The 55,178-nt window shown below is 66.4% G+C and carries 55 protein-coding genes, 1 tRNA gene and 1 pseudogene (1 of these 57 only partly in view); 32 read left to right on the forward strand and 25 right to left on the reverse strand.

Going from position 1 to position 55,178, the window contains the following annotated elements; translation table 11 throughout:
- From KNW02_RS06785 to KNW02_RS06810, 6 genes are all read right to left on the reverse strand, one after another.
- On the reverse strand, window positions 1-47 hold the 5' portion of the coding sequence (locus KNW02_RS06785; RefSeq protein ID WP_216032506.1) for a vitamin B12-dependent ribonucleotide reductase. 3,598 nt of this gene lie to the left of the window's left edge; only the first 47 of its 3,645 coding nucleotides appear in the window; the start codon lies at window positions 45-47; its stop codon lies off the left edge, out of view.
- A gap of 434 nt (window positions 48-481) precedes the next feature.
- Window positions 482-1,039, reverse strand: coding sequence for a 5-formyltetrahydrofolate cyclo-ligase (locus KNW02_RS06790; protein ID WP_216032507.1), 558 nt, complete (start codon window positions 1,037-1,039; stop codon window positions 482-484).
- A complete protein-coding gene (gene mgtE, locus KNW02_RS06795) occupies window positions 1,036-2,454 on the reverse strand; it encodes a magnesium transporter (RefSeq protein WP_216032508.1) in 1,419 nt (472 codons plus the stop codon). Before mgtE ends, KNW02_RS06790 begins: the two co-directional genes overlap by 4 nt.
- Window positions 2,455-2,479: 25 nt before the next feature.
- Window positions 2,480-3,292 (reverse strand): histidinol-phosphatase, encoded by an 813-nt coding sequence (gene hisN / locus KNW02_RS06800; protein WP_216032509.1) that lies wholly within the window; start codon window positions 3,290-3,292, stop codon window positions 2,480-2,482.
- A gap of 86 nt (window positions 3,293-3,378) precedes the next feature.
- On the reverse strand, window positions 3,379-4,617 hold the full coding sequence (locus tag KNW02_RS06805) for a DUF2029 domain-containing protein (RefSeq protein ID WP_216032510.1): 1,239 nt from the start codon (window positions 4,615-4,617) through the stop codon (window positions 3,379-3,381).
- A 256-nt stretch (window positions 4,618-4,873) separates the two neighbouring features.
- Window positions 4,874-5,233, reverse strand: coding sequence for a helix-turn-helix domain-containing protein (locus KNW02_RS06810; RefSeq protein WP_216032564.1), 360 nt, complete (start codon window positions 5,231-5,233; stop codon window positions 4,874-4,876).
- A 179-nt stretch (window positions 5,234-5,412) separates the two neighbouring features.
- Between KNW02_RS06810 and KNW02_RS06815 the strand changes: the two genes are divergently transcribed.
- Window positions 5,413-6,381 (forward strand): NADPH:quinone oxidoreductase family protein, encoded by a 969-nt coding sequence (locus KNW02_RS06815; protein ID WP_216032511.1) that lies wholly within the window; start codon window positions 5,413-5,415, stop codon window positions 6,379-6,381.
- Window positions 6,382-6,488: 107 nt separating this feature from the next.
- On the forward strand, window positions 6,489-7,235 hold the full coding sequence (locus KNW02_RS06820; RefSeq protein ID WP_216032512.1) for a Bax inhibitor-1/YccA family protein: 747 nt from the start codon (window positions 6,489-6,491) through the stop codon (window positions 7,233-7,235).
- A gap of 146 nt (window positions 7,236-7,381) precedes the next feature.
- On the opposite strand, the gene tpiA is transcribed toward KNW02_RS06820, so the two are convergent.
- From tpiA to KNW02_RS06835, 3 genes are all read right to left on the reverse strand, one after another.
- Window positions 7,382-8,131, reverse strand: coding sequence for a triose-phosphate isomerase (gene tpiA, locus KNW02_RS06825; protein WP_216032513.1), 750 nt, complete (start codon window positions 8,129-8,131; stop codon window positions 7,382-7,384).
- Window positions 8,132-8,225: 94 nt separating this feature from the next.
- Window positions 8,226-8,600, reverse strand: a complete 375-nt coding sequence (locus KNW02_RS06830; protein WP_216032514.1) for a HesB/IscA family protein — start codon at window positions 8,598-8,600, stop codon at window positions 8,226-8,228.
- Window positions 8,601-8,679: 79 nt separating this feature from the next.
- A complete protein-coding gene (locus KNW02_RS06835; RefSeq protein WP_216032515.1) occupies window positions 8,680-9,036 on the reverse strand; it encodes an SUF system Fe-S cluster assembly protein in 357 nt (118 codons plus the stop codon).
- A 126-nt stretch (window positions 9,037-9,162) separates the two neighbouring features.
- Between KNW02_RS06835 and tgt the strand changes: the two genes are divergently transcribed.
- Entirely contained in the window at window positions 9,163-10,293 is a 1,131-nt protein-coding gene (tgt, locus tag KNW02_RS06840) for a tRNA guanosine(34) transglycosylase Tgt (protein WP_216032516.1), read from the forward strand.
- Here the strand turns inward: tgt and KNW02_RS06845 are convergent, their stop codons facing one another.
- On the reverse strand, window positions 10,294-10,746 hold the full coding sequence (locus KNW02_RS06845; RefSeq protein ID WP_216032517.1) for a hypothetical protein: 453 nt from the start codon (window positions 10,744-10,746) through the stop codon (window positions 10,294-10,296).
- 173 nt (window positions 10,747-10,919) lie between these two features.
- Here KNW02_RS06845 and rnd point away from each other — a divergent pair, with 173 nt between their 5' ends.
- Window positions 10,920-12,089 carry a ribonuclease D gene (gene rnd, locus KNW02_RS06850; RefSeq protein WP_216032565.1) on the forward strand — a complete coding sequence of 390 codons (1,170 nt, stop codon included), beginning with the start codon at window positions 10,920-10,922 and terminating at the stop codon, window positions 12,087-12,089.
- 21 nt (window positions 12,090-12,110) lie between these two features.
- Here rnd and KNW02_RS06855 read toward each other — a convergent pair whose 3' ends face one another.
- Complete coding sequence (locus KNW02_RS06855; RefSeq protein ID WP_348524692.1) at window positions 12,111-12,887, reverse strand: PAS domain-containing protein; 777 nt, start codon at window positions 12,885-12,887, stop codon at window positions 12,111-12,113.
- A gap of 233 nt (window positions 12,888-13,120) precedes the next feature.
- On the opposite strand from KNW02_RS06855, the gene gmk reads away from it, so the two are divergent.
- The 3 genes from gmk to KNW02_RS06870 are packed head-to-tail and all read left to right on the forward strand — an operon-like array spanning window position 13,121 to window position 15,377.
- Complete coding sequence (gmk, locus tag KNW02_RS06860; protein WP_216032519.1) at window positions 13,121-13,753, forward strand: guanylate kinase; 633 nt, start codon at window positions 13,121-13,123, stop codon at window positions 13,751-13,753.
- Window positions 13,750-14,271 carry a gamma carbonic anhydrase family protein gene (locus tag KNW02_RS06865; RefSeq protein WP_216032520.1) on the forward strand — a complete coding sequence of 174 codons (522 nt, stop codon included), beginning with the start codon at window positions 13,750-13,752 and terminating at the stop codon, window positions 14,269-14,271. Before gmk ends, KNW02_RS06865 begins: the two co-directional genes overlap by 4 nt.
- A complete protein-coding gene (locus KNW02_RS06870; protein ID WP_216032521.1) occupies window positions 14,268-15,377 on the forward strand; it encodes an ATP-binding protein in 1,110 nt (369 codons plus the stop codon). The genes KNW02_RS06865 and KNW02_RS06870 overlap by 4 nt, the downstream gene beginning before the upstream one ends.
- Window positions 15,378-15,382: 5 nt before the next feature.
- Here KNW02_RS06870 and KNW02_RS06875 read toward each other — a convergent pair whose 3' ends face one another.
- On the reverse strand, window positions 15,383-16,135 hold the full coding sequence (locus KNW02_RS06875) for a class I SAM-dependent methyltransferase (RefSeq protein ID WP_216032522.1): 753 nt from the start codon (window positions 16,133-16,135) through the stop codon (window positions 15,383-15,385).
- 98 nt (window positions 16,136-16,233) lie between these two features.
- On the opposite strand from KNW02_RS06875, the gene rpiA reads away from it, so the two are divergent.
- The 7 genes from rpiA to KNW02_RS06910 all read left to right on the forward strand — a co-directional run bounded on the left by rpiA (window position 16,234) and on the right by KNW02_RS06910 (window position 24,196).
- Window positions 16,234-16,998, forward strand: a complete 765-nt coding sequence (gene rpiA / locus KNW02_RS06880) for a ribose-5-phosphate isomerase RpiA (RefSeq protein ID WP_216032523.1) — start codon at window positions 16,234-16,236, stop codon at window positions 16,996-16,998.
- Window positions 16,995-18,374 (forward strand): glutathione-disulfide reductase, encoded by a 1,380-nt coding sequence (gene gorA, locus KNW02_RS06885; RefSeq protein ID WP_216032524.1) that lies wholly within the window; start codon window positions 16,995-16,997, stop codon window positions 18,372-18,374. The genes rpiA and gorA overlap by 4 nt, the downstream gene beginning before the upstream one ends.
- Before the next feature lie 116 nt (window positions 18,375-18,490).
- The gene (gene hflK, locus KNW02_RS06890; RefSeq protein WP_216032525.1) at window positions 18,491-19,696 is read left to right on the forward strand and encodes an FtsH protease activity modulator HflK; all 1,206 of its coding nucleotides are present in this window, start codon (window positions 18,491-18,493) and stop codon (window positions 19,694-19,696) included.
- Window positions 19,697-19,710: 14 nt separating this feature from the next.
- Window positions 19,711-20,865, forward strand: a complete 1,155-nt coding sequence (hflC, locus tag KNW02_RS06895; protein WP_216032566.1) for a protease modulator HflC — start codon at window positions 19,711-19,713, stop codon at window positions 20,863-20,865.
- A gap of 175 nt (window positions 20,866-21,040) precedes the next feature.
- Window positions 21,041-22,603, forward strand: coding sequence for a DegQ family serine endoprotease (locus KNW02_RS06900; protein WP_216032526.1), 1,563 nt, complete (start codon window positions 21,041-21,043; stop codon window positions 22,601-22,603).
- A 113-nt stretch (window positions 22,604-22,716) separates the two neighbouring features.
- Window positions 22,717-23,040 (forward strand): 2Fe-2S iron-sulfur cluster-binding protein, encoded by a 324-nt coding sequence (locus KNW02_RS06905; protein ID WP_216032527.1) that lies wholly within the window; start codon window positions 22,717-22,719, stop codon window positions 23,038-23,040.
- 388 nt (window positions 23,041-23,428) lie between these two features.
- The gene (locus KNW02_RS06910; protein WP_252733517.1) at window positions 23,429-24,196 is read left to right on the forward strand and encodes a sugar transferase; all 768 of its coding nucleotides are present in this window, start codon (window positions 23,429-23,431) and stop codon (window positions 24,194-24,196) included.
- A 369-nt stretch (window positions 24,197-24,565) separates the two neighbouring features.
- Here the strand turns inward: KNW02_RS06910 and KNW02_RS06915 are convergent, their stop codons facing one another.
- Window positions 24,566-25,783, reverse strand: coding sequence for a Wzz/FepE/Etk N-terminal domain-containing protein (locus KNW02_RS06915; protein WP_216032528.1), 1,218 nt, complete (start codon window positions 25,781-25,783; stop codon window positions 24,566-24,568).
- Window positions 25,784-25,787: 4 nt separating this feature from the next.
- Window positions 25,788-26,552, reverse strand: a complete 765-nt coding sequence (locus KNW02_RS06920; protein WP_216032529.1) for a CpsD/CapB family tyrosine-protein kinase — start codon at window positions 26,550-26,552, stop codon at window positions 25,788-25,790.
- Between the two features lie 252 nt (window positions 26,553-26,804).
- On the opposite strand from KNW02_RS06920, the gene KNW02_RS06925 reads away from it, so the two are divergent.
- Complete coding sequence (locus KNW02_RS06925) at window positions 26,805-27,821, forward strand: glycosyltransferase family 2 protein (protein WP_348524693.1); 1,017 nt, start codon at window positions 26,805-26,807, stop codon at window positions 27,819-27,821.
- A gap of 2 nt (window positions 27,822-27,823) precedes the next feature.
- Here the strand turns inward: KNW02_RS06925 and KNW02_RS06930 are convergent, their stop codons facing one another.
- Complete coding sequence (locus KNW02_RS06930) at window positions 27,824-28,579, reverse strand: WecB/TagA/CpsF family glycosyltransferase (protein WP_216032530.1); 756 nt, start codon at window positions 28,577-28,579, stop codon at window positions 27,824-27,826.
- Here KNW02_RS06930 and KNW02_RS06935 point away from each other — a divergent pair.
- From KNW02_RS06935 to KNW02_RS06955, 5 genes are all read left to right on the forward strand, one after another.
- The gene (locus KNW02_RS06935; protein WP_216032531.1) at window positions 28,569-30,194 is read left to right on the forward strand and encodes a hypothetical protein; all 1,626 of its coding nucleotides are present in this window, start codon (window positions 28,569-28,571) and stop codon (window positions 30,192-30,194) included. The two genes, KNW02_RS06930 and KNW02_RS06935, sit on opposite strands and share 11 nt — an antisense overlap.
- A gap of 151 nt (window positions 30,195-30,345) precedes the next feature.
- Window positions 30,346-31,170, forward strand: coding sequence for a TIGR00282 family metallophosphoesterase (locus KNW02_RS06940; RefSeq protein ID WP_216032532.1), 825 nt, complete (start codon window positions 30,346-30,348; stop codon window positions 31,168-31,170).
- A gap of 91 nt (window positions 31,171-31,261) precedes the next feature.
- Window positions 31,262-33,040, forward strand: coding sequence for an SLC13 family permease (locus KNW02_RS06945; RefSeq protein ID WP_216032533.1), 1,779 nt, complete (start codon window positions 31,262-31,264; stop codon window positions 33,038-33,040).
- A 132-nt stretch (window positions 33,041-33,172) separates the two neighbouring features.
- The gene (locus KNW02_RS06950) at window positions 33,173-33,394 is read left to right on the forward strand and encodes a hypothetical protein (RefSeq protein WP_216032534.1); all 222 of its coding nucleotides are present in this window, start codon (window positions 33,173-33,175) and stop codon (window positions 33,392-33,394) included.
- A gap of 249 nt (window positions 33,395-33,643) precedes the next feature.
- Window positions 33,644-34,387, forward strand: coding sequence for a YebC/PmpR family DNA-binding transcriptional regulator (locus KNW02_RS06955; protein WP_216032535.1), 744 nt, complete (start codon window positions 33,644-33,646; stop codon window positions 34,385-34,387).
- 79 nt (window positions 34,388-34,466) lie between these two features.
- On the opposite strand, the gene KNW02_RS06960 is transcribed toward KNW02_RS06955, so the two are convergent.
- Window positions 34,467-35,333, reverse strand: a complete 867-nt coding sequence (locus KNW02_RS06960) for a LysR family transcriptional regulator ArgP (RefSeq protein WP_216032536.1) — start codon at window positions 35,331-35,333, stop codon at window positions 34,467-34,469.
- Between the two features lie 79 nt (window positions 35,334-35,412).
- Between KNW02_RS06960 and KNW02_RS06965 the strand changes: the two genes are divergently transcribed.
- Entirely contained in the window at window positions 35,413-36,006 is a 594-nt protein-coding gene (locus tag KNW02_RS06965) for a LysE/ArgO family amino acid transporter (RefSeq protein ID WP_216032537.1), read from the forward strand.
- Window positions 36,007-36,101: 95 nt separating this feature from the next.
- Here the strand turns inward: KNW02_RS06965 and KNW02_RS06970 are convergent, their stop codons facing one another.
- Window positions 36,102-38,885 carry an aminotransferase class I/II-fold pyridoxal phosphate-dependent enzyme gene (locus KNW02_RS06970; protein WP_216032538.1) on the reverse strand — a complete coding sequence of 928 codons (2,784 nt, stop codon included), beginning with the start codon at window positions 38,883-38,885 and terminating at the stop codon, window positions 36,102-36,104.
- A 198-nt stretch (window positions 38,886-39,083) separates the two neighbouring features.
- Between KNW02_RS06970 and ftsY the strand changes: the two genes are divergently transcribed.
- Window positions 39,084-40,127, forward strand: a complete 1,044-nt coding sequence (gene ftsY / locus KNW02_RS06975) for a signal recognition particle-docking protein FtsY (RefSeq protein ID WP_216032539.1) — start codon at window positions 39,084-39,086, stop codon at window positions 40,125-40,127.
- Between the two features lie 54 nt (window positions 40,128-40,181).
- On the opposite strand, the gene hisG is transcribed toward ftsY, so the two are convergent.
- The 3 genes from hisG to hisS are packed head-to-tail and all read right to left on the reverse strand — an operon-like array spanning window position 40,182 to window position 43,395.
- Window positions 40,182-40,862, reverse strand: a complete 681-nt coding sequence (hisG, locus tag KNW02_RS06980) for an ATP phosphoribosyltransferase (RefSeq protein WP_216032540.1) — start codon at window positions 40,860-40,862, stop codon at window positions 40,182-40,184.
- Complete coding sequence (locus KNW02_RS06985; RefSeq protein ID WP_431356746.1) at window positions 40,859-41,914, reverse strand: ATP phosphoribosyltransferase regulatory subunit; 1,056 nt, start codon at window positions 41,912-41,914, stop codon at window positions 40,859-40,861. The genes hisG and KNW02_RS06985 overlap by 4 nt, the downstream gene beginning before the upstream one ends.
- A complete protein-coding gene (gene hisS / locus KNW02_RS06990) occupies window positions 41,914-43,395 on the reverse strand; it encodes a histidine--tRNA ligase (RefSeq protein WP_216032542.1) in 1,482 nt (493 codons plus the stop codon). Before hisS ends, KNW02_RS06985 begins: the two co-directional genes overlap by 1 nt.
- A 51-nt stretch (window positions 43,396-43,446) precedes the next feature.
- On the opposite strand from hisS, the gene KNW02_RS06995 reads away from it, so the two are divergent.
- Window positions 43,447-43,665: a SlyX family protein gene (locus KNW02_RS06995; protein WP_216032543.1), complete on the forward strand. Its 219-nt coding sequence runs from the start codon at window positions 43,447-43,449 to the stop codon at window positions 43,663-43,665.
- A 50-nt stretch (window positions 43,666-43,715) separates the two neighbouring features.
- Here the strand turns inward: KNW02_RS06995 and KNW02_RS07000 are convergent.
- Window positions 43,716-44,528: pseudogene (locus tag KNW02_RS07000) on the reverse strand (cyclase family protein).
- Between the two features lie 140 nt (window positions 44,529-44,668).
- Here KNW02_RS07000 and KNW02_RS07005 point away from each other — a divergent pair.
- The 5 genes from KNW02_RS07005 (at window position 44,669) to KNW02_RS07025 (ending at window position 48,637) form a co-directional block, all read left to right on the forward strand.
- Window positions 44,669-45,961 (forward strand): adenylosuccinate synthase, encoded by a 1,293-nt coding sequence (locus tag KNW02_RS07005; RefSeq protein ID WP_216032544.1) that lies wholly within the window; start codon window positions 44,669-44,671, stop codon window positions 45,959-45,961.
- Window positions 45,962-45,965: 4 nt separating this feature from the next.
- Window positions 45,966-46,565: an NAD(P)H-dependent oxidoreductase gene (locus tag KNW02_RS07010; RefSeq protein WP_216032545.1), complete on the forward strand. Its 600-nt coding sequence runs from the start codon at window positions 45,966-45,968 to the stop codon at window positions 46,563-46,565.
- 1 nt (window position 46,566) lies between these two features.
- Complete coding sequence (locus KNW02_RS07015) at window positions 46,567-46,779, forward strand: DUF2842 domain-containing protein (RefSeq protein WP_216032546.1); 213 nt, start codon at window positions 46,567-46,569, stop codon at window positions 46,777-46,779.
- On the forward strand, window positions 46,776-47,441 hold the full coding sequence (locus tag KNW02_RS07020) for a thiamine diphosphokinase (RefSeq protein ID WP_216032547.1): 666 nt from the start codon (window positions 46,776-46,778) through the stop codon (window positions 47,439-47,441). The genes KNW02_RS07015 and KNW02_RS07020 overlap by 4 nt, the downstream gene beginning before the upstream one ends.
- A gap of 146 nt (window positions 47,442-47,587) precedes the next feature.
- Window positions 47,588-48,637 carry an NADP-dependent oxidoreductase gene (locus KNW02_RS07025; RefSeq protein ID WP_216032548.1) on the forward strand — a complete coding sequence of 350 codons (1,050 nt, stop codon included), beginning with the start codon at window positions 47,588-47,590 and terminating at the stop codon, window positions 48,635-48,637.
- Between the two features lie 24 nt (window positions 48,638-48,661).
- Here KNW02_RS07025 and KNW02_RS07030 read toward each other — a convergent pair whose 3' ends face one another.
- Complete coding sequence (locus tag KNW02_RS07030) at window positions 48,662-49,657, reverse strand: MDR family oxidoreductase (protein WP_216032549.1); 996 nt, start codon at window positions 49,655-49,657, stop codon at window positions 48,662-48,664.
- A gap of 157 nt (window positions 49,658-49,814) precedes the next feature.
- Here KNW02_RS07030 and ispG point away from each other — a divergent pair, with 157 nt between their 5' ends.
- Together ispG and KNW02_RS07040 are read left to right on the forward strand one after the other, a co-directional pair.
- Entirely contained in the window at window positions 49,815-50,948 is a 1,134-nt protein-coding gene (ispG, locus tag KNW02_RS07035; RefSeq protein ID WP_216032550.1) for a flavodoxin-dependent (E)-4-hydroxy-3-methylbut-2-enyl-diphosphate synthase, read from the forward strand.
- A gap of 369 nt (window positions 50,949-51,317) precedes the next feature.
- Window positions 51,318-51,394, forward strand: a tRNA-Met gene (locus KNW02_RS07040).
- A 142-nt stretch (window positions 51,395-51,536) separates the two neighbouring features.
- On the opposite strand, the gene KNW02_RS07045 is transcribed toward KNW02_RS07040, so the two are convergent.
- A complete protein-coding gene (locus tag KNW02_RS07045) occupies window positions 51,537-52,268 on the reverse strand; it encodes a hypothetical protein (protein WP_216032551.1) in 732 nt (243 codons plus the stop codon).
- Between the two features lie 128 nt (window positions 52,269-52,396).
- Window positions 52,397-52,861, reverse strand: coding sequence for a DUF1203 domain-containing protein (locus KNW02_RS07050; protein WP_216032552.1), 465 nt, complete (start codon window positions 52,859-52,861; stop codon window positions 52,397-52,399).
- A 97-nt stretch (window positions 52,862-52,958) separates the two neighbouring features.
- Between KNW02_RS07050 and KNW02_RS07055 the strand changes: the two genes are divergently transcribed.
- Window positions 52,959-54,224 carry a glutamate-5-semialdehyde dehydrogenase gene (locus tag KNW02_RS07055; protein WP_216032553.1) on the forward strand — a complete coding sequence of 422 codons (1,266 nt, stop codon included), beginning with the start codon at window positions 52,959-52,961 and terminating at the stop codon, window positions 54,222-54,224.
- 62 nt (window positions 54,225-54,286) lie between these two features.
- On the opposite strand, the gene KNW02_RS07060 is transcribed toward KNW02_RS07055, so the two are convergent.
- Window positions 54,287-54,919, reverse strand: a complete 633-nt coding sequence (locus KNW02_RS07060) for a histidine phosphotransferase family protein (RefSeq protein ID WP_216032554.1) — start codon at window positions 54,917-54,919, stop codon at window positions 54,287-54,289.
- A gap of 39 nt (window positions 54,920-54,958) precedes the next feature.
- On the opposite strand from KNW02_RS07060, the gene KNW02_RS07065 reads away from it, so the two are divergent.
- Complete coding sequence (locus KNW02_RS07065; protein WP_216032555.1) at window positions 54,959-55,138, forward strand: DUF3553 domain-containing protein; 180 nt, start codon at window positions 54,959-54,961, stop codon at window positions 55,136-55,138.
- Window positions 55,139-55,178: the final 40 nt, after the last annotated feature.

Here is a 55,178-nt window from a genome sequence, read left to right on the forward strand (position 1 = left end):
CCATAGGCCCCGCCCTCGGTGGTCGTAAAGCGCCGGTCGATCTTCATTCCTGCCCCTCTGAGCTTCTTTTTGTTCCTGTCCCTCGCCCCGACCTGCGCCCGCCGACATGACTGTCCCGGCCTCGCTGCTACGCAGAAGGACGGCAGGCGGTGCCCCGCCTGTGAGGTATTCGATCAAGGACCGGCTGGCCGTCTTGGGTCTGGTTGGTTGGTCCACCATATCTTGTGGCAGCCTTGCCGTAGGGCACAAGCTGACGGCTTCCGAACCGTTTTTCAACAGTTTTTTTACGTTACGATCATGACGTTTCCCGTTGACAGCCTGTTCCGCGCATCGGCGTGAGATTCGTGCACAGGTTTACATGCGACACGGGTCGGTGCCCGTTCCTTCCACGACATTTTCTATTTGAATCAATTTATTGAGGAAAGCTATTCAGCCATTCTCCACAGGGATATCCCCGATTCATCCACAGGTTGTGCGCGAGTCAGGCAGGCTGTTGACCGGGTTGGATAATCTCGCGATCGGTCACGATCAGGTCCAGTGGCTGGTCGAAGACCTCGGCCGGGATGCCGGGCAATTCCTGTGCCGCGAAGGCCAGCCCGACGGCGGTGACCGGGCCGGATTTCCGCAGCAATTGCAGGGTTCTGTCGTAATATCCGCCGCCATATCCGAGGCGATGCCCGGCCCGGTCGAAGGCGGCCAGCGGCACGATCAGGATCCGGGGGGTCAGCAGCGCGGCCGAATCGGGGGGATGCACGGTGCCGAAGGGGCCGGGCTCCAGCGCGCCGCCATCCCAGGCGCGGAAGACCAGCGGCACGGCCTTTCCGGTGACCACGGGCAGGCAGATCCGGCCCGAATGCGCGGCCATCGACGGGCGCGGGTCGGCTTCGCCGCGCATCGGCCAATAGCCTGACAGGACCTCGCCGGGATGGGGTGCCAGTACCTCGGTCAGGTTGCGGGCGATGCCTTGCTGGTCGCCCCCCTGACGCGCCCGTGCGGCCAGCGCCTGTTCGCGCAGCGCGGCCTTTTGCGCCGCGCTCACAGCAGCACGGCCGAGGCGAGACCGAGGAAGGCGAAGAAGCCGACCACATCGGTCACCGTCGTCACGAAGGTGCCCGAGGCCAGTGCCGGGTCGGCGCCGGCCTTTTCCAGCGCCAGCGGGATCAGGATCCCGGCCAGCGCGGCGATGGCCAGATTGACGATCATGGCGATGCCGATGACCGCAGCCAGCGACACGCCGTCGAACCAGACCCAGGCCACCACACCCATGACCAGCGCGAAGGCCAGCCCGTTCAGCACACCGACGATGGCCTCGCGCCGGACCACGCGCCAGACATTGCTGCCGGTCAGGCTTTTCGTGGCCAGGGCGCGCACCGCCACGGTCAGGGTCTGGGTGCCGGCATTGCCGCCCATCGAGGCGACGATGGGCATCAGCACCGCCAGCGCCACCACCTTCTGGATGGTGCCCTCGAAGATCGCGATGACCAGCGAGGCGACGATGGCCGTGATCAGGTTCACCATCAGCCAGGGCAGGCGCTGGCGCAGGGTTTCCACCACCGTGTCGGTGATCGCCGAATCCTCGCCGACGCCGGCCAGGCGCAGGATGTCCTCTTCGTGTTCCTCGTCCAGCACCGACATGGCGTCGTCGATGGTGATCACGCCGACCAGCCGGTCATCCGCATCCACCACCGGCGCCGAGATCAGGTGATACTGGTTGAAGGCATAGGCTACATCGCCTTCCTCGGCATAGGCGCTGATGGTACGGAAACTGTCCTCCACAAGGTCGCGCAGCGCCACCTCGCGCCGCGAGGCCAGCAGCCGGCCAAGCGTCACATAGCCCACCGGATGCCAGCGCGGATCGATCAGGATGATGTGATAGAACTGTTCGGGCAGCCAATCCTCGGCACGCAGGAAATCGATGCTTTCGCCCACGGTCCAGTGTTCGGGCGCGGTGACCACCTCGGACTGCATCAGGCGGCCGGCCGAATATTCGGGATAGGCCAGCGACTGCTGGACCGCGGCCCGGTCGCTGTCGTCCAGCGCGGCCAGGATTTCCTCGCGCTCGGGCTCGTCCAGGTCTTCCAGAAGGTCAACGACATCGTCGCTGTCCATCTCGCGCACGGCCTCGGCCAGCACCTCGCGGGGCAGCATCTCGACGACTTCGTCGCGGATCGCCTCGTCGATCTCGGACAGGATCTCGCCGTCGATCTCGCCGGAATAGAGTTGCAGGAAGGCGCGGCGCTCGGCACCGTGCAGCCGTTCGATGATATCTGCGATATCGGCGGCATGCATCGGTTCCAGCAGCGCGTTCAGCGCTGCGCCGTCCTCGGCCTCGATGGCCTCGTCGATCTGGTCCAGCAATTCGCGGCGGGGCAGGAACTCGTCCTCGTCCCGGTCGGGCTGAGTCGTGCGCTCGGCCGGCTCTTTCTCGATCTCGGGATCCTGCTCCTCGGCCATGCGCCCTCCTGTCAGTCCGGTCTCTTCAGTCGCTGCCGCGAACCGGTCCCTCATCCGCATTCAGCAGTGCTAGGGCCGCCTCGTGCAACTCGGCGCTGGCTGCCGCGATTACCCGTCCGCCGGCCAAGGCCGAGCCGCCCTGCCAGTCGGTGACGATCCCGCCGGCCGCCTCGACCACCGCCATTGGCCCGGCGATGTCATAGGCCTGCAGCCCGGCCTCGATGACCAGATCGACATGGCCGAGCGCAAGCAGCGCATAGGCGTAGCAATCAAGGCCATAGCGGGTCAACCGCACCTTCCCGGCGACGCGGGCAAAGGCCCGGCCCTCGGCGGCCGAGCCAACCTCGGGATAGGTGGTCATCAGCGTCGCCTGATCCAGCGCGATGCCGCGCCGCACCGCCAGATCGCGCCCGCCCATGGGGGCGGTCAGCCGGGCACGGCCAAGCCCGCCCTCGAAGCGTTCACCGATATAGGGCTGATCGATGAGACCGTAACGCATCCGCTGCCCGTCACTGAGCCCGATCAGCACGCCCCAGCTTGGCGCGCCGCAGAGGAAGGCGCGGGTACCGTCGATCGGGTCGAGGATCCAGGTCAACCCGCTGCGGCCCTCGCTCTGGCCGAATTCCTCGCCGAAGATGCCGTCCTCGGGGCGGCGTCGTGCCAGAACCTCGCGCATGGCCATCTCGGCGGCGCGGTCGGCCTCGGTCACCGGGTCGAAATCGGCCGGCCGCTTGTTGTCGGCCATGACCGAGGCATCACGGAACAGTGGCAGGATCGCGCGCCGCGCCGCATCGGCCATCTCATGCGCCGTGTCGATGATCTGCTGCGCGTCCTGCATCGTCGACAACCTGCCAATACTATCAAGGAGTGGGCCATAACCTCATGTGTTCGGCGAGCAGGCAATAGTGCGTCCCGGGCAAAAGCTCAACCGGCGGTGACTTCGGAAGCCCGATTTCTGCGTGCGATCCAGATCGTCCGGAAACAGACAGCCACCGCACTCAGCAAGAGGAAAAGCAGGACCATCGAGATGAGGTAGCTGCCGTAGGACCCGCCGGGCAGTTCGACAATGCCGAGGAGGTCCGTCCAGACGTTCGGGCGATAGAGTATGGCACCGATGCCGATGAGGATCGCGATTGGCAGCGCAGGCAGGGCAACGATGCAGGCGATAACCGGCATCAGGTCGTAGGCATGCAAAGGCATGAAGAACATCGTGGACGCGACCAGCATCAGGCTGATCTGTCGTGCCGGAAGCGGCGACAGCGACGCGTTACTGAAGACCCCGAGCAGGAAGGCCGGGATGCAGGCGAGCAAGGTTCCCGCGATGCTGGAGAGGTTGATATCGAACCAGTAGATGAGCAAATTGCGCAGTCCGGTCATCGACGGAGGGTCGTTAACCAACACGGTGGAATGCGCCATCATTCCATTGATGTAGTTCTCAATGGTGGCCAACACGCCGCTGGGGAGGAAGGCGGGAGTCGCCGCCACAATCGACAGTATGCCTGCCACAAGCAGTGGGACCCACAAGCGGGGAACCGCAAGAGCGAATGCGATGAAGGGCAGCGCCAGGTTGGCCTTCATCGTCAAGAGTATCAGCGCGGGGACCAGCAACCAGCGCCGATCGGTCATCAGCGCGGTAACGTAGAGCGTTATCGCCAAAAACGAGAAGGCCGAGAACTGGCCGATCGATATGGCAATCGAAGAGGCCTGCGAAGATGCCGTTCCGAGTAAGGTGACAGCCAGGAAGATTACCTTACTGCGCGCATTGCTGAACCTGACCAGACTGCACAACAGCACGACACTGGACAGGATCGCGGCGACGGATGCAAGCCGCCAGATCAGCAGTCCCGCCTCGAAGCTGAACAATGACAGAGGGCGCGCGAGAAGCCAGGTATGCGGCGAGTAAAACCATCGCAGCATCGCCTCCATGCCATACTGGTCCAATGCGATCTGCGTGAAGCCCGGCCCATACGGGTCGATCCCTTCACCCCACATTCTGCCGGCGGCCCAGAAATAGCGAAAGTCGACTGGATAATTGTGGAACACGGAGACGCGGAAAAAATACGCAAGTGAAAGGATGACAGATATCGCAACCAGCCAGCGCCAGTTTCCTAAGATTTTCGGGTCTGTCGCGGTCAATCGGAGGTCGTTGTTGTCGTCGTTCACGTGCGCATTCCTTACCGAAATCGACCTTGAAAACAGAACCTGCACAAACTGCACCTGCAGGTGCGCGGCAGTGTTTCGGCGATGGCCGCGCGTGTCACGACCATATACCGGAAGCTGGCTCCGGGGCTATCGCGGCGTCGACCAGAGGCGGCCATGGCCTTCACGACCTCAGTCCAGCTTCAACGATCGCCAGCTTGCTGCCATGGGCTGTCCTGCGGATGCCGTGTCGACGGAACCCATGGCAGGCTGTGCCTGATCAGGCGGCGTCCGACAGGACCCGGGCCAGTTCGAAGATCTGCCGCCGCTGCGCGGCCGGCATCGCGTAATAGGCGCGGACCAGTTGCAGGGCTTCCTTGTCGGCCAGGATATCCCCCTCGACCTGTTGCGGCATCTCGCCTTCATGCAGCCCGTCGAAGAAGAAGCTGACCGGGACATCGACGGCCTGGGCAATGTCCCACAGCCGCGACGCCGAGACCCGGTTCATGCCGGTCTCGTACTTCTGGATCTGCTGAAATTTGATTCCGACCTTGTCGGCCAATTGTTGTTGGGTCATTCCGATCATCCAACGACGATGGCGGATACGCTTACCAACATGAACATCTACACCGTGCTTCATCGTCTCAACCTCATGCAATCTAAGGAGGCAGTAGCCCAAGCCATCTCAATTATCGAGTGTCAACATGGTTAACCGGGCCGTTTCTGACCAAAAAGACAGGTTCTGGATTGCACAAGCTGCATGTTTCCGCGCCGCCGTCCAAGCAAATGAAGTCGCTGTCATATTTTTCGGAGATCAAGATGAACGAGGAAATGCGAATCGCGCTGGTCGAAAGGCTGGGTCAGGATCCGGTCTTGCGGCGGGCGAGGCCGCCACGGGCCGGTGAGGGGCAGGTTCTGATCCGGATGCGGGCCTCTGCCCTCAATTTCGCGGATCTCCTGAAAGTGAAGGGGCAGTATCAGGAGGCCGCCGATCCGCCCTTCGTGCCGGGACTCGAGGGCGCGGGAGAGGTTGTCGAGGCGCCCGGCGGGTCAGGCTTCGCGCCCGGCGACCGGGTCGCGCTCTGGGTGCCGGGCACGATGGCCGAGGTCGTGGCGGCGCCGGTCGTGGCCTGCCAGAAGATCCCCGAGACGATGAGCTTCGAGCAGGCCGCCGGGTTCCAGATCGCCTATGGCACCAGCCATCTGGCGCTGGACGGGCGGGCGGCACTGCGCGCGGGCGAGACGCTGGCGGTGCTTGGCGCGGCGGGCGGCGTCGGGCTGACCGCGGTCGAGATCGGACATGCGATGGGCGCGCGGGTCATCGGCATCGCGCGCGGCGCAGGCCGGCTGGAGACCGTCCGCGCCGCCGGGGCTGACGTGGTGATCGACAGCGCCGACTGCCCGGACCTGAAGGCTGCGCTGCGCGATCTGGGCGGGGTCGATGTCGTCTATGACCCGGTCGGCGACAGCGCCGGCGAGGCGGCCTTCGGGGCGCTGCACCGGGGCGGGCGCTATCTGGTCATCGGCTTTGCCGGCGGTCGTCCCCCGGCGTTGCCGCTGAACCATGCGCTGGTCAAGAATATCGCCATCCACGGCTTCTACTGGGGCGGGTACCGCAGTCTTGACCCGCAGGCACTCGCGGGCAGCATGCAGCGGCTGATGGGCCTGTTCGAAGCCGGCCGGCTGCGGCCGCCGGTAGGCGAGGTGATGCCGCTGGAGCGGCTGGCCGATGCCTATGACATGCTGCGCAACCGCAAATCCGTGGGCAAGATCGTGATAACCCTGTGATCGGGGCGCATTTGACGCATCGCGGGCATTGAATCGCCGCCGCATCCTGCCAATATGAAGCGCATCTACCGGGCAGATACCCGGATCGCCTCACAGGGGAGTTATCGATGGCAGATTACAACACTTACCGCTCTGCGCAGGGCGTCGGCACCCGGAGCGCGGTGATCGACGAGGGCCTGCGGGCCTATATGAACAAGGTATATGGGCTGATGGCGGTTGGCATGGGTGTGACCGCCGTCGCCGCCTACGGGATCAGCACCGCCGCGGTGGATGCCAGCGGGCAGCTGACCCAGCTGGGCATGGCAATCTATGCCTCGCCGCTGAAATGGGTGATCATGTTCGCCCCGCTTCTGGTCGTGTTCGCCTTTGGCGCGGCGCTGAACCGGCTGTCGGTGCAGGGCGCGACCATGCTGTTCTATGGCTTCGCCGCGCTGATGGGCCTGTCGATCAGTTCGATCTTTCTGGTCTATACCGCCTTCTCGATCGTGCAGACCTTCCTGGTGACGGCGATTGCCTTCGCCGGCCTGTCGCTCTGGGGCTATACCACCAAGAAGGACATCTCGGGCTGGGGCAGCTTCCTGATCATGGGGGTGATCGGCCTGATCGTCGCCTCGATCGTGAACATCTTCCTGCAAAGCTCGGGGATGCAGTTCGCGATCTCGATCCTCGGCGTGCTGATCTTCGCTGGCCTGACCGCCTATGACACGCAGAACATCAAGAACACCTATCTGCAGCTGGCCGGCTCGGACAAGGATTTCCTCGGCAAGACCGCCATCATGGGCGCGTTGCAGCTGTATCTGGATTTCCTGAACCTGTTCATGTTCCTGCTGCAGTTCATGGGCAATCGCGAGTGATCGCCTGATCCCATGCCGAATGCGGAAAGGCCGGGCAATTGCCCGGCCTTTTTCTTTTGTCCGACTGCAGGTGATCCTTGCGGCGCGCCGAGGATCGCGCGGGGGCAGGGCGGAACGCCATGCCCCCGCACCGGCCAGAGGCCCGGTCAGCCTGCCGCTTCGAGGGCGGCGATGATGCCGCTGAAATCCGCGGCCTTCAGGCTGGCGCCGCCGACCAGGGCGCCATCGACATCCCCGATCGCGAAGATCTCGGCGGCATTGCCGGGCTTGACGCTGCCGCCATAAAGCAGGCGGACATTGCCGGAATCGCCGACGCGGCCGCCCAGTTGGTCGCGCATGAAGCCGTGAACCTCGGCGATCTGGTCATTCGTGGGGGTGCGGCCGGTGCCGATCGCCCAGACCGGCTCATAGGCGATGACGGTATTGGCCGCGGTTGCCCCCGCAGGGATCGAACCTGCCAGCTGCGCGCCGATCACTGCCAGGGTTTCGCCCGCATCGCGCTGCGCCTCGGTTTCGCCTACACAGATGACGGCGACCAGCCCGGCCGCATGGGCCGCCGCTGCCTTGGCCGCGACCATCGCATCGGTTTCGCCATGATCGGCGCGGCGCTCGGAATGGCCGAGGATCACATAATCGGCCCCGGCATCCTTCAATTGCGCGGCCGAGATGTCGCCGGTATGCGCGCCCGAGGCCCGGGCGTGGCAATCCTGCCCGCCGACGGCGATGGCATGGGCGCCCACGCGGCCCTTCATCGGATGGACCAGCAGGGCCGGCGGGCAGATCAGCACCTCGCAACCCGGTTCGGGATGGGCCTCGGCCAGCGCGTCGATCTCGGCCAGCGCGGCCAGATCGCCATTCATCTTCCAGTTTCCGGCGGCAAGCTTGCGTGGGGCCATGATCATCCTCCTTCGGTTTCGCATCCCGAATTAGGAGGAAGCACCTGCGGGCGCAACCGCGATCGCATCACCGCCCGACGGAAGTCGCGGCCGCTCAGCCGTCGCTGGTGCGGCTGCCTTCCAGCGGCTCGAAGCGGACGGATTCGCCGCAGCCGCAGCTGTCGGTGACATTCGGGTTGCGGAAGCGGAAGCCCGATTCCACCAGCCCGGTCTCATAGTCGATCTCGGTGCCGAACAGGAACATCTGCGCCATCGGCGCGATCAGCACCCGGGCGTCGCCCTGTTCGACGACCTCGTCGGCCTTCTCGGCCGTCTTGGCCAGTTCCATCGTGTATTCCATCCCCGCGCAGCCGCCCTTCTTCAACCCGATACGCAGGCCAAAGGCGTCCTTGCCCGTCATCAGCCGGGCGATCTGCCGCTCGGCGGCGGGGGTGATGGTCACGGGGACCTTGCCGGGGATGGCAAACATGGGCAAACCTTCCTGTCGCGCTGCCACAAGAGATAGGCTCTCGCCCGCCGCGCCTCAAGATCTCCGGTTGACGGGCGGGCTACATGAAGCCCAGTTCCAGCCGCGCCTCGTCGGACATCATGTCCATGCCCCATTGCGGCTGGAAGGTCATCTCGACATCGACCTGCTTGACGCCCGGCAGCGGTTCCACCGCATCGGCGACCCAGCCCGGCATCTCGCCCGCGACGGGACAGCCCGGCGCGGTCAGGGTCATGATCACCCGCACCTCGTTTTCGGGGCTGATATCGATCGTGTAGATCAGACCCAGATCATAGATGTTGACCGGAATCTCGGGGTCGTAGACGGTCTTGCAGGCCTCGACCACGGCCTCGTAAAGCGGGTGATCGGTGGTCGAGGGCGCGATCAGCGGCGCGCCTTCCATCAGCGGTTCGGTCATGGCGTCATCCTGGCATTTCCGAGAAATTATATAGGGCAACCTCTGCCCCGGGTCCAGTCCGGCCTTGTCTTGCGATAGGGCGGCAGGATCGCTATGCACCTCCGGTTGCAGTCACAGGCCCTGAAGATGTCCGACCGTTTTTCCTTCACGCTGAACGCCACCGATGGCCAAGCACGTACCGGCGTGATCCACACCCCGCGGGGCGAGATCCGCACCCCGGCCTTCATGCCGGTCGGCACCGCCGCCACGGTCAAGGCGATGCTGCCGGAATCGGTGCGCGAGACCGGCGCCGACATTCTGCTGGGCAATACCTATCACCTGATGCTGCGCCCGGGCGCCGAGCGGATCGACCGGCTGGGCGGGCTGCACCGGTTCATGAACTGGGACCGGCCCATCCTGACCGACTCGGGCGGGTTTCAGGTCATGAGCCTCGGGCCGCTGCGCAAGCTGACCGAGGAAGGGGTGACCTTTGCCAGCCATATCGACGGCTCCAAGCATCACCTGACGCCCGAGCGCAGCATGGAGATCCAGCGGCTTCTGGGCAGCGATATCGTCATGTGTTTCGACGAATGTCCCGCGCTGCCGGCCAGTGACGAGGATGTGGCGAAATCCATGCGCATGTCGATGCGGTGGGCGCAACGCTCGCGCGATGCCTTTGGCGACCGGCCGGGGCATGCGCTGTTCGGCATCATGCAGGGCGGCGTGACCCGCGAGCTGCGCGAGGAATCGGCCGAGGCGCTGAAGGCGATCGGCTTCGATGGCTATGCCATCGGCGGGCTGGCCGTGGGCGAGGGGCAGGAGGCGATGTTCCGCACCCTCGACTATGCGCCGGGTTTTCTGCCGCAGGACAAGCCGCGTTATCTGATGGGGGTGGGCAAGCCCGACGATATCGTCGGCGCCGTCCAGCGCGGGGTCGACATGATGGATTGCGTGCTGCCCTCGCGCTCGGGCCGGACCGGGCAGGCCTGGACCCGGCGCGGCCAGATCAACATCAAGAACGCCCGTCATCAGGACGACCCGCGCCCGCTGGACGAGACCTGCACCTGCCCGGCCTGCCGCAGCTATTCGCGGGCCTACCTGCACCATGTCTTCCGCGCCGGCGAGATGATCTCGGGGATGCTGCTGACCTGGCACAACCTGCATTACTATCAGGACCTGATGGCCGGGCTGCGCGCGGCCATCGCGGAAGGCCGTCTTGATGCCTTCGTGGCGGATTTCCATGCCGCGCGCGCCGAGGGCGACATTGCGGCCCTGTGATCAGATCCCGCAGCGTTCCGCGAACAGAAGCCGCGCGGCACCGGTTCCCTTCATGTCGGATCGGAACAGTTCCAGACCGGTATCGGTGCGGCTGACCCGCATCTCGCGCCCGTCCTTGAACGCCGCCAGCCAGTCGGCGCGGACCGGGAAGGGGCCGTCGAAGCTGTCGCGTTCCGGGGTCAGCGCAACCTCGACCTGCTCGGATCTGCCATCGGGCAGGGTGATCTGCATGCTCACCTTGGTGAGGCCGTCGACGGCGCTGCGATCCATCCCGAAGGGCGCAATGCTGAGATAGAGGGTGCCGCGATCGCGGACACAGCTGATATTGACGACATATTCCCCGGCCGTGTTCCCGGTCGCGGCATAATCGTCCGTCAGCCGGTAAAGCTCCCAGGCCGGGGCCGGGGTGGCAAGGCAGGTCATCAGGGCAAGGGTCGGGAGGATCGGGCGCATGGCAGGAACTCACTGGGTGCGGGCAATGCCGCAGCCTAACCCGGCGCCGCGATTCGGAACAATGCCGGGCTGCCCATTAGGTCAACCGCTCTTCCCTTTGGCGGAATTTGGTATTATTTCATCGGGATTGGCGGATGAACCGCCCAGTCCGAAAGCATGGAATGAGCCAGAACATCACGACCATCACCCGCACCGACGATCTTGCCCTGTTCTGCGAGACCGCCAAATCCGCCCCCTATGTCACCGTCGATACCGAGTTTCTGCGCGAGCGGACCTATTGGTCGAAGCTGTGCCTGATCCAGCTGGCGATCCCGCCTGCCTCGGGCGAGGGCGATCCCGGCGGCGAGGCCGTCCTGGTCGATCCGCTGGCCGACGGGCTGTCGCTGGAGCCGCTTTACGACCTGTTCCGGCATCGCGAGACGGTCAAGGTCTTCCATGCCGCGCGGCAGGATCTGGAAATCTTCTTCCACGATGCCGGGCTGTTCCCCGAACCCCTGTTCGATACCCAGGTCGCTGCGATGGTCTGCGGCTTCGGTGAACAGGTGGGCTACGAGACGCTGGTGCGCAAGATCGCGCGGGCCAATCTCGACAAGTCCTCGCGCTTCACCGACTGGTCGCGCCGGCCGCTGTCGGAGGCGCAGAAATCCTATGCGCTGGCCGATGTGACGCATCTGCGGGTGATCTACGAATTCCTCGCCGCCGAGTTGAAGAAGAACGACCGCGAAAGCTGGCTGACCGAGGAAGTCGCCGTACTCGAGAACCCCGAAACCTATATCACCCGCCCCGACGAGGCCTGGCTGAAGGTGCGCACCCGCACCAACTCGCCCCGTTTCCTGGCGATCCTGCGCGAACTGGCGCAGTTCCGCGAGACCCATGCGCAGGACCGCGACATCCCGCGTTCGCGCGTGTTCAAGGATGATGCGATGATCGAGATCGCCTCGACCAAGCCGGCGAGCGAGGCCGATCTGGGACGCTCGCGGCTTCTGCTGCGCGAGGCGCGCAAGGGCGAGATCGCGACAGGTATCCTGGCGGCGGTCAAGGCCGGGCTCGAGGCGACGGAACTGCCGCAGCCGAAGAAGGAAGAGCCGGGCAGGCCCGGCAATGCGGCGCTGTCCGATCTGCTGCGGGTCCTGCTCAAGGCCAAGGCGGATGCGGCGGGGGTCGCGCCCAAGCTGATCGCCTCCGCCGCCGATCTCGATGCGATCGCCACGGGCGAGCGCGATCTGCCGGCGCTTCAGGGCTGGCGGGCCGAGGTCTTTGGCCGGGACGCCCTGCGGCTGGCGGCAGGCGAGATCGCGCTGTCGGCCCGCGGCGGCGCGGTGCGGGTGGTGCCGGCGTCCTGAGCGGCTGCCCTTCGGCCCGATCTAGTCGTTTGACGAAACCACCCGGAACATCGCCCGGCGTCGTTCGGGCGATGCGGCCGTGTCAGCGGGGGCCGGATCGCTGCATCCTTCGGGATTTTGCTGAAGTTGCGGCGGCTTTTCGGCCGCGCGCCGGGACGCGGCCGGATTTCTGGTCGGGCCCTGCGCGGAAGGCGAGGGGGAGATGGTCGTGCCGCCCTCGATGATCGGCAGAACCTGATCCTCGAGCAGGTCAAAGCGGCGCGGGGCGACGCCGGTCTCGCCCTCGGCGATCAGGCAGCCGAGGGCGCGCGTCACATCGCCCAGATCCGAGCGCAGGGGCAGCAACAGCAACCGTGCCTGCAGTTCGGGGCGGGCATATTCGGCCTTTGCATGCAGGCGCAGCTCGGCGATCTGCGGTGCCCGGAAGACGCTTTCCAGCACATCCGAGAACCGGCCGCGCGACCTGGGGTTGACGAAGGCGCAGGCCGGCATGCCGCGCACCTCCATGCCCATCAGGTCGATGAGGTGGCGCCCGGCTAAACGGAACCGCGCCGCGCCCGGCGCGATCCGTTCAAGGATGAAGGCATGGTCCAGCGCCCGATGGATGCCGCGCGGTTCGATATCCGAGCGCGCCGGCACCGCCCGTCCGCGGCGCAGGCTCTGCCAGTATTCGCGCACCTCGATCAGGATGCGGCCCGGCTGGTCGCGGTCGAAATCGGCCAGCCGCAGCAACTGGGCCGATTGCCGGGCCGGTTGATGCGGTGCAAGCTGATCGTCCTTGCCTTGCCTGTCGGGCACGTCGAAAACCTCGTAACCTTTTGACCGGGCGTGCCGGTCAAACAACCCGGCCATCCCGTTCGGGCAGAATACGCCAGAACCGGCAGCCTCGCCGAGTCGTTTCCTAACGAATGGTTAAGGCATTGCCGCGACGGGCGCCACCACCCTTGACCGGCGGCGATTGGGGCAGGGGTTGACGCTCTGGCGCGGCTGGTCCATTTCCGCAAGCGCTTCACGTCGCAGGAAGGACGCACATGGACCGGACCGGGTTGCTGATCATCCTGTCATCGCCCTCCGGTGCGGGGAAATCGACGCTGGCGCGGCGGCTGATGGACTGGGACCGGCGGTTGCGGTTTTCGGTTTCGGCCACGACACGCCCGCCGCGGCCGGGCGAGATTGACGGTCAACACTATTATTTTACCACCCCCGACCGGTTCCGCAGGCTGGTCGCCGAGGGCGGGATGCTGGAGCATGCCGAGGTCTTCGGCAATTTCTATGGCAGCCCCCGAGAGCCCGTCGAGGTGGCCATGCGCGAGGGGCGCGACACCTTGTTCGACGTGGACTGGCAGGGCGGCCAGCAGATTCGCGCGTCGGCCCTGGGGCAGAATGTGGTGTCGATCTTCGTGCTGCCGCCATCGCTGCCGGAACTTGAACGGCGGCTGCGCGGTCGCGGGCAGGACAGCGACGAGGTGATCGCCGGCCGGATGCAGAAGAGCCGGGCCGAGATCAGCCATTGGGCGGAATATGACTATGTGCTGGTGAACGAGGATCTGGATGCCACCGAGGCGCAGATGCGCGCCATCCTGACCGCCGAGCGGATGCGCCGCAGCCGGCAGACGGGGCTGGGATCCTTTGTGCGCACGCTGATGGAGGAGGAGAGGACATGATCTGGGAACTCGATGGCGTCCGGCCGCAACTTGCCGGGGATGCGTGGGTCGCGCCCGACGCCCAGCTGATGGGACGGGTGGTCCTGGAGGAGGGTGCCTCGGTCTGGTGGGGGGCGGTGCTGCGCGGGGATAACGAGGAAATCCGCATCGGCCGCCGCAGCAATGTGCAGGATCTCTGCGTGTTCCACACCGATCCGGGCTATCCGCTGATCGTCGGGCCGGATTGCACCATCGGGCATCGCGCGATCCTGCATGGCTGCCGGATCGGGGCGGGGGCGTTGATCGGCATGGGGGCCACCATCCTGAACGGGGCGAAGATCGGCGCGGGGGCGCTGATCGGCGCCGGCGCGCTGATCGCCGAGGGAAAGGAAATCCCCGACGGCGCGCTGGTCATGGGGGCGCCGGGCAAGGTCGTGCGCATGCTGGATGACGAGGCGCGGGCGGGCCTGCTGAAATCCGCCGAGCGCTATCGCGAGAATGCCGCGCGTTTCCGCGCCGGGCTGCGGCCGGTGGAATGACGCAGGGCGCGCAACGGCGCGTGGCGGGGTTGCTGGAGGCGATCCCGGTGCCGACGCTGGCGGTGGACGAACGCGCCCGGGTGATCGGGGCCAATGCCGCCGCCCGGGGGCTGTTCGGAAGCGATTTCACCAGCCAGCCCTTCGTCAATGTCATGCGCCATCCTTCGGTGGTCGAGGCCGTCGACTGGGCGGTCGATCCGCACAATCACGACCAGCCGCCCTCGGATCCGGCGTTGCCGGCGCCGCCCGAGGGCGTGCTCCGGCTGCGGGCCGCGATCCTGGCGGATGGCCGTGACGTGGCGGCCGAGATCACGGTCTCGCCATTGCCGCCTGCGCTGGCACGGGGCGCGATGATCGTCGTCCTGGACCAGTCCGTGACCGAGGAGGCCGAGCAGGTGCGGCGCGATTTCGTGGCCAATGTCAGCCACGAGTTGAAGACGCCGCTGACGGCGATGATCGGTTTCATCGACACCCTGCGCGGCCCCGCCCGCGACGACGCCAGGGCCCGCGACCGTTTCCTCGACATCATGGAGAGCGAGGCCGGAAGGATGAACCGGCTGGTCAGCGATCTTCTGTCGCTGAGCCGGGTGCAGTCCGAGGAACGCCGCCGTCCCTCGTCCGAGGTCGATCTGCCGATGCTTTTGCGTGGGGTTCTGGCCACGCTGGCCCAGGCCATCGCCGCCGCGGATGTCCGGGTCGAGACCGAGGGCCTCGACGGCAGCGCCCGCCTGCCGGGAGATCCCGACCAGCTGGTGCAGGTGTTCCAGAACCTGATCGAGAACGCGCTGAAATACGGCCGCACGGGGGGCTATCTGGGCGTCGGGATGCGGCGCATCGACCATGATCCGCGGCTGCGCGGCCCGGCATGGGCGGTTGATATCTCGGACCGGGGCGAGGGCATCGACGAGATGCACCTGCCGCGCCTGACCGAACGGTTCTATCGGGTGGACACGCACCGGTCGCGCGCGCAGGGCGGCACCGGGCTGGGGCTGGCCATCGTCAAGCATATCGTCAACCGCCATCGCGGCCGCCTGAAGATCGACAGTGTCCGGGGCGAGGGCAGCCGCTTCACCGTGATCCTGCCCGAGAGCCTGACGCGGACCTGATCGGCTCAGATCCTGCCGACGCGCATGTTGATGGGCCAGGTCACCGCCACCGGCTGGGTCCAGAGCCCGGACAGATCCTGAATGAAGGCCTCGGCAATGTCGGGCCGGCCCGCCTCCTGCGCCTTGCGCAGCGATGACCAGGTCGACAGATAGCCCAGAAAGGCGTCGAAATCCCAGTTCAGACGGATCGCCAGGGCCGGGGCGTCGAGTTCATCGAAGGGAAACGCGATTCCGGCATAGCCCGAATCGACCAGGCCACGCTCGGGCGGCCAATAGGGGCCGATCTCGTCGCGGTAGAAGCGGATGAAGCGCTGGTGCAGCGGCTCGGATGCCAGTTCGAGAACGCCATAGCTGATCAGCGCGATGACGGCGCCGGGTTTGGCGATCCTTCGTGCCTCGGCATAAAATGCCGGCAGGTCGAACCAATGCGCCGCCTGCGCCGCCGTGATCAGGCTGGCGCAGCCATCCGGCAGCGGCAGCCTCTCGGCCGGCGCGCAAAGATAGTCGATGCGCGCGTCGCCCGCCGCATTGGCCAGTTGGTCGGCGCTTGGATCGATGCCGGTCACCCGGTCGAAATGCGCCGCCAGCCGGGTCGTCAGCTGGCCATTGCCGCAGCCCACATCCACCGCCAGGCCGCGATCCGGGGCAAGTCCGGCCAGCCATGGCGCCAGATCTGCCGGATAGGTCGGGCGGAACTGCGCATAGGACCGGCCGCCCCGGTCGAACCAGTTGGTCGTGGATTTCGCCTGCTGTGGCATGGGTCCTCCTTCTTCGGTCACGGAAACGGGCTGATCCCCTCGCCCTTGCCCGCACCATGGCCTATATAGCGCCGAACCCCGACCGAGAGGAGCCTTCGATGTCGCAATCTTCGCAACCCGATCCGGCCAAGCTGGCGGCCTCGCGCGCGGCGGTGGCGCTGGTCGAGGACGGCATGAGACTGGGCCTCGGGACCGGCTCGACCGCCAGCATCATGGTGCAGGTGCTGGCCGAGCGGGTGAAGGCCGAGGGGCTGTCGCTGCGCTGTGCGGCGACCTCGAAGGCGACGGCGGAACTGGCGGAAAGCCTTGGCATCGGGATCGAAACGCTGGACCAGATCGGCTGGCTTGACCTGACCATCGACGGCGCCGACGAGGTCGATCCCGACCTGCATCTGATCAAGGGCGGCGGCGGCGCGCATCTGCGCGAGAAGATCGTGGCGGCGGCCAGCGACCGGATGGTGGTGATCGCCGATCCCGGCAAGGTGGTCGATCAGCTGGGCGCCTTTCCGCTGCCGGTCGAGGTGCTGCAGTTCGGCTTCGAATCCAGCCGCAAGCTGATCCGCCATGTGCTGGACGGGCAGGGTCTTGGCGCCCATGACGTGCTGCAGCGGCTGCGGGGCAGCGAGCCCTGGGTGACGGATGAGGGCAATTTCATCCTCGACCTGCATCTGGGGGCGATCGACGACCCGGTGGCGCTGGCGCGCGGGCTGGCGACGGTGCCGGGCGTGGTCGAACACGGGCTGTTTCTGGGCATGTGCGATCTGGCGATCATCGGCAAGCCCGATGGCGGCGTGGTCGAGTTGAACCGCGATGCCGATCTGGATGCCGATCTGCTGGCCGGCGAGGCGGAGGCCGGGCTGTGAGTTTTGATTATGATCTTTTCGTGATCGGCGGCGGCTCGGGCGGGGTGCGCGCGGCGCGGATCGCTGCGGGCGAGCATGGCGCCCGTGTCGGGCTGGCCGAGGAAAGCCGCATGGGCGGCACCTGCGTCATTCGCGGCTGCGTGCCGAAGAAGCTGATGGTCTATGCCTCGAACGCGCCGCTGATGGCCGAAGAGATGCGCGGCTATGGCTGGGGCGAGGCCACCAGCGGCGCATTCGACTGGCAGATCTTCCGCCGGAAGCTGCATGCCGAACTGGACCGGCTGGAGCGGGCCTATACGACCAATGCCGAAAAGGCCGGGGTCGAGATCCATCACCAGCGCGCCCGGCTGGCCGATCATCACACGGTGGAACTGGCCGACGGCACCCGCAAGACCGCCAAGCATATCCTGATCGCGGTCGGCGGGCGCCCTTCTAAGATCGGGATACCGGGCGAGGAACTGGGCCTGATCTCGGACGATCTGTTCCTGCTCGAACAACTGCCGCGCCGGGCGCTGCTGATCGGCGGCGGCTTCATCGCCTGCGAATTCGCCACCATCCTGAACGGGCTGGGGGTCGAGACGGTGCAGGCCTATCGCGGCGACGCGGTTTTGCGCGGCTTTGACCGCGAGGCGCGCGAGATGGCCTCCGAGCAGTTGCGGCAGATCGGCGTCGATCTGCGGCTGGGCCGGTCGCCCAAGCGGCTGGAAAAGGCCGGCGAACGGGTCCGGGCGCAGTTCGACGATGACAGCGAGGACACGTTCGACGCAGTCTTCTTCGCCACCGGGCGTGATCCCTATACGCGCGATCTGGGGCTGGAAAACACCGGCCTGCGGCTGAAGGAAAACGGCGCCATCGAGGTCGACGCGTGGTCGCAGACCCCGGTGCCCTCGATCTTCGCGGTGGGCGATGTGACCGACCGGGTGAACCTGACCCCGGTGGCGATCCGCGAGGGCCATTCCTTCGCCGACACGGTCTTCGGGGCCAGGCCGCGCAAGGTCAGCCATGATCCGGTCGCCAGTGCCGTCTATCTGCGCCCCTGTGAACTGGGCACGATCGGGCTGACCGAGGAACAGGCCATGGCCCGCGGGCCGGTCGATGTCTACAGCGCCGTGTTCCGGCCGATGCGGTCGATGTTCGCGGGATCGGAATCGCGCACGATGATGAAGCTGCTGGTCGATCCCGAGACCGACCGGGTGCTGGGCTGCCACATCTTCGGCCCCGAGGCGGGCGAGATGATCCAGTTGGCTGCGATCCCGATCACCATGGGGGCTACCAAGGCCGATTTTGACGCGACCATGGCGGTCCATCCGACGGCGGCGGAAGAACTGGTGACCATGCGCCAGCCCAGCCGGCGGCATGCCGGGGCGGGTAACTGAAAGATGACCCGGCGCGGCCCCTTGCCGCAGCCGGACGGGGCGGGGCGCAGGGTTGACATTTGGCCCCCCGCCCCCAGTTTGCGACAGACAGGCTAGCAGGAAAGAAGGTCGAGCGGATGGCAAATCAGGGCCCTTGGGGCGGCGGCGGAAATGGCGGCGGGGATGACGGGGACCGCGACAAGCGTCCCCCGAACCAGCCTTGGGGCGACCAGCAGCCCCCGCGGGGACCGCGCCGGCCCGGTTCGGGCGAGCCGCAGATGCCCGAGATCGAAGAACTGATGAAGAAGGGGCAGGAGCGTCTGCGCGTGCTGATGGGCGGGCGCGGCGGCGGCGGCCCGACCGGCGGCGGGGGCGGCGGTGGCCGGTCGTCGGGGCCGAGCTTCGGGTTCAACCGCTCGACCCTGGTTCTGGTCGGCCTTGTCGCCCTGGGCCTCTGGGCCTTTTCCAGCTTCTATCGCGTGCAGACCAACGAAAAGAGCGTCGAGTTCCTGTTCGGCCGCGCCGTGGCGGTCGGCACCGAGGGTCTGAACTTCGCGCCCTTCCCCTTTGTCACCGCCGAGGTGGTGCCGGTCACCAACGAACGTGTGACCGAGATCGGCACCGGCCGTTCGGGCCCGATGGACAGCGGGCTGATGCTGACCCGTGACCAGAACATCGTGGACATGGAATATCAGGTGGTCTGGAACATCTCGGACCCCGAAAAGTACCTGTTCAACCTGGCCGATCCTTCCGACACGATCCGTGCGGTGTCGGAATCCGCCATGCGCGACATCATCGCGCGTTCGGAACTGGCGCCGATCCTGAACCGTGACCGCGGCGCCATCGCCAATGACCTGAAGGATGCGGTGCAGCGCACGCTCGACGCCTATCAGTCGGGGATCAACGTGGTTCGCGTCAACCTCGACCGTGCCGACCCGCCGGGCGAAGTGATCGACGCCTTCCGCGAGGTGCAGGCCGCGCAGCAGGAACGCGACCGGCTGGAGAAAGAGGCCGATGCCTATGCCAACCGGGTTCTGGCCCAGGCCCGCGGTGACGCGGCGGCGATGCTGGAACAGGCCGAGGCCTATCGCGCCGAGGCGGTGAACACCGCGCAGGGTGAAGCCGCGCGCTTCAACTCGATCTATGACGAATATGTGAAGGCGCCCGAAGTGACCCGCCGGCGCATGTATCTGGAAACCATGGAGCAGGTTCTGGGCGATGTCGACAAGGTGATCCTTGACGATACCGGCGGCCAGGGCGGCTCGGGCGTGGTGCCCTATCTGCCGCTTGACCAGCTGCGCCGTTCGGGCGGCGGCGACACTTCCACCGGAGGGACGAACTGATGGCTCGCCGCAAGATACGCATGTCCGCCCTCGTGGTGCCCGCCCTCGTCGTCGCGGTGGTCGTGGCCATGGCCGCGATCTTCATCGTGGACGAACGCGAAAAGGCACTGGTGCTGCGGCTCGGCCGCGTCGTCGATGTGCAGGAGGCGCCGGGCCTTGGCGTCAAGGTGCCCTTCCTCGACAACGTGGTGAAATATGACGACCGGATCCTTGGTCTGCCGACCTCGCCGCTGGAGGTGACGCCGCTGGATGATCGCCGTCTGGTCGTGGACGCCTTCGCGCGCTGGCGGATCACCGATCCGGTCCGCTTCCGTCAGGCGGTGGGCACCGGTGGCATCCCGGCCGCGCTTGGCCGGCTTGAGCCGATCGTGAACGCCGCCATCCGCGAGGTGCTGGGTGCGGTGCCCTCGACCACGGTCCTGTCGGATGACCGAACCGCGCTGATGAACCAGATCCGCGACGAGGCACGCAACAACTCGGCGGGTCTGGGGGTCGAGATCATCGACGTTCGCCTGACCCGGACCGACCTGCCCGAGCAGAACCTGAACGCCACCTATGCACGGATGCGGGCCGAGCGTCAGCGCGAGGCCGCCGACGAGATCGCCCGCGGTGGCGAGGCCGCGCAGCGGGTCCGCGCCGCCGCCGACCGGACCGTGGTGGAACTGACCTCCGAGGCGCAGAAGCGGGCCGAGATCGTGCGTGGTGAGGCCGATGCGCAACGCAACGCCATCTATGCCGACGCCTTTGGACGCGATCCCGAGTTCTTCGCCTTCACCCGCTCGATGACCTCTTATGAGCGGGCGTTGAAGGGCGAGAACAGCAGTCTCGTGCTGCAGCCGGATGGTGAGTTCTTCAGCTATCTGCGCGATGACGGCGCCAGCCGCGCCAATCCCAGGCCGAACCCGGCCCCGGCCCGGTCGCCGGCTGGCGCGGACGCCGACCCGGCGGCTGCCGCCCCAAGCGACGAGGATCTGGTCACGCCGACGGTGACGGACCGCGAGGGCAATCCCTTGGGCGAATCCGCCGGCGTCAAGCTGACCCCGGTTCCCGAAAGCCTGGCTGCCCCGCCCGAAACACCCTCTGCGGTCGTGCCGCCGGCCGCCCCGGCCGAGGCCGAGGAGGCCGCCAGCGATGCCGGAGAGGATGGCGGCGAGACCGTGCAGAACTAGAAGACCGGAAGGGGCGGACCGAAGGGTCCGCCCCTTGCTGTAACAAAAGTCACGATCTGTTCACTGTCCGAGAGCGTGGTTTATTTGCAACGAGCCCCCAAGTTCCTTTCAAGTCACTTCCACTGACGGGGCGGGGACGTTCCGCGACAGATTCCGAAAGATGAGGATATTCAGCATGAAGACGCTTTCTCCCCGGCACCTGCTGACCGCCTCGGCGATTGCCGTCACGGTTGGTCTTGGCTTCGCCGGAGCGCAGCAGGTGACCACCGATGTCTCGCCCGAGGCCAGCCAGAAGGCTCAGGAGGCGGCGAACAACAACCAGCCGCTGGGGGCGGCCGTGACCGAGGATCGCAGCCAGCAGGTGATGCCCGGCAGCTTTGCCGATCTGGTCGAGCAGGTGGCCCCGGCCGTGGTGAATATCACCACCAGTTCCGTGGTCGCCGCACCGGCGGGCGGGCCGGGACAGATGTTCCCCGAGGGCAGCCCGTTCTCGGATCTGTTCCGCGAGTTCGGCTTTCCGGACATGCCCGGACAGGATGGCCGGCAGGGCCGCCGCGCGCCGCAGCGTTCGAATGCGCTCGGCTCCGGTTTCGTGATCTCGGCCGATGGCTATATCGTGACCAACAACCATGTCATCGACGGCGCCGACGAGATCGAGATCGAGTTCTATTCGGGCGAGACGCTGCCCGCCAAGGTGGTCGGGACCGACCCCAATACCGATGTCGCGGTGCTGAAGGTCGAAAGCGACGAGGCAATCCCCTTCGTCAGGTTCGGCGATTCCGATGATGCACGGGTCGGCGACTGGGTGCTGGCGCTTGGCAACCCGCTGGGGCAGGGCTTTTCGGCCAGTTCGGGCATCGTCTCGGCCCGCAACCGCGAATTGTCGGGCACTTACGACGACTACCTGCAGACCGATGCGGCCATCAACCGTGGCAATTCCGGCGGCCCGCTGTTCAATCTCAGCGGCGAGGTGATCGGCATCAACACCGCGATCCTGTCGCCAAATGGCGGCTCGATCGGCATCGGCTTCTCGATGGCCTCGAACGTGGTTTCTAATGTTGTTGATCAACTGCGCGAATTCGGCGAAACCCGCCGCGGCTGGCTGGGCGTCAAGATCCAGGACCTGACCCCCGATATGGCCGAGGCCCTGGGGATGGACAGTGAATCCGGCGCGATGGTGACCGATGTTCCCGACGGTCCGGCCAAGGATGCCGGCATGCTGGCGGGCGACGTGATCACCAGCTTTGACGGGGTCAGGGTCGAGGATACCCGCGGCCTGGTCCGCAGCGTCGCCGAGGCCCCGTCCGGTCAGGCGGTCGAGGTGATCGTGCAGCGCGGCGGCAGCGAGCAGGTGCTGAGCGTGACCCTGGGACGTCGCGAACTGGCCGAAGGCAACGCCGCCGAGGTCAGCCCCGAGACGCCGGGCGAATCCGAATTGCTGGGCATGACGCTGGCCACGCTGACGCCCGAACTGGCCGCCGAGCTTGGCGTGTCGCGCGACATGCAGGGGCTGGTGGTCAAGTCGGTCGATCCCGAAGGCGTTGCCGCCGACAAGGGCCTGATCGCGGGCGACATCATCACCGAGGCTGGCCTGCCGCAGCAGCCGGTGTCCAGTCTTGCGGATCTCGATGCCCGTATCGACGAGGCGCGCGAGGCCGGGCGCAAGTCGCTGATGGTATTGATCCGGCGCGCGGGCGAGCCGCGCTTTGTCGCGCTGCCGGTCGACGAGGCCGGCTAGGCCGGACCCGCCGGCATCGGCTGACGGACAGGATGGGGGCGGGCGATCGAGCCCGCCCCTTTTCATTGCCGGCCGGATGGCCTATCTGGCCAGCAGCAAGGGAATATCGAGCCATGGCGAAAATCACCTATATCGAGCATAACGGGACCCGGCACGAAGTCGATGTAAAGCCCGGAATGACGGTCATGGAGGGCGCCCGCGACAACGGCATCCCCGGGATCGAGGCCGATTGCGGTGGCGCCTGCGCCTGTTCGACCTGCCATGTCTATGTCGATCCGGCCTGGATCGACCGGCTGCCGCCGCGTGATCCGATGGAAGAGGACATGCTGGATTTCGCCTATGAGCCCGATCCGGATCGCTCGCGGCTGACCTGCCAGATCAAGGTCACGGAAGACCTGGACGGGCTGATCGTGCAGATGCCCGAGCGCCAGATCTGATCCTGCCGGACCGGCCGCTGCTGGTCCTCTCACGTTCCCTGATCCTGCCGCCAAGCCGCCTCAGGGCAGGGCTGGCGCCCGCACATGGATCCTCGCCGTGGCTTCTGGTTGGCGCCCCGAGTCTCAATTGATTCCCGATCAATCGAGTCGTGTCTTCGAATCGCGATCTGTCGCGAGATGCTTCCGACCTGAGCTGCACAACCCTCAGTAGAATTCCATATCGTTCCACGCATCAGGGGAGAATTCTGCATGATCACCTGTCCCAAAAGTCAGGTCATTTCGAAATTTATTAAAGCTTTAGCCATGGGCGGAAACGTGCCGAGGTGCTATTCTCGCCTCTGTAGAAGACGTCACCTTTCCCGTTTGAAGACGGCGCCAAAGCCAGATTTTGGCGAACGGTAGCGTTTGGCCGGATTTCCAGCATGTGCTGGCGTCGCGGAGGCGGAGCAAGGTGTCGGTTGTGAATGGTGTCGACAATATGACGTTGGGAAATCAAATGGTTGCCGTTGTTTCTGTTTCGGGCGCAAAGATTGTCAAACAGTCGAAGCCCTGGTTCTATCGCAAGCTTCTCAAGCGGCCGCTGGATGTGCTTCTGGTTGTTCTGGGCGCCCCCTTTATAGTGCCGATCGTGCTTGTTCTGGCGTTTATCGTCCTGCGGGAGGGCGGAAATCCCTTCTATTCGCAAGAGCGGATCGGGCGCCATGGCAAGCGCTATCGCATGTGGAAGCTGCGCAGCATGGTCGTGGATGCCGATCAGCGGCTTTCTGCCTATCTCGCGGAAAATCCCGAAGCCCGGCGCGAATGGGAAGAAACCCAGAAACTGCGCGATGATCCGCGCGTGACCCGTTTCGGGCGTCTGCTGCGTCGCAGTTCGATGGATGAACTGCCGCAGCTTTGGAACGTTCTGAAAGGCGACATGAGCCTGATCGGCCCGCGTCCGATGCTGCCCGAGCAGGAGCAGATGTATATCGGCGAGGGCTATTACCGGTTGCGCCCGGGCATTACCGGTTTCTGGCAGACGACCGGCCGGAACGCCACCAGCTTCGCCGACCGGGCCTGGTACGATGACCGCTACGAGCGCAGCCTCACTTTGGGTGGGGATGCCGCGATCCTGATGCGCACCTTCGGCGTCGTGATGCGCGCCACGGGCTGCTGACCAAGCCTACTGCAGGCAATGACGGTCCTTTGTGGCACCGGCCTCCGCTTTGGAGGCCGGTCCTATGCTTTTCGATGACCGAGAGGGACGCGACTGATGCGGGGGCTGTCAGGTCCGTCGCGCCGATCCGCTGTTCAGCCTGATCGCAAAGTTCGCGTTGCCCTTGCAGGTGGGGCCGGCCTGCGGGAGCGGACGTTCCGGCGGGGCTGGTCGAGGCGCGACCCAATCCACTCTGCGCAGGCGGCTTGACGCTACCGAACCACCGGACAGCGATCACGGCCCGCCAAGGAGCAAGCCCCCCGATCTTGCGGCGGTTGAAGGCGGCCGGGAAAAAAAATGGAGCGGAATGCCGCGCCGACCTGTTCGCTGTCAGTCCTTGCGCGGTTCGGGGATCTTCGGGATGGTCACCACCGGGCGCAGTCCGGCGCCGCGCTCGACCTGTCCGGCCGAGCGCAGGACGGGCTTCAGCAGTTCCAGAAGCAAGGCCAGCCCCAGGGCCAATGCCATCGATCCGGCGAGACCGAAGACCATGATCTTCTTGCGGCCCGAGGACAGCGGGTAATCCGGCTTGACTGCGGCCTCCAGCAGGATGAACTGTTCGCCCTCCTGCTCGGCATTCAGGCGTTGGGCGGTTTCGGCTGCGGCGCGGCGGCCGCTCATCTCGGCCTGTTGTTCGCGCAACTGTCCCAGCCGGCGCTGATAGGCTTCAAGCTGCGCCTCGGCATTGACGCTGCGCCGGCCCGAGGCCAGAATTTCCGTGATCCGTTCCTGCAACTGCTGCTGGCGGGTGCTTAGCAGTTCGATCCTGTCCTCCTGCCGGTCAGCATCGCGGCGCTCGACGGTGCTGAGATTGCCCTTGGCGGTCAGGTCGTCATACCTGCTTCGGGCCTCCAGCAGGTCGCCGGAAATCTCGTTCAACTCGTTGTCGATCGTGCTCAGCTCGCTCGGGCGATTGTCCAGTGCCGTCGGAAGGATATCCAGATTATCGTTGCGGAACGCGGCCATCTCGTCCTCGACCAGGTCGATCTGACGGGCGATCCGGGCCTCTTCGCGGCCGTAGAACTCAAGTGTCTCGCGTGCCCGCTCGGTCTGGGTGCTGGCGTTCAGTTCCAGAACACTTCTGGCCATCTCATTGGCCATGTCGGCAGCCAGTTCGCCGGTGGACATGGTGGCGGTGACGCGCAGAACGCCCGGCCATTGTCCGCTTCCGAAATTCTGCCCGCCGGTCACCGGCTCGATACGGAACGAGCGGCGCAGAATTTCGACCTTCAGCGCCTCCGACATCTGGGGCGAATCCGCAAAGAGATCGAACTTGTCGATCAGGGACAGGATGTTGTCGCGCACCATCAGCCGCGCCTGCACCAGCTGCAGCCAGTAGCTTGCCGGGATACCCACGCTGCCACGCGGCCCCTCGGAGAGCGAGCTTGGGGTCTCGATCTGCAGGACGGCCGATGCCGCATAGCTGCGCGGCTGGCTCATCGCGATGTGATAGCTGAAAGCGGTTCCGGCAAGAATGGTGGTGCCGATGATCCAGCGGCGACGCCACAGCATCGCCACAATATCGCTGACCGATCCAAGGCTACCCATTCTTCTATCCTCTCTTCCACCAGCCGAACCAGCGCTGGCGAATGTTCTGGGCGATGTCCATCAATGACCTGCGGACGTCGCCACGGTTCAGGACCACGGCGACCAGCCGGGTTCTGCCGCTTAACATTTCCTCGGCCGCACGGATCTGCGCGGCGGTGTTCATGGTGCCGTCGGTGACCAGCAGGACACCGTCCAGTTGCGGCAGGAACGACAAGGTGTCGTCGCGCCCCAGGATCGGCGGCAGGTCGTAGATCTCGACCGTCGGCGTGAATGTCTGGCGCAACTCCCGCAGGGCGGCCCCGGTGCGGACGTCCTGAAGAATTTCGGCGCTGCCCTCCGAGGGCTGCGTGTTCAGCAACAGCGCCAGATTCTGACCGTAGCGGCGCAGGTGATCGGCCGCCGGTTGCGCGCCGGTCAGGATCTCGGACAGTGGTGCCGGGGCATTGGCGCCGAACAGCCGGGCAAGTCCCGGGCGGCGCAGGTTCATGTCGGCCAGCAGGACGCGGGTATCCGCCCGCCGCGCCATGGCCAGCGCCAGATTGGCCGCGACGAACGAGGTGCCGGCGCCCGGGGTCGGCGCCGAAACGCCAAGCCGCAGGATGCCATGTTCCTCCATGACCCCCGACAGCAGCGTGCGCAGCAGGTCGAAACGGCTGGTGATGTCGTCGTCGCGGCTGACGGCAAACAGCTTGTGGCGCCGCATCGTCGCCGCATCGCCACGCAGGGCCTTGATTTCGGACCAGGCCTGCGCCGGCCCGGCTGTCGACACATCACTGCTGCCGCGATCCAGCCGAAGCCGCGCGACCTTGTTTTGCGCCCGGGGCGCGGGCGCGTTTGTCAGCGCCGATTGGGGCGTCTCAGAATTCATTACTCACTACCCAATCCATACCATTGAAACGCAGTCTGGACTAAACATGGCTTGCCTAACAGATCCTGTCTGGGAATCAATTTATACAATAGAACAAGTATGGTGTCCTTTTTCGCAATGTTAAGGCGTTGCGAGGTGCGAGGTAAGCGGATCGTGACGACGAAGAAGGGGGCAGCCAGGCCCAGGATCATTGTCGGCGCGACCGATGCGGTGGCCATCGGACGCAACGAGGGGCAGCGGCTGGTGGATTGCCTCGCGTCGCTGAACCGGGCCGGGATGCGGCGGATCGTCTATGTGGACAGCGGCTCGAGCGATGGCAGCACCCTGGCGGCCGAGGCCGCCGGTGCCCAGGTGATCGCGCTGGACATGGATCGTCCCTTCACCGCGGCACGCGCGCGCAATGCCGGCCTGGCGGCGATCCTGGCGCGGGACAGGGTTCCCGAATATGTGCATTTCATCGACGGAGATTGCGTGCTGCAACCCGATTGGCTGGCCCTGGCCCGCGGCTTTCTGGACAGCCATACCGAGGCGGTGGTGGCCTGCGGGCGCCGGCGGGAACGCCATCCGCAGGTCTCGGTCTTCAACCGTCTTTGCGATGTCGAGTGGAACACGCCGGCAGGGCAGGCATTGGCCTGCGGCGGCGATGCGCTGATGCGGGTGACGGCTTTGGAGGCCGTAGGCGGTTACCGCGAGGATCTGATCGCCGGAGAAGAACCGGAGCTGTGCCTGCGCCTGCGCCGCGCGGGTGGGCAGGTCTGGCGGCTGGAGGGTGAGATGACCCTGCATGACGCCGCGATGACGCGCCTGTCGCAATGGTGGCGGCGAACCAGACGGGCGGGGTATGCCTTTGCCGAAGGGGCCGCGTTGCACGGGGCACCGCCGGATCGCCACTGGGTGGCGGAAACGCGGCGGGCGCTGATCTGGGGCGCGCTGCTGCCGCTGGTGATCCTGCTGGCGCTGTTTGTCTCGCCGCCGCTGGCGCTGTTGCTGGTGCTGGCCTATCCGGCACAGGTCCTGCGTCTGGCGGCGCGGCGCGGTCTGTCGCAACGCCTGTCATGGGAGGTCGCGGGCTTCACCGTTCTGGGCAAGTTTGCCGAGGCGCAGGGGGTGATCTCGTACTGGCTGAACCGGTTGCGCGGCCGGCGGGGCGGGCTGATCGAATACAAGTGAGGCTATTTTCCGGGCCGCTGGCGCAGCGCGTTGACGGCTTCGCCCGGCAGGATCACGGCGCAGCGGGCATAGCGTGGCAGCAACCGGCGCGGTGCCGACAGCATCCGCCAGACCCATTCCATCGCGATCCTGCGCACCCAGATCGGCGCTCGGCGCTGGTTCCCGGCAAGGAAGTCCAGCCCTGCGCCGACCGAGACGAAGCCGACCGATGGCGCGTCGCGCCGGCCCCGTGCCGCCAGGCATTCCTGCTTTGGGGCGCCGAGGGCGACGAAACACAGCCTTGCGCCGCTGCCCTCGACCTGATGCAGCAACGCGCCGGCGTCTTCGGAGCCGGGCTCGAACCCCATCGGCGGGGCGATACGCAGGACGATCCGCGCCTTCGGCACCTCCTGCATGATCCGATCGGCGGCAGCAGCGAGCGCGGTATCGGTGCTGCCGATCAGGGCGATGGGCCGGGCCTCCTCTGCGGCCAGCCGCGCCAGCGGGATGACCAGATCCGATCCGGGCACCAGGGCCACCGGCTGCCGGGCCAGACGCGACAACCAGACGATCGGATTGCCGTCCGCAACCACCAGATCCTGCGCCGCATAAGCGTCGCGAAAGGCGGCGTCGCTGCGCAGTTTCACCAGATGATCCAGATTGATCGTGGCAAGCGCGAACCCCTCGCCGGCGCGGAAGCGGCGGGCAAGTTCGGCCATCAGGGCCGGTCGGTCGGGGATGTTCACGCGGATCGTGCGGTCGCTGTAGGTGAAATGCATCCTGAGTGCCGTCTTGGGGCGCCGCGTCCCGAGGGTCTGCCGGCAGTCATGCCGTTATCTGGCATTTTTGATCGAACGGGGCAATCGTCGGCGCTTTGTTGCCGGCCGGCTTTGTGTTAGTACTGCCCGGGTTACGAGTTCTGGTTCCCTTCGATCTGGTCCGATGCCCAATAGTCTCGCCTATCTGATGCTGACCCTCTGGCCCGCCGTCACGCTGGCCATGTATCTCTGGATGCCGCCGCGCTCGGCCGTCATCTGGTCCATTCTGGCAGGCTATATGTTGCTGCCGGCGGCAACCACGCTGGACCTGCCGGGATTGCCCGGCCTCAACAAGTACAGCATCCCCTCGCTTTTCGGCTATGTTTACGCGTCCCTGATCCTCGGCCGGATCATTCCGCTGTTTCCGGAGACCAGACTGGGCCGTATCTTCTGCGTGATGCTGTTGCTGGCGCCGTTTCTGACCGTCGCCACGAATCGCGATCTGATCTTCGTCACCCGCGACAATGTTCTGCCCGCGCTGCGCCTCTACGACGCGGTTTCGGTGCTGCTCGGACAGTTGGGAACATTGTGCATCTGGGCGCTGGCGCGCGACATCCTGTCCGATGCCAGGGCGTTGCGGCAGGTGGTGACGGCGATTGTGGTCGCCTTCCTGTGGTACTCGGTGCCAATGCTTTATGAAGTGCGGATGTCGCCGCAACTGCACATCATGATCTACGGGTTCTTCCAGCACGACTTCATGCAGATGATGAGGCAGGGTGGATTCCGGCCGATCGTGTTCCTGGAACATGGGCTGCTGGTCGCGATCCTGACCGCGATGTCGGCCATGCTGGCCGTGGTTCTCGCGCGCAGTGCGCCCCGAGAAGATGCGAATCGCTGGTATCTTGCGGCGGCGTATCTGCTGGTGGTCCTCGTCCTTTGCAAGAGCATGGCGGCGCTGGTTTACGCAATCTTCCTCATGCCGATGCTGCTGATCCTCAGCCCGCGCAGGCTGATGCAGATCGCGATGGGGATGGGGGTCGTGATCCTCAGCTATCCGATCTTGCGCACGCTGGATGTCATCCCGACTGACTGGATGGCCGAAATGGCCGGGCGTATGTCCGCGGACCGTGCGCAGTCGCTGCAGTTCCGTTTCGACAATGAAGATGCATTGCTGGCCCATGCGATGCAACGACCCCTGTTCGGATGGGGGGGGTGGGCGCGTGCCGTCGTCCATGATCCGGTAACGGGCCAGGATATCTCGGTTGCCGATGGTCTGTGGGTGATTTCCATGGGATACGGCGGGTTCTTCAGCTTTATCGCCCAGTTCGGACTTCTTCTGCTGCCCGTGTTCCTTCTTGGACGTGCCCACCGCGCCGCCGGACGCGAAGTTGGCATTCTCGCCGCTGGCGTCTCGCTCGTGCTGGCGCTGAACATGGTCGATCTGCTGCCCAATGCGAGCATTACGCCGGTGACATGGCTGATTTCGGGCTCGCTTCTCGGCTATCTCGAGGCCCTGCGGCGTGCTGCCCCCGATGCAGATCAGGCGCAGGCGGGATCGGTGCCGGTCGCGCGCAAGCGGGCCGCCTTTGCCGGGCTGGTCGGGGTGCCCTCGCATGGCCCGCGCAGCCTGCTTTAGCTGCCGTCGGGCGAGGCCGCCCACAGGACACGTCCTCCTCGGGAAGGTCGATGGGCAGGATCGCCCAGACGGGTCAGCGACGGAAGGTGGCCCCTGCCGCAGTCGATGATGCCGCTTGAGCGTGTCATGGCTTTGTCATAACCAGTCGATCATGCGTATTCTTTTCCTTGGCGATGTCATGGGCCGGGCCGGGCGCCGGGCGATCAGCGAGGGGCTGACCCCGCTGCGCGAGCGGCTGAAGGCTGACTTCGTTGCCGTCAATGCCGAAAATGCCAGTGGCGGGCGCGGCATTACCGCGGGCCACGCGCAATTGCTGCTGGCGTCGGGTGCGGACTGCCTGACGCTGGGGGATCATGCCTTCGACCAGAAGGACATGCTGAGCTTCATCGAGAAGGAACCGCGCATCATCCGCCCGCTGAACTTTGCCAAGGAGGCGCCTGGACGCGGGGCGGGCGTGTTCAGCGACCGGCGCGGCCGCAAGATCCTGGTGACGCAGGCACTGGGGCAGGTCTTCATGTCGCGGCCCTATGACGATCCCTTCTCGGCGCTGGACGCGGTCCTGCGCGCCCATCCGCCCGGCGGCATGGTGCAGGCCGCGCTGGTCGACATCCATGCCGAGGCAACCAGCGAGAAGATGGCGGTCGGGCATTTCTGCGACGGCCGCGCCAGCCTGGTGGTGGGCACCCATACCCATGTGCCGACGGGCGACGCCCAGATCCTGTCGCGCGGCACCGCCTATCTCAGCGATGCAGGCATGTGCGGCGACTATGACAGCGTCATCGGCATGGACAAGGCCGAGCCGCTGCGCCGCTTCATCACCGGCATGATCCGTGATCGCTTTACCCCGGCCGAGGGCGAGGCGACGCTGTGCGGCGTCCTGGTGGAAACCGACGACCGGACCGGTCTGGCCCGCCGCATCGAGCCGCTGCGTGAAGGCGGGCGTCTGGCGCCCACGCATCCCTCCGCCGCGGGCTAGCGCAGAGGCCATCATGTCGCCTTGCAGCATCCGCCGGAATCTGTGCAAGATGTGCGGCGGGCCGCCCGGCGGTCGGAAACGCGAGATGTGAATGTTCGGAATTGAACTGACCGGAACCCTGTCGGCGGTTACGACGATCTTCATCATCATCGGCATGCTGACCCTGTTCATCCGCGAGACCTATCCGCCCGAGGTCACCGCGATCCTGGGCGCGGTGGTCCTGCTGCTTCTGGGCATTCTGGATGTCGGGCATGTCACCGGAGTGCTGGCGAACCCGGCGCCCTGGACCATCGCCTTCATGTTCATCATCGTCGGCGGGCTGGTGCGGACCGGGGCGCTGGACTGGATCGGTCAGCGCGCCGCCCGGCATGCGGGCACCCACCCGATGGCGACGCTGGGGCTGGTCTCCTGCGTCGTTTGCGCCATGTCGGCCTTCGTGAACAACACGCCGCTTGTCGTGGTGATGATGCCGATCTTCATGCAGCTTGCCAAGGAAATGGGAACTTCCGCCTCCAAACTTCTGATCCCATTGTCTTATCTGTCTATCCTCGGCGGCACCATGACGATGATTGGCACCTCGACCAACCTGCTGGTGGACGGCGTTGCACGCAGTGCGGGGCTGGAGCCCTTCACCATTTTCGAGATCACCCCGGTCGGGCTGCCGATGGCCGTCGTGGGCGTCATCTATCTGCTGGTCTTCGCGCCCAGGCTGCTGCCCGACCGGGATTCGATGTCGCAACTGATGTCCGGCCGCTCGAAGATGCGCTTCTTCACCGAGGTCGCGGTTCCCGAAGAATCGTCGCTGATCGGCAAGGCGCTGGATGAGGTCGACATCTTCGCCCGCGATTCGGCCCGCGTCATCGACGTTCTGCGCGGCGACGCCTCGCTGCGCCGGGATCTGGCCGCGGTGCGGCTGGAGGCCGGCGACCGGGTGGTTCTGCGCACGCCCATGTCCGAGGTTCTGGGGCTGCAGAGCCACAAGGAACTGCGCATGGTCGACAAGCTGAGCTCGGTCCAGACCTCGACGGTCGAGGTTCTGATCTCGCCGGGGTGCCACATGATCGGGCGCAGCCTCGGTTCGATGCGACTGCGGCGGCGCTATGGCGTCTATGTGCTGGCGGCGCATCGCAAGAACCAGAATATCGGCCGGCAGCTGGACGATCTGGTCGTGCGCGTCGGCGACACGCTGCTGCTGGAGGGGGCGCCCGCCGATATCCAGCGTCTGGCCAGCGACATGGAGATGGTCGAGGTAAACGCGCCGTCGGATCGTGCCTATCGCCGCAAGCACGCGCCGATCGTCGTGGCGACGCTGGTCGCCGTGGTGATCCTGTCGGCCTTCGAGGTGGCGCCGATCCTGCTGCTGGCCTTCATCGGTGTCGCGGTGGTTCTGGGAACGCGCTGCATCGATGCCGACGAGGCGCTTGGCTTTGTCGATGGCCGGCTGATGGCGCTGATCTTTGCCATGCTTGCGGTCGGCGCAGGGCTGGAAAACTCCGGCGCGGTCGAGTTGATCGTGACCCAGATCGCACCCTCTCTGGCCGAGGTGCCGAACTGGGCGCTGGTGCTGTCGGTCTATCTGCTGGCCATGGTGCTGACCGAGACGGTGACCAACAATGCCGTCGCGGTCATCGTCACGCCGGTCGCCATTTCGCTGGGCAACCAGCTCGGCGTCGATCCGCGCCCGCTGGTGATCGCGGTGATGATGGGGGCCTCGGCCAGTTTTGCGACGCCCATCGGCTATCAGACCAATACGCTGGTCTATGGTCCGGGCGGATACCGCTTTGCCGATTTCATCCGCGTCGGGCTGCCGCTGAACTTTCTCATGGCGGTGACCGCATCGACGGTCATCCCGATCGTCTGGCCGCTCTGAGAGCCGGGGCGCGGTGCGGGTTGAGTCCCGTGCAATGCCGCTATGCAGCATGCAGCCTTGCGGTTTTGCTGCGACTGCACAATATCTGGTGGCAGGGAGGGAACAGCTTTGTCCCTGCAAAGGAGTTTCCAGATGATTGTGATCCCCGCCAACCCCGACAAGCCCCGCCTTCGCCTTGGTGCTGCTCTGGCCGCGCCCTTCGTGGCGATCGGAAAGTTTCTGGTCAGCATGGCGGAAGCCGGCCCGCAGATGCGCGCGATCGAGCGGCTGAACCGGATCAGCGATGCCGATCTGGCCGCCCGCGGGCTGACCCGCGACGGCGAGATTCGCCGCATCCTCCGCGTCGGAGCCTGATGGGCGGCCTTTCCTCGACAGATCGACGGATGATCCGCGCCGGCCCTGGGCCGGCGCTTTCGTTTTCCCGCCAGCACCCGCAATCGCTCGGCCAGGCGGATGCCGGCCGGTTCGTCTTTCCGGGCGCGGATCGCGGGGGCTCGGGGCCTCGACGCCGGCGATCTGTTCGGGTTCAGCTTGCGATGGGGCGCGGGGCTGGACTAAAAGCGCCCGAATCCGGATTTCAAGACACGCGAAGGACGACCGATCATGGCAGGCCATTCCAAATGGGCCAATATCCAGCATCGCAAGGGCCGGCAGGATGCCGCGCGCTCGAAACTGTTCTCGAAGCTGGCGAAGGAAATCACCGTTGCCGCCAAGATGGGCGATCCCGATCCCGAAAAGAACCCGCGCCTGCGGCTGGCGGTGAAGGAAGCCAAGGCGAAATCGGTGCCGAAGGACGTGATCGACCGCGCGATCAAGAAGTCGCTGGGCGGGGATGCCGAGAATTACGAGGAAATCCGCTATGAGGGCTATGGCCCGAACGGCATCGCGCTGGTGGTCGAGGCGATGACCGACAACCGCAACCGCACCGCCTCGAACGTGCGCAGCTATTTCACCAAGTCGGGCGGCGATCTGGGTCAGACCGGCTCGGTCGCCTTCATGTTCGACCGGGTCGGCGAGATCATGTACCCGGCCTCGGCGGGCGATGCCGACACGGTGATGATGGCGGCGATCGAGGCCGGCGCCGATGATGTCGAGAGCGACGAGGAAGGCCACTGGATCTATTGCGCCGATACCGCGCTGAACGAGGTGTCGAATGCGCTGGAGGCGGCCCTGGGTGAATCCGAGACCGCCAAGCTGATCTGGAAGCCGCAGGCACCGACCGAGATCGCCGATCTGGACACGGCGCAGAAGCTGATGAAGCTGATCGATACGCTGGAAGACGATGACGACGTGCAGAACGTCACCGGCAATTTCGACCTGTCCGAGGAGGTGGCCGCGCAACTGTAAGTCGCGCGGCGCCTTGCCGGGGGCGATGGCCGGGGCGCTGCCCCGGACCCCGGGATATTTCCGTTCAGGAGATGATCCGTCAGGCCAGGAGGACGCTTCGGGCGGCCATGGCGATGGCCCGGGTCAGCGGATGCAGGGCCGGGGCGGTCAGACGCGCCACCTGCCAGCAGAGCGGGACATCGAGCGGCAGGCCGGGCGCCAGGTCGACCAGCCGGCCCGAGGCCAGGTCGGGTTCGATCATGATTTCGGGGTTCATACCCCAGCCGAGGCCGAGGCGGGACGCCTGGGCGAAGGCCTGCGAAGACGGGATCAGATGCTGGGGCAGGGGAACGCGTCTGCCGGTCAGTGCCCGCACCCAGCGGTCCTGCAACCCGTCCTTGCCGTTGAACCTGAGCGAGGGTGCGCGCGCGAGAGCATCGGCATCCGGGCCGTTCGGGAAATGGCGCGCGACGAAGGAGGGGCTGGCGGTGGCGCGATATCGCATGCGGCCCAGCGGCAGGCTGTCGCAGCCGCTGACCGGCCGTTCCTCGCTGGTCAGGGCGGCGGCGACCCGGCCGCCGCGCAGCCAGTCCTGCGCATGGTCCTGATCGTCGATGACGATATCGATCAGCCCCGGCGCCGCGGCAAGTGGCGCCAGCGCCCAGGTGGCGAGGCTGTCGGCATTGATGGCGATGCGGATGACCGGGGCCTCGGCCGGGCGCAGGGCGCCGGCCAGCGTGGCCTCCAGCAGCCGGACCTGGTCGAGATGCGCGGCAAGGCGCAGGCCGGCTTCGGTGCCCGTGATCGGCGGGCCGCGGTCGATCAGCGCCGTGCCGCTGCGATCCTCGAGGTTGCGGATCCGCTGCGAGATCGCCGAAGGGGTGACCGACAGCGCATGGGCGGCGGCCTCGAACGAGCCGCGGCGCAGGATTTCGGCCAGGGCCTGAAGGGCGGGATAGTCCAGCATGAATATTTCTTCATCAAGGTTAGAAACATTCATTTTAACTGAATGGGGCGATCTGTCATCAACCGCATCGGAGGTGACGATGACATCCTTTCTTGCCGGCCTGGGAACATCCCTGTCGCTGATTGCCGCCATCGGGGCGCAGAATGCCTTCGTGCTGAAGCAGGGATTGCTGCGCCGGCACGTCTTGGCGTGCTGCCTGTTCTGCGCCACCTCGGACATGGTGCTGATCACGGCGGGCGTTTTCGGCATGTCGGCTGCCGGCGTCCATCTGCCCTGGCTGGCGGGGGCGATGCGTTGGGGCGGTGTCGTCTTTCTGTTGTTCTATGGCGCGCGATCCTTCCGGGCGGCGCTGCGCGGCGGCGAGGCGCTGCGCCCCGAAGGGCAGGGCGCCGGTCTGGCCGCCACGCTGACCACGCTTGCCGCGCTGACCTGGCTGAACCCGCATGTCTATCTGGACACCGTCGTCCTGCTTGGCGCGATCTCGGCACAATGGCCGGACCGTGTGGCTTTTGCCATCGGGGCCAGTGCCGCGTCCTTTCTGTTCTTCCTGTCGTTGGGTTTCGGGGCGCGGTTTCTGGCGCCCTACTTTGCCCGACCCCGAGCCTGGCAATGGCTGGAGGCGGGGGTCGGCTGCGTGATGTGGGGCATCGCCCTGCGGCTGATCGCCGGCTGAGGAGGCAGGCGCCGGGGATCACCGGCGCCACACCGACGAAGTGTGCGGCACGAAAAAGCTCCGACCTTCTGCAGGGGCTGCCCGAAGCGCCGGGGTCAGCCTCCGCTTGCGGCCCCGGCGGCCTCCTTCAGCGCCTCGGGGGTGAAGACGCGCAGGCCCAGGTCGGGGCGATAGCCATGGATCTCGCTGACATCCAGCGCGCGCATGAAGGTCAGGATCTCGGGGCTGATGACCTGGCCCGGGACGAGGATCGGGAAACCCGGCGGGTAGGGGATGATGAAGGAGGAGGAAACCAGTTCCTCGCCCGCCTTCAGTCGCGCGAGCAGCGCATCGTCAAGATCCACATAGTCGCAATTGTCCTCGTCATAGGCCAAAAAGAAGGCGCTGCGCATGTCGCCCTCGGGCGTGCTGCCGTTGCGGAAGGCCGAGTGGAAGCGGCTGAAGTCGGGCAGCGGCGGGACATGCTCGATCAGGCTTTTCACCCGGTATTCGAACGAGCGGCGCTCCATCTTCGAGGCGTCGTCCAGCAGGTCGTCCAGATCCTTGGCGATGCTGACCAGCACCTCGATCAGATAGGCGATCGACGAGCGCGTGGTGCCGATATTGGTCATGAACAGCACCGAGTTGCGCGAGGTCTTGTTGATCTGGATGCCGTGCTTGTCCATCAGGATCTGGGTCTTGAAGGTGTCGCCGTCCCAGCCGGTGCCGCCGACGGCCAGCGTCACCTTGCTGGGATCCAGCACGAATTCGTCGCTGGACCAGTAATCCCAGGTATCGGTCCAGCCGCGCCTTGCGTCATAGAAGGCCTCGACCCCGCTTTCGCGGTATTCGGCCGGGATCATGTCGGCCAGCGTCAGCACCCGGAAGTATTTCGACAGCAGCGGATGGGTGCCGATGGCCTTGCGCAGCGACATGGCGCTGTCGATCTGGCGCTGGACGAACTCATAGCCCTCAAGCTCGACCTGGCGGCGCCCGACATCCAGCGAGGCGATGATCTGGTAGTTGGGCGAGGTCGAGGTATGGGTCATGTAGGCCTCGTGAAAGGCCTGCTCGGTCTCGCCCTTGAAGTCCTGGTCATGGACATGGATCATCGAGCCCTGCCGCAGCGAGGTCAGCGTCTTGTGGGTCGATTGCGTGGCATAGACCCGCACCCGCGCATCGGGCGGCGCGACCAGCCGGGTGTTCAGCCAGTCCTCGTCCTCGGCATCCTTCAGCGCCTCCTGCTGCTGGTCCCAGAGTCTCGTGCGTTCGGGGCTGCGCAGGGCCCGGCGCAGGCTGCCGGCGGCGGACATCGCGGTGCGCTGGCGGAAGGCCGGGTGAAAGCGGGCGAAGGCGAACCAGGCCTCGTCCCAGAGGAAGACGAGGTCCTTCTTAATGGCAAGGCATTCCTCCATCACCCGTTCGACATTGTAGATCAGCCCGTCGAAGGTGCAGTTGGTCAACAGGATCATCCGCACCCGGTCCAGCTTGCCCGCCGCGCGCAATTCCAGCAGCTTGTGCTTGATCTCACGCGTGGGCACGGCGCCATACATGGAATGCTCGTGCAGCGGATAGCTGTCCATGTAGACCACGCTCGCCCCCGCCAGCACCATGCCGTAGTGATGCGACTTGTGACAGTCCCGGTCCACCAGCACGATATCGCCGGGCCGGATCAACGCCTGCACCACGATCTTGTTGCAGGTCGAGGTGCCGTTGGTGGCGAAGAAGGTCTGCTTCGAGCCAAAGGCCCGCGCCGCCGATTCCTGCGCCTTCTTGATCGGGCCGCGCGGCTCCAGCAGGCTGTCCAGCCCGCCCGAGGTGGCCGAGGTCTCGGCCAGGAAGATATTGGGGCCATAGAAGGCGCCCATATCCTGGATCCAGTGGCTGCGGGTGATGGATTTGCCGCGGCTGATCGGCATGGCGTGGAAGACGCCGGTGGGCTGCTTGGAATATTCCTTCAGGGCAGTGAAGAACGGCGTCTTGAAGCGGCTGTTCACGCCGCGCAGGATGTTCAGATGCAACTCCAGGAAGTCTTCCTGATTGTAGAAGACCCGCCGGCAGCCGCCCAGATCCAGCGTCGCGATGGTCTCGGCCGAGCGGTCGGTGACCAGGTAGGTGTCCAGTTCGGGCCGGATCTTGTGGACCAGCCGGCAGGTCTCGGGCCCGTATTCATCGGGCGAGATCGCATCGACGTCCTCGTCCTCGCTGGCATCCTGCAGGTGCTTGTTCAGGATCTCGACGCCGTTTTGCGATTTCAGCGTCAGGCCGGGGCGCACCACCACCGCCTGCAGGTTGTGATTGAACAGGATGCCGATCAGGGCGTCCTCGAGGCTGGGCACGACCACCGGCTCATAGATGAAGGCATCCTCGGGGCGCCGGGCGCGCAGCAGGCTCTGGCGCAGCCAGCGTTCCTGATGCTCGTTCAGGTCGTCGACGATCAGCACCTCGAAATAGGGCCGCCCCAGCGAGCGGGCATCCGGCGACAGGGCGACCTCGTCCTCGAAATCCTCGTTCTCGGCCTCCTCGGCGGTCAGCATGACGCTGCGGCGGCGATAGGCGCCCGAGATCAGCGCCCGCGCCGCGCGGCGCACGGCATGGGTGAAGTCGGGGATCTTCCGATGCTCCAGCAGGCGGCCCATATAGTCGAAGGCCGTCGCGCCCGGAAAGGCCCAGTAGCGTTCGATCGGCGCCAGCGCCGCGAACAGCTTGTCGGCCTCGGCCAGCATCTTCTGGCCCTTGCGGCCGGCGGTTCCGTGCAGCGCCAGTTCCTCGGCAACGTCGCGCAGCGCGCTCCAGCGGTCGGTGCGCAGCTGGGTGGCGCTGTAATAGTCGCCGATGCCGGGCCGCCCCCGTTCATCGGCTTTCGCATGCGCATGGCTGCCTGTGGTCTGTTCGTTCATCCCTCGCCCTCCCCCTGAGCGCCGTTCCGCCGCTGTCACGGCATGGTCAGGAATGATGCCCGGATTTCTGTCCGCAGCGCAACCGGTCAGTGCATCCGCGGCTTCCGGGCCCGTGCGGCAGGAATCGCGGGGCTGGCGGATCACCTTTCCCTTCCGCCGCCAAGCGATTAGGTTCGCGCCGACGGAAAGGATGCGGATATGTCGTTTTTCACCAAACTGCGCGAGCGGCTGAGCCGCTCATCCTCGAAGATCGGCGAGGGGCTTGACGACATCGTGGCCGAAGGCGCGCCCGAGGCGCCGCTGGCGGACCGCCCGTCCGCGCCGGTCGCGCCCCCTGCGCCCCCTGCGCCCGCGGCGACCGGGGGGCTGGCCGGCCGGCTGCTGGGGCGGGGCGATGCGCGCCCGGATGATCCGCGCCGCGCGCTCGACGACGACATGCTGGAAGAGCTCGAGGACATGCTGGTCCAGGCCGATCTGGGGGTCGAGACGGCGCTCAGGGTGACCGCGAATATCGCCGAGGGCCGGATCGGTCGGCGGGTCTCCTCGACCGAACTCAAGGAATTGCTGGCGGCCGAGATCGCGCGGATCATGACCCCGGTGGCGCGGCCCTTGCCGATCTATCCGAAAAAGCCGCAGGTGGTGCTGGTGGTCGGCGTGAACGGCTCGGGCAAGACGACGACGATCGGCAAGCTGGCCAGCCAGTTCAAGGCGGCGGGCAAGAATGTGGTGATCGCGGCGGGCGATACCTTCCGCGCCGCCGCCGTCGAACAGCTGCAGGTCTGGGGCCGGCGGGCGGGCGTGCCGGTGATGGTCGCCGCGCAGGGCAGCGATCCCGCCAGCCTCGCCTTCGACGCCATGACCCGGGCCGAGGCCGAGGGTGCGGATCTGTTGATGATCGACACGGCGGGCCGGTTGCAGAACCGTCAGGACCTGATGGAGGAACTGGCCAAGATCGTCCGGGTCATCCGCAAGAAGGATCCGGACGCGCCGCATAACACGCTCCTGGTGCTCGACGCGACGACCGGCCAGAACGCCCTGAGCCAGGTCGAGACCTTCCGCAAGCTGGCCGATGTCTCGGGCCTGGTGATGACCAAGCTCGACGGGACCGCGCGCGGCGGGGTGCTGGTGGCGCTCGCGGACAGGTTCGGCCTGCCCATCCATGCCATCGGCGTGGGCGAGCAGATCGACGATCTCGACGCCTTCGACGCCGAGGAATTCGCCCGCGCGCTGGTCGGGCTCTGACGCCTTCTTCTTCAGGAAAATATCCTCGGGGGTCCGGGGGCAGACAGCCCCCGGCTATGCCCTCAGCCCAAGCTGCGCCAGCAGCGCGGTCATCTCGGGCCCCATCGCCGCGCGACTGGCGACAAGCGTCGCCTGCGAGCGCAGGATCGGCTCGTCCCCGAGGATCTTCAGGTTGTTCGCCCGCAGCGTCGCCCCCGAGGAGGTGATGTCGGCGATCGCCTCGGCGGTCAGGTTGGCGACCGTGCCTTCGGTCGCGCCCTGGCTGTCCACAAGCTGATAGTCCGCGACCTCATGCCCGGCCAGCCAGGCCCGGACCAGCCGGTGATATTTCGTCGCGATCCGCAGCCGGAAGCCGTGGGCGGCGCGGAAATCGCGGGCGATCGAGGCGAAATCGTCCAGCGTCTCGCAATCGCGCCAGCAGTCGGGCACCGCGAGGATCAGGTCGGCATGGCCAAAGCCCATCGGCGCGACCTCGGCCAGATCCGAGGCCCAGCCGGCCAGCTTCTCGCGCACCAGATCGGTGCCGGTGACCCCTAGATCGATCCGCCCCGCGGCCAGTTCGCGCGGGATCTCTCCGGCCGACAGCAGGACCAGCTGGACCCCGTCGGCGCCCTCGACGCGGCCGGCATATTCGCGCTCCGATCCGCTGCGCGACAGCCGCAGGCCGCGGGCGGCGAACCACTCGAAGGTCTGTTCCATCAGCCGTCCCTTCGACGGCACCGCCAGCCGGATCATATGGCCTCCATCTCGGCGATCAGCCCGGCGCGGATGATGCCGCCGATGGCCGGGATCTCGCGCCCCTTGCCCAGGACGCGGGTCAGCGCGTCATAGCGCCCGCCCGAGGCGACCGGCGGCCAGCCCGTATGTCCGGCCCGGAAACTGAAGGTGAAACCGTCGTAATATTCCATCGTCGCGCGCCCGTGGCTGGCCTCGAAGACGATCTGTTCGGGGGCGATGCCCCGGGCCTCGATCGCCGCGAAACGCGCCTCGATCCGCGCCACCGCCTTGCCGATCGCGGGCATGTCCCGGGCCAGATCGCGCAGCCGGGCGATGGCCGCAGGCGCGGGCGCGCGCAGCGCGAAAAGCTGCGCCAGCCGCTCGGACCAGATGCCGGGCAGGGGGGCGACGCCCATGTCGTCGCAGAGCCGCGCAATCCGGGCCTGCATCTCGGCCTCGTCGCGCAGCCCGGCCCAGGGCGCACCGGTATCGGGAAAATCGCGCGGCGGGACGGGGGCGGAAAACCGGGCCAGCAGGCGCTGGAAGCGGCCCGGCCGCCAGATATGGTGCAGCAGCGCGTCGCGGCGCGGGGCGGTCAGCGGCAGGCCGCGCACGGCGTCCAGCAGCAGGCCCATGTCGCCGGTCTCGGCGCTCAGGCCATAGGGGGCCAGCAGCCGGTGAAACAGCGCGAAGACCTCGGCATCGGCGCCGGGATCGCGGGTGAACAGCTCGAACCCGGCCTGCAGATATTCGCTGTCGCGCGGGTTTTCGGGCCGGGTCTCGCCCATGTCCTGCTTGCGGAACACCTCGCCCAGATAGCAATAGCGGGCCGGCTCGGCGCCGTTCTCCATATGCGCCTGCACCACCGGCACGGTGAAATCGGGACGCAGCATCATCTCGCCCCGGATCGGATCGGCGGTGACATAGGCGCGGGCGCGGATATCCTCGCCGTAAAGATCCAGCAGGCTTTCGGCGGGCAGCAGGATGTCGGGCGCGATCTCGACCGCGCCGGCCGCGCGGAAGGCCGACAGAAGCCGCTGGCCGGCGGCCTGCTTGTCGCGCTTGGGGATCATCCGAGGATCCGCTTCACTTCGGCCAGAAGGCCGGCGCGGGGAACCTCGGTCTGGGCCGGCTGGGCCTTCCATTCCTCGTGGCTGGCCTCGGCCGCCAGCTTCGCGCCAAGGATCAGGTCCTTGACCTGCACCACGCCGCGCGCGGCCTCGTCGCCGCCCTGGATGATGGCCACCGGCGCGCCGCGCCTGTCGGCATATTTCAACTGGTTGCCGAAGTTCTTCGGATTGCCCAGGTAAACCTCGGCGCGGATGCCGGCGGCGCGCAGTTCGGAGGCCATCGCCTGATAGTCGGCCATCCGGTCGCGGTCCATGACCGTGACCACCACCGGCCCGCGTTCCTCGGACCCGGCCAGACCCTTGGCGCGCAGCGCCGCCAGCAGCCGGTCCACGCCGATGCTGATGCCCGTCGCCGGCACCTTCTGGCCGGTGAAACGCTCGACCAGCCCGTCATAGCGCCCGCCGCCCGCGACCGATCCGAACTGCCGCCTGCGGCCCTTTTCGTCGAGGATCTCGAAGGTCAGCTCCGCCTCGAAGACCGGGCCGGTGTAATAGCCAAGTCCGCGCACCACCGAAGGATCGATGACGGCGCGATCCGCGCCCACGCCCATCGCCGCCAGCATCGCGGCGATCTGCGCCAGTTCCTCGACGCCCTCGGCGCCGATGGCAGAGGCGCCCACCGCCCCGCGCAGGTTGTCCAGCGTGGCGGCATTGTCCCCGCCCTTCGAGGTCAGGAAGGCCAGGACCGGCGCCGCCTGCGCCTCGCCAAGCCCGACGCCGTCGATGAAGGCGCCGCTTTCGTCCTTGCGGCCTTTGGTCAGCAGGGCCAGCACGCCGTCGCGGCCGACCTTGTCGAACTTGTCGATCTGGCGCAGCACGTCCTCGGCCTGATCGGGACGGACCTCGGCGGCCTCCAGCACGCCGTTCAGAACCTTGCGGTTGTTGATCCGCACGATGTAGTCGCCGCGCGCGATGCCCACCGCCTCCAGCGCATCGGCCAGCATGGCGCAGATTTCCGCATCCGCCGCCACCGAGGCGCTGCCCACGGTATCCGCATCGCATTGATAGAACTGCCGGAACCGGCCCGGCCCCGGCTTTTCGTTGCGCCAGACCGGCCCCATCGCATAGCGCCGGTAGGGCGCCGGCAGATCGTTCCTGAACTGTGCCGCCACCCGCGCCAGCGGCGCGGTCAGGTCATAGCGCAGCGCCAGCCAGTCGCCCGAGCCGCCGCCCGGCACCGCCTCTTCCTGCCAGGCGAAGACGCCGGCATTGGGGCGGTCCACATCGGGCAGGAACTTGCCCAGGGCCTCGACCGTCTCGACGGCGCTGGTTTCCAGCGGGTCGAAGCCATGGCGGTGATAGATTTCCGCGATCCGGTCCAGCATCGTCTTGCGCTCGGTCACATCCGCGCCAAAATAGTCGCGGAAGCCCTTGGGCGTCTCGGCCCTCGGACGGGGTTGTTTTTTCTGGTCCTTCGCCATGGTCCTGCCTTTCCGGCCAAATCCGTGGCTGCTGTAACGGAAGGGGGCGATATGGACAAGCAGGCCGAGGCCCGCATCGAGCAACTGGAAGAGGCGCTGGCGCATCTGACCCGCGCGACCGAGGATCTGAGCGAGGTCATCGCCCGGCAGGATGCCGAAATCACCCGCCTGACCCGCCGGGTCGAGATGCTGATGCGCGCCGCCGCCGAACAGCAGTCCGATGCCGGCGGCGCGATCCCCCTGGCCGACCAGCGCCCGCCGCATTACTGAGCCGCATCGCCCCGGCTTGCGCGCGTCGTCGGGGCGCCAGGCCCTGCCCGTCAGATCATGGCAAGGATCCGCGCCGGCCCCCCGGTTCCGCGCTTGTGCCTGGGCGCGCCGACGAAGATCGTGGCGCCCGAGGCCGGCAGGCCGTCAAGCCCGGCAAGGTTCTCGATCCCGTAACGTCCGCCGGGCAGCCAGGAATTATGCACCGCGAAATCGGCAGAATTGCCGGGATCGAGTGACAGCGTATCGACCCCGATCCCGGCCACCTCCATCCCCGCCAGCATGTCCGTCGCGGCCCTGGAAAAACCCGGAAAGGCGAAATTGCCGGCGCTGTCGGTGCGAAAGGCAGGCTCGGCCAGTTTCGCGGCCCAGCCGGAATGCATCGCCACGACAGCGCCCGCCGGGATATCGCCATTGGCTGAAACCTATGCCTCGATATCCGCCGGCTCGACCATGGCATTGGCATCCTCGGCGGCCTTTGCCGTCAGGTCCAGCACGCAAAGCGGGCAGATCAGGCTGGCGGCGGGCAGTTCATCCACGGATGCCCCATCGGCCGAGAAATGCAAGGGCGCGTCGATATGGGTTCCGGAATGTTCGAAGATCGTCAGCTTCCACAGCTGATAGCCGTCGCGGTCCATCACCTTGTCGGGTTCATAGAGGATACCGGGCTTGCCGTCGAAGGTGGGGAAATCGCCGTCCCAGGCATGGGTCAGATCGACCACCCTGCCCGAGGACTGGGCCAGGGCGGGGCGGGCCGAGGCCGCGCCCATGGCGATGGCCGCGGCGCCCGCAGCGGCGCCCGAGAACAGCGAACGGCGCGTCAGCATGTTGGATTTGACTGAGTCGATGACGCAGGCATGGCACATCCGGAAACCCTCCCTTTTCTGGATCGGGTCCAGCATTTCACGACCGGCTTCCGGCGCCAAAGGAAATCGCCGCTTTTCCCCGGCCCGGCCTTGCGTTAGACCCTGCGGCGGACGTTTTTCGGGCAAGGAAGGACCGGCTCATGGCCAATGTGGTGGTTGTCGGCGCGCAATGGGGCGACGAGGGCAAGGGCAAGATCGTCGACTGGCTGAGCGAGCGCGCCGATGTGATCGCGCGGTTTCAGGGCGGCCATAACGCTGGCCACACGCTGGTCATCGGCAACGAGGTCTACAAGCTGTCGCTTCTGCCCTCGGGGATCGTGCGGCAGGGCAAGCTGGCGGTGATCGGCAATGGCGTGGTGCTGGACCCCTGGGCGCTGTTTCGAGAGATCGACAAGCTGTCGGGGCAGGGGGTCGAGATTTCGACCGAAAACCTGCTGATCGCCGAGAATGCGCCGCTGATCCTGCCGCTGCATCAGGATCTGGACAAGCTGCGCGAAGAGGCCGCCGGCAAGGCGAAGATCGGCACCACCGGCCGCGGCATCGGGCCGGCCTATGAGGACAAGGTCGGCCGCAGGGTCATCCGCGTGGCGGATCTGGGCGACGAGCAGACGCTGGACGATCGCCTCGATCGGCTGCTGGCCCATCACGACGCCCTGCGTCAGGGTCTGGGCGCCGAGCCCATCGACCGGACGGCGCTGAAGGCGGAGCTGCTGGCGATCGCGCCGAAGCTGCTGCCCTATGCGCAGCCGGTCTGGAAGATCATGGCCGAGACCCGCAAATCCGGTAAGCGGATCCTGTTCGAGGGGGCGCAGGGCAGCCTTCTCGACATCGATTTCGGCACCTATCCCTATGTCACCAGCTCGACCACCATGTCGGGCATGGCGGCCTCGGGGACCGGGCTGGGGCCGGGGGCGATCGATTTCGTCCTTGGCATCGTCAAGGCCTATACGACCCGCGTCGGCGAAGGCCCGTTCCCGACCGAACTGGACGATGCGGACGGCCAGCGGCTGGGCGAGCGGGGGCATGAGTTCGGCACCGTCACCGGGCGCAAGCGGCGCTGCGGCTGGTTCGACGCGGTGCTGGTGCGCCAGACCTGCGCGATCAGCGGCGTCAGCGGCATCGCGCTGACCAAGCTGGACGTGCTGGACGGGTTCGAGGTGCTGAAGATCTGCACCGGCTACGAGATCGACGGCAAGACCTATGACTACCTGCCGACCGCCGCCGCCCTGCAGGCGAAGGTGACGCCGATCTACGAGGAACTGGAAGGCTGGCAGGACTCGACCGCCGGGGCGCGCAGCTGGGCCGACCTGCCGGCGGCGGCGATCAAATATGTCCGCCGGGTCGAGGAACTGATCCAGTGTCCGGTCGCGCTGCTCTCGACCAGCCCGGAACGCGACGACACGATTCTTGTGACCGATCCTTTCGCGGATTGATGCCATGCGCGCGCTTCTGATCGACGGCCATTCCGACGGCGATCGCCTGTCGTCGCATCTGCTGGACGTCTATCAGAACGCGCTGCCCGCCGGGACCGGGATCCGCCGGCTGGCGATTCGCGACATGCAGTTCGATCCGGATCTGCCGCGCGGCTATGAGGACATCCCGCCGCTGGAGCCCGATCTGGCCGCCGCGCTGGACGAGATCGAGGCCTGTGACCATCTGGTTCTGGCCTTCCCGCTGTGGTGGGGCGCCGAGCCCGCGCGGATGAAGGGCTTCTGGGACCGCATCCTGCTGCCGCGCCGGGCCTTTCGGTATCACGCGAAGGATCTGTGGTGGGACCGGCTGCTGAAGGGGCGCTCGGCCGATCTTCTGGTGACCATGGACACGCCGCCCTTCTACCTGCGGCTGGCCTATTTCGACCCCGTGGGCTGGCGCTATCGCCGGCAGGTGCTGGGCTTCGTCGGGTTCCGGCCGATCCGCCGGGGCTATTTCGGCATGGTCCGGCGTGGCGGGGCCGAGAAAAGTCTGCCGCGCTGGCGGGCCCGGATCGAACGGATGGCGCGGACGGCCGGCGGGCTGCGGCGCGGAGGGAAGGGATAGGATGGATCTGAAAACCCGCAAGCGGTTGTCGCTGCTGATTCTGCTGCTGGGGCTGCCGGCCTATATCGTGGTCGCGGTCAGTCTGGTGAACTGGATGGATGCCCGCTGGGGGCGGCAGCCGATCTGGATCGAGCTGCTGGTCTATATCGGCCTCGGCATCGTCTGGATCCTGCCGCTGAAGCGGATCTTCACCGGGATCGGCCGGGGCGAATGATCCCGCCACTGGTGATCTCCGATCGCGGCGTGACCGTCATCGGCGGCGGCGCGGTTGCGCCGGTGGATCTGGAACTTGCGCTGGCGGTTGCGCCGACCCTGGTGGCGGCCGACGGCGGTGCCGATCGCGCGCTGGCCCTGGGATGCCCGCCCAACCGGGTGATCGGTGATCTGGACAGCATCAGCCCGTCCGCGCGCCGCCTGATCCCGGCCGAACTGGTCCATCATGTGCCCGAACAGGACAGCACCGATTTCACCAAATGCCTGACCCGGATCGCCGCGCCCTTCGTGATGGCGGTGGGTTTTACCGGCATGCGGCTGGACCATACGCTGGCCACGCTCAGTACCATGGCCGCCGTCACCCGCCCGCTGGTGATCCTGCTGGCCTCTGACGATCTGGTCTTTCTGGCGCCGCCCCGGATCACCCTGCCGCTGATGCCGGGAACGCGGGTTTCGCTTTTTCCCATGGGGCCGGCGCGGGGCGTCAGTACCGGGCTGGAATGGCCGATCGAGGGGATCGACTTCATCCCGGGCGGCCGGGTTGGAACCTCGAACATTGCCAAGGGGCTGGTGACGCTGCGGATCGAGGGGCCGATGCTGCTGATGCTGCCGCGCGACACGCTGGCGACGGTGATGACAGCGCTGCGCCTGCCGGCGGGCTGAGCCCCGCGCGTCGCCGGTTCCCCGCCGGCCGGGTGACGCGACGTTCTGGGGGGCGGGTGACTTGGCGGCAGGCGCGGCGCACCTATCTGATCAAACCTGACACCAATCGCACAAGGAGCCGGCACCTTCGGGTCCGGATGATCACCATGGCACATCCCGAGAAAATTCTGGAAAACCGCCGCTTCGTGCTGAACCGGCGCCCGCAGGGCGAACCGGACGAGCAGACCTTCCGCCTTGAGACCGGCCCCGTTCCGGTACCGGGCGAGGGCGAATTCCTGGTGCGCAACCACTATCTGTCGCTTGACCCCTATATGCGCGGACGCCTGTCCGACCGAAAATCCTATGCCGCGCCGGTCGGCATCGGCGAAACCATGGTCGGCGGCACGGTCGGCCGGGTCGTGTCCTCGCGCCATCCCGACCATGCCGAGGGCGACTGGGTCGTGACCGTCGGCGGCTGGCAGGATTACGCGATCTCGAACGGCGCGCTGACCTTCCCGCTGGCCGCGGACATGCCGAACAAGTCCTGGGCCCTGGGCGTTCTCGGCATGCCGGGCTTTACCGCCTGGGCCGGGCTGACGCAGATCGGGCAGCCGAAGGCGGGCGAGACGCTGGTGGTCGCCGCGGCGACCGGCCCCGTGGGCGCGATGGTCGGGCAGTTGGCGAAGCATTGCGGGCTGCGCGTCGTGGGTGTTGCCGGAGGCCCGGAAAAATGCCGCCACGCGGTCGAGGTGCAGGGCTTCGATGCCTGTATCGACCACCGCGCCGCGGATTTCGCCCAAAAGCTTGCGCAGGCGGTGCCCGAGGGCATCGACATCTATTTCGAGAATGTCGGCGGCAAGGTCTTCGACGCGGTCATGCCGCTGCTGAATTCCGGCGCGCGCATCCCGCTTTGCGGCACGGTCGCGACCTATAACAGCCCCGATCTGGCCGATGAGGGACGGGCGGACCGGACCGGGCTGGTCATGGCGCGTTTCCTGCAGCAGCGGATCGTGCTGCGCGGCTTCATCGTCTTCGACGATTTCGGGCATCTCTATCCCGATTTCATGCGGGAGGTCGCGCCGCTCGTGGCGGCGGGCAGGATCGTCTATACCGAGGACATGACCGACGGGCTGGAAAACGCGCCGCGGGCCCTGAACCAGGTGCTGCGCGGCGAGAATTTCGGCAAGAAGGTGATCCGCATCGCTGCCGAGGACTGATCCCCGGCAGCGGCGCGGGGCCGTTCAGGCGTTCACGTCGACGACGACGCGGCCCCGCACCTTGCCCTGCAGGATCGCCCCGCCAAGCGCGGGCAGATCGCCCAGACCGGCCGGCTGGATCATCGCCTCGAGATGCTGCATCGGCAGGTCGGTGCCCAGCCGCTGCCAGGCGCGCTGGCGGTTCTCGAAGGGCTGCATGACGCTGTCGATCCCCAGAAGGTTCACGGCGCGGACGATGAAGGGGGTGATGACGGCGCCCTCCATCAAGGCCCCGCCGGCAAAGCCGATGGAGGCGACCGAGCTGCCATATTTCATCTGTTTCAGCACGCGGCCGATCATGCTGCCGGCCACCGCGTCGATGCAGCCGGCCCAGGTCTCGGCCTCGAACAGATCCTCGGTGGCGTGACCCAGTTCCGCGCGCGGAACGATCCGGGTCGCCCCGAGGGTGCGGATATAATCGGCCTGCTCGGGGCGTCCGGTGACGCCCGCCACCTCATGGCCCAGCCGGGCCAGGATCGCCACCGCGACCGAGCCGACGCCGCCCGCGGCCCCGGTGACCAGCACCGGCCCGTCGCCCGGTTTCAGCCCGTGATCCTCCAGCGCCAGCACCGCCAGCATCGCCGACAGGCCGGCCGTGCCGATGGCCATGGCGGTGCGCGTGGTCAGCCCCTCGGGCAGCGGCACCAGCATGTCGGCCTTGACCCGCGCCTTCTGCGCATAGCCGCCCCAGCGAATTTCGCCCACGCGCCAGCCGGTCAGTACCACCTTGTCGCCGGGGCGGTAGCGCGGATCCTCGGAGGATTCGACCGTGCCGGCGAAATCGATGCCCGGCACATGCGGATAGCTTTGAACCAGCCCCATGCCGGGCCCCATGCAGATGCCGTCCTTGTAGTTCACGGTCGTATATTCGACCGCCACCGTCACATCGCCGTCGGGCAGTTGCGATTCGTCGATTTGCCGGATGCTGGCATGGATCCGGTCGGTGCCGGGCTTGTCGACGACGAGGGCGTTGAAGGTCATGGTATGGCTCCCTTTCATGTCTGCCCGACACTACATCAGAATGCGCGCGACGCGTAGGCGCATGGTCGTGTGACCCTGCGTCGATCACCGTTTCGCGCGGGCGGTTGCCGCACGGGGGCCGATGGCGTATCTGCGGGGCGAACCCCCGGAGGCTGCCATGTCGCTGAACCCGATCCGTCCCTGGCGCAATATCGAGCGGCGGAAATCCCGCCAGATCATGGTCGGCAGCGTGCCGGTGGGCGGCGATGCCCCGATCAGCGTGCAGACCATGACCAACAGCGACGGCCATGACGTGCGCGCGACGCTGGATCAGGTGATCGCCGCCGCCGAGGCCGGCGCCGATATCGTCCGCATCTCGGCCCCCGATCAGGAGACGACGCGGGCGCTGAAGGAGATCTGCCGCGAAAGCCCGGTGCCGATCGTGGCCGACATCCATTTCCACTACAAGCGCGCCATCGAGGCCGCTGAGGCCGGCGTCGCCTGCCTGCGCATCAATCCCGGCAATATCGGCGACGAGGCCCGCGTGCGCGAGGTGATCCGGGCGGCGCGTGATCACGGGTGTTCGATGCGGATCGGGGTGAATGCGGGCAGCCTCGAAAAGCACCTGCTGGAAAAATACGGCGAACCCTGCCCGGATGCGATGGTGGAATCCGGGCTGGATCACATCAAGATCCTGGAAGACAACGATTTTCACGAATTCAAGATCAGCGTGAAGGCCAGCGACGTGTTCCTGGCCGCCGCCGCCTATCAGAAGCTGGCCGAGGCGACCGACGCGCCGATCCATCTGGGCATCACCGAGGCCGGCGGCTTCGTCGGCGGGACGGTGAAATCCGCGGTCGGGCTGGGCAACCTGCTGTGGATGGGGATCGGCGACACGATCCGCGTCAGCCTGTCGGCCGATCCGGTCGAGGAGGTGAAGGTCGGCTTCGAGATCCTGAAATCGCTGGGCCTGCGCACGCGCGGCGTGCAGATCATTTCCTGCCCCTCCTGCGCGCGGCAGGGATTCGACGTGATCCGGACGGTGGAACGGCTGGAAAAGCGGCTGGAACATATCAAGACGCCGATGAGCCTGTCGATCATCGGCTGCGTGGTGAACGGGCCGGGCGAGGCGCTGATGACCGATATCGGATTCACCGGCGGCGGCGCCGGCAGCGGCATGGTCTATATGGCCGGGCGCCAGAGCCACAAGATGACGAATGACCAGATGATCGACCACATCGTCGAACTGGTCGAGGCGCGGGCCGAGAAGATCGAGGCCGAAGCGGCGGCAGGGCAGACCGCGGCCGAATAGCCGCCCGCGCGCGCGGCCCGCAAGGCCGGACGCAACGGGCAACGCGCGTTGTCGGTGCGGCCATGGGCGGCGCCTGCCGAAAATTCCCTGCAAATGCTGGACAGGACGTGGCACGGCGCGTGCACCGGGGCGGCACAACCCGTGCACAGCGCGTACACCGAGTGCGGGCTGTGGCGCAGGATCGGTTAAGCTGTCGGCTTCACCTTCCCGGCCCGCAGATGACGTGACGGTTTCGACCGGTCGGGGCGCCGGATCACCGCCTTTGCCGTCGGGGCTTCGGGGCCATGCCTCCCGGGCATGCCGGCGGCGGAGAATGATCAGAAATCCGCTTGACGCCCCCCAAGCCTCCCCTTACACCGCGCACACCGTGGCGGAGTAGCTCAGTTGGTTAGAGCAGAGGAATCATAATCCTTGTGTCGGGGGTTCAAATCCCTCCTCCGCTACCATTTTCCTTTCAAATCATTGATTATTCTGGATAATATTCCAGGGCCGAACGCTCCCTAGATCAACCCCGAAGTCCGGTGGGCGATCACGAAGACGTGGCCGCAACAGAAATGTTCGTATCACAGGCATGGCGTTGTACGTCCGTCAAACGTGCTTGATGCCCGCATTGGTGCTTTCTTTTCGTATGTTCCGGTACTTACCAATCTGAACGAAGTAAGGCTTGTCGAAATCTTCAAGCTGACGTTGTTCATAGAATTCGACGGATTCGTAAGGCTGGCCCCTCAATGAAAAGTGGCAGAAGATGTGCGGGAAGGTATAGTATTCGTCGCCGCCGAAATCTACCGACTGGATTTGATGGTAAGGTATCCGCCCCGCAAGTATCACCTTGATGCCGAGGTCATTTCCGTTCGCATGGTCTTCCATCCGTGCAACACGATATGAACCTTCAGGTACTTCAACGAGGCGCTCCCACCTCAAGCCTACAAGTATGCCGCCATGATATGTGTCCATCAAGCCAAGGCGAAACCACGACGATATACCCTTCTTCTTCGGGTCCGTGTCGGGGTACTTATCGAACCGACGAACGTCCCGTATTATTACGTCGCTCCCGTATCTGCTCCTTCGGCGATCCAGTAGCCATTCCTCAAATACGGGTTTCCACTTATCCCGAAGCGCTATCTTTTCCTCTGGGGAAAACTGCGGCTTGCGAATACCTAGGCAAAGCTTAACCAAGTCCTTAAAAGCATTGTAAATTAAGCCCAGCGAAAACATCTCCGGCATTATTATTGTTCCCTTGTTGGCTGCGCCCCTTTCTACGTTCCCTGCTGCATGTTGCGCAACAAGCAGAGCCCCGCCGAAGCGGGGCTGGTTGGACACGTACTTGAATGCGTCGGGGTGGTAGCGGTGCAAGCCCGACCAATTTGCCGCTGCTTAGGTGCTGCGGCAGATTTCGCGAACGCAGGCGCGGTCGGTCGCGCTGACGGCTTAGCTCGCGGCGTGATCCCTCATCCTCGTTCCACCCGGCATTGAAAGCAGTTGTTGCTGGCCGAGCGGATATGGATGAAGGCGATTTCGGGGCGGGCGAACAGATCCTCGCAGCGGGCGGCGATCGCGGCGGTCGGGATCACGCTGCCGGTGCCGTAGATGATCCGCTCATCCGCCGAATAGCCGCGCAGGATATAATGGGGCGCGGCAAGCATCGCGGCCGGGAAACCGGGGCCGCCCGGCGCGCAGTGGCTGGCGCAGAGGAAGATCGGGCCGGTTTCCGTATAGGGGTTCAGCCCGGCGAAGGGCCGATGGGCGACGATGACATAGGGCGCGCCGGCCGGCACCTGCCGCAGGCAATGGCGGCAGGGCACGCCGTCGCCGCCCGAGGCCGCGACGCGCTCGGCCGGCAGGCCGTAGGCGTCGGTGCCGTCGCGCAATGCCCAGGCGATGGCGGTCTTGATCGGGATGAAGCGGATGGCCATTTCGGGACTCCTGTTTTCGGACCGGCTCCGGTATGACGGGCGGACCCGCGCGGCGGGCGGTGAAAACGGGCGTTTCATTCTGGCAGGATGCGGGACGATGAAGGACATGGCTGAGGCAGAGGCGCTGATCGTGAAGATGGGCGAGGCGGCGCGGGCGGCGGCGGTCGATCTGGCTGTGGCCTCGGCCGAGCGCAAGCATGCGGCGCTGATCGGTGCGGCCGAGGCGATCCGCACCCGCGCGCCCGAGATCCTTGCCGCCAATGCCCGCGACCTGGACTATGGCCGCGAGAAGGGGCTGTCGGCGGCCATGCTGGACCGGCTGCGGCTGGATGCCGACCGGCTGCGCGGGATCGAGGACGGGCTGCGCGCGGTGGCCGAACAACGCGATCCGGTGGGCGAGGTGGTGGCCGAATGGGACCGGCCGACGGGGCTGCATATCCGCCGCGTGCGCACGCCGATCGGGGTGATCGGGGTGATCTATGAAAGCCGCCCCAATGTCACCGCCGATGCCGGCGCGCTGGCGCTGAAATCGGGCAATGCGGTGATCCTGCGCGGTGGCTCGGAAAGCCTGCATTCCAGCCAGGCGATCCATGCCTGCATGGTGCAGGGGCTGCGCCAGGCCGGCCTGCCCGAGACGGCGATCCAGCTGGTGCCGACGCGCGACCGTGCGGCGGTCAGCGCCATGCTGCAGGCGCAGGGGCTGATCGACGTGATCATCCCGCGCGGCGGCAAGGGGCTGGTCGGGCTGGTGCAGCGCGAGGCGCGCGTGCCGGTCTTCGCGCATCTGGAGGGGATCTGCCACATCTATGTCGACCGCCGGGCCGATCCCGGGAAGGCGCGCCGGGTGGTGCTGAACGCCAAGACCCGGCGGACCGGCATCTGCGGGGCGGCGGAATGCCTGCTGATCGACCGCGCGGCCGATCCGGACCTGCGCGCGGCGCTGATCGCCGATCTGGTCGCCGCCGGCGTCGAGGTGCGGGCCGAGGGCGACCTGGCCGGCCTGCCGGGCACGGTGCCGGCCCGGCCCGAGGATTTCGGCCAGGAGTTTCTGGACATGATCATCGCCGCGAGGCTGGTCGACGGGGTCGATGGCGCGATCGCGCATATCCGCCGCTTCGGCAGCCAGCATACCGAATCGATCCTGACCGAGGATGACGCCACCGCCGGGCGGTTCTTCGCCGGGCTGGACAGTGCCATCCTGATGCAGAACGCCTCGACCCAGTTCGCCGATGGCGGCGAATTCGGCATGGGGGCCGAGATCGGCATCGCCACCGGCAAGATGCATGCGCGCGGCCCGGTCGGGGCCGAGCAGCTGACCAGCTTCAAGTATCTGGTGACCGGCGACGGCACGATTCGCGCCTGAGGCGGCGGTCCGCCGCCGCCCCGGCCCGAGGAGGAGGGAGAGGCCGGGGCGGGGCAGACGGGTCAGAAGGCGATCTCGGCGCCCTCGTCATCCATGTCCCATGTCAGCCGGCGTCCGGCCGCGCCGGCGGCCTCGGCCAGCAGCGCGAACTGCACCTCGGCCGGGGCGGGCGCGCGGGCGGCGTCGAATTCGGTGCTGTCGAGCCACGCCCACAGCGCCGGATCCGGGCGCATCCGGTCCGATTCGGCGACCAGCCGCCAGCCCGGCTGGCTGCGCAGCACGACGATGCGGCCGCCCCAGGGCATGGCGGTTTCAAGGCACATCAGCGCCAGCAGGATCATGCGGATCTCGGGGCGGGCGAAATCGCCCTCGGCGTCAAGCTCGATTCGCAGCCTGCCCTGTGCCGACAGCCCGGCCAGAAGGCGGTGCAGTTCGGCGCGGGGCAGGCGCTGATCGCCCTGCGCCTGTCCGAAGGCCATCCGGAACACCTCGATCCGGCTGCGCGCGGCGGCGACGGCTTCGGCGATCAGGCGCAGTTCCGGGCTGCCGGAAATGCCCGGATAGTCCGTCGACATCTCAAGCAGTTCCACACCGTTGCCGATGGCGCCAAGCGGCGAGACCAGGTCGTGGCACAGACGCGAGCCCAGCAGCGCCGCCAGTTCTCCGGGTGCGATGCGCGTTGTGTCGAATGTCATGCGGGGATAACCTTTGCGGCAGCGTCAGGAGGTGTCGTCGTGAACGAGATGCTGGAACCCGGGATGATCGTCCGCCATCCGGGGGCACCGGAATGGGGCAAGGGACAGGTCCAGTCACGCATCGGCGACCGGATCACCGTGAATTTCACCGAAGCCGGCAAGCAGGTGATCGACGGCCGCCGTGTCAACCTTGACATCGTCGGGGCCGATGAGGGGTGATCTTGGTTAATCATGGGGTGAATTTGCAACCAATGATTGA

Source organism: Paracoccus marinaquae (assembly GCF_018860165.1).
GTDB lineage: Bacteria > Pseudomonadota > Alphaproteobacteria > Rhodobacterales > Rhodobacteraceae > Paracoccus > Paracoccus marinaquae.

Excerpts from the sequence above, each read along its gene's own strand:
- KNW02_RS07005 (WP_216032544.1), top strand. The coding sequence starts at position 44,669 with ATGGCCAATGTGGTGGTTGTCGGCGCGCAATGGGGCGACGAGGGCAAG.
- KNW02_RS06970 (WP_216032538.1), bottom strand. The coding sequence starts at position 38,885 with ATGAACGAACAGACCACAGGCAGCCATGCGCATGCGAAAGCCGATGAA.
- KNW02_RS06995 (WP_216032543.1), top strand. The coding sequence starts at position 43,447 with ATGGACAAGCAGGCCGAGGCCCGCATCGAGCAACTGGAAGAGGCGCTG.
- KNW02_RS06945 (WP_216032533.1), top strand. The coding sequence starts at position 31,262 with ATGTTCGGAATTGAACTGACCGGAACCCTGTCGGCGGTTACGACGATC.
- hisN (WP_216032509.1), bottom strand. The coding sequence starts at position 3,292 with ATGCAGGACGCGCAGCAGATCATCGACACGGCGCATGAGATGGCCGAT.
- KNW02_RS06965 (WP_216032537.1), top strand. The coding sequence starts at position 35,413 with ATGACATCCTTTCTTGCCGGCCTGGGAACATCCCTGTCGCTGATTGCC.
- ftsY (WP_216032539.1), top strand. The coding sequence starts at position 39,084 with ATGTCGTTTTTCACCAAACTGCGCGAGCGGCTGAGCCGCTCATCCTCG.
- KNW02_RS07060 (WP_216032554.1), bottom strand. The coding sequence starts at position 54,919 with ATGACATTCGACACAACGCGCATCGCACCCGGAGAACTGGCGGCGCTG.
- KNW02_RS06905 (WP_216032527.1), top strand. The coding sequence starts at position 22,717 with ATGGCGAAAATCACCTATATCGAGCATAACGGGACCCGGCACGAAGTC.
- KNW02_RS06835 (WP_216032515.1), bottom strand. The coding sequence starts at position 9,036 with ATGACCGAACCGCTGATGGAAGGCGCGCCGCTGATCGCGCCCTCGACC.
- KNW02_RS06820 (WP_216032512.1), top strand. The coding sequence starts at position 6,489 with ATGGCAGATTACAACACTTACCGCTCTGCGCAGGGCGTCGGCACCCGG.
- KNW02_RS06915 (WP_216032528.1), bottom strand. The coding sequence starts at position 25,783 with ATGGGTAGCCTTGGATCGGTCAGCGATATTGTGGCGATGCTGTGGCGT.
- hflK (WP_216032525.1), top strand. The coding sequence starts at position 18,491 with ATGGCAAATCAGGGCCCTTGGGGCGGCGGCGGAAATGGCGGCGGGGAT.
- mgtE (WP_216032508.1), bottom strand. The coding sequence starts at position 2,454 with ATGGCCGAGGAGCAGGATCCCGAGATCGAGAAAGAGCCGGCCGAGCGC.
- KNW02_RS06865 (WP_216032520.1), top strand. The coding sequence starts at position 13,750 with ATGATCTGGGAACTCGATGGCGTCCGGCCGCAACTTGCCGGGGATGCG.
- KNW02_RS06870 (WP_216032521.1), top strand. The coding sequence starts at position 14,268 with ATGACGCAGGGCGCGCAACGGCGCGTGGCGGGGTTGCTGGAGGCGATC.
- tpiA (WP_216032513.1), bottom strand. The coding sequence starts at position 8,131 with ATGGCCCCACGCAAGCTTGCCGCCGGAAACTGGAAGATGAATGGCGAT.
- KNW02_RS06930 (WP_216032530.1), bottom strand. The coding sequence starts at position 28,579 with ATGCATTTCACCTACAGCGACCGCACGATCCGCGTGAACATCCCCGAC.
- KNW02_RS06845 (WP_216032517.1), bottom strand. The coding sequence starts at position 10,746 with ATGCGCCCGATCCTCCCGACCCTTGCCCTGATGACCTGCCTTGCCACC.
- KNW02_RS06875 (WP_216032522.1), bottom strand. The coding sequence starts at position 16,135 with ATGCCACAGCAGGCGAAATCCACGACCAACTGGTTCGACCGGGGCGGC.
- KNW02_RS06940 (WP_216032532.1), top strand. The coding sequence starts at position 30,346 with ATGCGTATTCTTTTCCTTGGCGATGTCATGGGCCGGGCCGGGCGCCGG.
- ispG (WP_216032550.1), top strand. The coding sequence starts at position 49,815 with ATGTCGCTGAACCCGATCCGTCCCTGGCGCAATATCGAGCGGCGGAAA.
- KNW02_RS06830 (WP_216032514.1), bottom strand. The coding sequence starts at position 8,600 with ATGTTTGCCATCCCCGGCAAGGTCCCCGTGACCATCACCCCCGCCGCC.
- KNW02_RS07015 (WP_216032546.1), top strand. The coding sequence starts at position 46,567 with ATGGATCTGAAAACCCGCAAGCGGTTGTCGCTGCTGATTCTGCTGCTG.
- tgt (WP_216032516.1), top strand. The coding sequence starts at position 9,163 with ATGTCCGACCGTTTTTCCTTCACGCTGAACGCCACCGATGGCCAAGCA.
- KNW02_RS06815 (WP_216032511.1), top strand. The coding sequence starts at position 5,413 with ATGAACGAGGAAATGCGAATCGCGCTGGTCGAAAGGCTGGGTCAGGAT.
- KNW02_RS07055 (WP_216032553.1), top strand. The coding sequence starts at position 52,959 with ATGAAGGACATGGCTGAGGCAGAGGCGCTGATCGTGAAGATGGGCGAG.
- KNW02_RS06810 (WP_216032564.1), bottom strand. The coding sequence starts at position 5,233 with ATGAAGCACGGTGTAGATGTTCATGTTGGTAAGCGTATCCGCCATCGT.
- hisG (WP_216032540.1), bottom strand. The coding sequence starts at position 40,862 with ATGATCCGGCTGGCGGTGCCGTCGAAGGGACGGCTGATGGAACAGACC.
- rpiA (WP_216032523.1), top strand. The coding sequence starts at position 16,234 with ATGTCGCAATCTTCGCAACCCGATCCGGCCAAGCTGGCGGCCTCGCGC.
- KNW02_RS07010 (WP_216032545.1), top strand. The coding sequence starts at position 45,966 with ATGCGCGCGCTTCTGATCGACGGCCATTCCGACGGCGATCGCCTGTCG.
- KNW02_RS06955 (WP_216032535.1), top strand. The coding sequence starts at position 33,644 with ATGGCAGGCCATTCCAAATGGGCCAATATCCAGCATCGCAAGGGCCGG.
- KNW02_RS07025 (WP_216032548.1), top strand. The coding sequence starts at position 47,588 with ATGGCACATCCCGAGAAAATTCTGGAAAACCGCCGCTTCGTGCTGAAC.
- KNW02_RS07030 (WP_216032549.1), bottom strand. The coding sequence starts at position 49,657 with ATGACCTTCAACGCCCTCGTCGTCGACAAGCCCGGCACCGACCGGATC.
- KNW02_RS07020 (WP_216032547.1), top strand. The coding sequence starts at position 46,776 with ATGATCCCGCCACTGGTGATCTCCGATCGCGGCGTGACCGTCATCGGC.
- KNW02_RS07050 (WP_216032552.1), bottom strand. The coding sequence starts at position 52,861 with ATGGCCATCCGCTTCATCCCGATCAAGACCGCCATCGCCTGGGCATTG.
- gmk (WP_216032519.1), top strand. The coding sequence starts at position 13,121 with ATGGACCGGACCGGGTTGCTGATCATCCTGTCATCGCCCTCCGGTGCG.
- hisS (WP_216032542.1), bottom strand. The coding sequence starts at position 43,395 with ATGGCGAAGGACCAGAAAAAACAACCCCGTCCGAGGGCCGAGACGCCC.
- KNW02_RS06950 (WP_216032534.1), top strand. The coding sequence starts at position 33,173 with ATGATTGTGATCCCCGCCAACCCCGACAAGCCCCGCCTTCGCCTTGGT.
- KNW02_RS06900 (WP_216032526.1), top strand. The coding sequence starts at position 21,041 with ATGAAGACGCTTTCTCCCCGGCACCTGCTGACCGCCTCGGCGATTGCC.
- KNW02_RS06960 (WP_216032536.1), bottom strand. The coding sequence starts at position 35,333 with ATGCTGGACTATCCCGCCCTTCAGGCCCTGGCCGAAATCCTGCGCCGC.